Raw genomic sequence first — 55504 nt, 5'->3', positions numbered from 1 at the left:
AACGCCAGTTGACGGCGGTTGGCCAGATATATCTCCAGGACTCGCCGATGTTCGGCGCGGTGCTGCTGCTTTGCCTGTTCCTCAGCGGGCCGCCGCTGGCACTCGGATGCGTGCTGGGCGTCGCCTGCGCGTCGCTTGCGGCATGGGCGTTCAACCTTGAGGAGGAGCGCCGGCATAACGGTTTATACGGTTTTAATGGCGCGTTGGCGGGCGTGGGCCTGTGCGCCATCTACCAGTTGGACGGCCCGCTGCTGCTCATGGTCGCTGGCGCTGGAGCATTGACGGCGGCCCTCACTTATGCCACCGAACGCGCCCGCATTCCCCCGCTGACGCTTCCATTTGTGGTGGTGATGTGGCTGGCCGGTGCGGTCGCACACAGTATCGGCCTGCAGGAATCGGTGCCGGCGCCTGGCGGGTGCGGCACGACGGTCGCCAGCTATCTTTTCTGCTCGATGGGGCAGGCAGCCTTCATCGGCGGTGCGCCACTCGGCATGCTGCTATGGGCCGCGTTGGCCCGACGCCATTGGCATCAGGCGATGTGGGGATTGTCAGGCGCGCTGTTTTCGTGGCTGGCGATTACGTTGGCGAATCAGTTGTGGCCTGGCGCAGGCATCGAAATCCAGTCGATCGGAGCGGGCATCAACAGCACACTGGTGATGCTGGCCGTCGGCGCCCGCGAATGCCGCTGGCCTTCGCGCCTCGCATGCGCCGCATTGAGTATCATGCTATCTGTTGGCTTGGGCGCCACCGGCATCCATTGTTTCACGCTGCCGTTCATCCTTGCGATCTGGTTGATCCGGCGCCGTTGACGTATTCGGTCAAACCATCGGCTAGGGCGGCGAAGGTGGCGGCACAGGCGGGGTTGCTGCGCAGGTTTTCGTGCATGGCCAGCCAGGTGTCCAATGGTATGGTCAACAGATCGGGCAGTACGCGCACCAGCCGCGCGTCGCGCTGCGCCAGGCCTACCTGGCAGATTCCTATCCCCAGCCCGGCGCGGATCGAGGCCAGGTGAACCAGGTCGCTGTCGCTGCGCAGCGCGTAGGAGCGGTTTTGCAGGTTACCCAGCAGATGTTGCAGGCTACGGGTGAAGGCCGTCTCGCGGTCGATGCCGATGAGGGCGTGACCGGCCATGTCGTCCCACGTGTTCGGCGTTCCCCGGCGCTTCAGGTAGTCGCGCCTGGCGTGGAACCCCAGATCGATATTGCCGATGCGGCGCGCCACCAGCACGTCCTGCTCCGGCCGCGTCATGCGGACGGCGATGTCGGCGTCGCGCCGCAGCAGGTTCTCAATGCGGTTGGAGGTCGCCAGCTCGATGGTGATGCCGGGATGCGCGCGCGTGAGCCGCGCCAGGATCGGCGGCAGCACCTCCACGCTGATGGTTTCACTTGCCGTGACCCTGACCGTCCCCTTGATCTCTCCATGCCCCAAGCCCGAAGCGGCGCGTAGCAGCGCCGAGGAGGTGGCCGCCAGCGTCTCCGCATACGACTGCAGCGCATATGCGGCATCGGTCGGGATGAAGCCCGATTGCGAGCGCGTGAACAGCGACAGCGCGAGCGATTGCTCCAACGCGTCGATATGACGGCCGACCGTCGGCTGCGTCAGGCCCAGGGCGCGGGCAGCACCGGACAGCGAGCCTTCCGTCAGCACGGAAAGGAAGGAGCGGTACAGGTCCCAGTTTGGTTCGTTCATGGTCATACGAAATTGTATAGCGGCTATGCTGTTTTCGCCAATTTTCTTTTAGCCCGGTTTGCGCGACACTGACTCCATCAACTCACCAAACGGAGATAAACATGAAAAAGACAGCATTGGTACTGGGCGCAACGGGTGGAATCGGCGGCGAAGTGGCGCGGTTGCTGGTGGCACGCGGGTGGAACGTCAAGGCGCTGCACCGAGCGCCGGAGCGTGCCGCCAAGCCGAACGACGGCATCCAATGGCTGGCGGGCGACGCGATGAATCGCGACGAGGTGGTCAACGCCGCGCATGGCGTCCAGCTGATCGTCCACGCCGTCAACCCGCCCGGCTACCGCAACTGGGGCGCGCTGGTGCTGCCGATGATAGACAACACCATCGCCGCAGCCCGCGCCAGCGGCGCACGCATCCTGCTGCCCGGTACCGTGTACAACTACGGCCCCGATGCGTTCCCGATCCTGGATGAGGAGTCGCCGCAACGGCCGGTCACCCGCAAAGGCGCGATCCGCGTCGAGATGGAAGCGCGCTTGCAGGCCGCCGCAGCCGACGGCGTAAGGACGCTGATCGTGCGGGCCGGCGACTTCTTCGGCCCCAAGGCCGGTAACAGCTGGTTCGCGCAAGGTCTGGTCAAGCCGGGCAAGCCGCTGACGGCCATCAGCTATCCGGGCAGCGCGGGCGTCGGCCACCAATGGGCCTACCTGCCGGACGTCGCCGAGACGATGGTGCAGCTGGTCGAGAAGGAAGATCGGCTGGCGACTTTCGCCCGGTTCCAGATGGAAGGCCACTGGGATGCCGATGGCACGCAAATGGTGGCGGCAATCGCCCGTGCCGCGCGCAAGCCGGAGTTGAAGGCAAGCGCCTTCCCATGGTGGTTGCTGGCGCTGGCGTCGCCGTTTGTCACGGTGTTCCGCGAACTGCGTGAGATGCGCTACCTGTGGCAGCAGCCGGTCCAGATGTCGAACAAGCGTCTGGTGCGGATGCTCGGCGCCGAACCGCGCACGCCGCTCGATGTCGCCGTGCAGCGCACCTTATCGGGCTTGGGCAGTATTTAAGCCAGCTTGTACCTGGCCAGGATGCGGTGTGTGGTTCCGTCGGCATCCATGGCCGCCTTCGCGCGCTGGAACTCCAGGACCGTGGCTTCGTCGAAGTCCAGCGAGCCGGCCAGCCATGCGGTGGTGGTGCGGACCGGGGCGCTGACCTGGAAGGCGCGCTGGGCGGAGCGGCTCTTCAGCGAACTCTGGATGATATTCCGTTCGCCGAAGGCCGCATCGGCCATGTCCTCCAGCAGATAGCGGTGGATCTCTTCGATCGAATTCCCCTCGACGATATTCCGGTAACCCAGTTCCTGAAGTATCGCCGTCTGCGCCGCGCCTCGCAGCAGCGCGATGCGGCGGGACTTCATGTCGTCCAGATGCTGGAGGTCGAACGTCCCGCCGCGCGGCGCGAGGAACATGTAGTGTTCTTCGTACAAAGGCGCCAGCCAGCGGAAGCGTGATTCGCGTTCCTTCAGCCGTGTGACGGGAAAAATCGCCGTCGCCGGCATCGAGGTCGCGAGGAACAGCGCTCGCTTCCAAGGCACGAACTCCAGCTTGAGTTCCATCCGCGTGCGCTTGCACAACTCATTGAGCAGCTCACGCAGGGCGCCGGGGCGCTTGTTGTCGTTTTCGAAAACCAGCGGTGGCAGATGCGTGGTGACGACATGCAGCTGCTTGGCTGGCCCGGTCTGCGCCAGCCCGGCACCGCAACTGAGCGCCAGGGCCACGCCTAGTAGAGATCTTCGTTTCATAATTCGGTAAACAAATCAGCGCCGACTGCGCTCCACGTATCGTAACCGAATTCGGAGCGCAGCCGGTGCGGGATTGCTTAGCCGTGGCGCTGGTGGACCGCTTTGCCGGCGGCGTAGGTGGCGGAGATCGCGCGGTCGTCACCCAGCATGGCGATGGCGAACAGCAGTTCTTCGACCGAGTCGGTGCGCTCCGTGCGGCGGGCCAGCAATGGCGTGGCTTTGGGATCGAGGATAATGAAGTCCGCCTCCGCGCCAGGCACGAAGTTGCCGATCGTGCCTTCCAGCTGCATGGCGCGGGCGCCGCCCAGCGTGGCCAGGTAGAACATGCGCATCGCCTGCAGATAGGTGCCGCCCATGCGCGCCACCTTGTAGGCTTCGTTCATCGTTTGCAGCATCGAGAACGAGGTGCCACCGCCAACGTCGGTCGCCAGCGAGAGCGGGACCCGCTTCGCGTCGGCGCGTTCGAAGTCAAACAGGCCGCTGCCCAGGAACAGGTTGGAAGTGGGGCAGATGGAAATGGCGGATTGCGTTTCGCCCATGCGGGCGCGGTCGGTGTCGTCCAGCCAGATGCAGTGCGCGTACATCGAGCGTGGACGCATCATGCCGAAATGGTCGTAGACGTCCATGTAGCTGCGCGCACGCGGGAACAGGGATTTGACCCACGCCACTTCGTCGGTGTTTTCCGCGACGTGGGTTTGCAGGAAGGTGTCCGGGTAGGCCTTGGCCAGCGCGCCGGCCAGTTCCAGCTGGGCTTCGGTGGAGGTGGGTGCGAAGCGCGGAGTGATGGCGTACAGCTGGCGTCCGCGCTTGTGCCACTTTTTGATCAACGCTTCGCTCTCGCGCGCGCCGCTTTCGGCCGTGTCTTGCAGGAAGTCGGGGCAGTTACGGTCCATCAGCACTTTGCCGGCGACCATGCGCAGGTTGCGCTTTTCGCTTTCGGTGAAGAAGGCGTCCACCGATTGCGGATGCACGGTGCAGTAGACCATGGCGGTGGTGGTGCCGCATCGCGTCAGCTCGTCGAGGAAGAAGCTGGCGACGTTGGCCGCGTGTTCGGGATCGGCGAATTTCCGCTCGGTGGGGAAGGTGTACTTCTCCAGCCAAGGCAGCAGGCCGGGCGCCGGCGAGGCGATCATGTCGGTCTGCGGATAGTGGACGTGCGTGTCGATAAAGCCCGGCATGATGATCTTGCCGCGATAGTCGTGCAGTGGCGTGCCTTGCGGCAGGAAGGCAATCAGCTGGCTGAAATCGCCGGCCAGGTGAACCTTGCCGTCGTTGACGATCAACAGGCCGTCCTCGTGCCAGGAGCAGGCGTTGGTGGCGAAGGCCGGGTCGTCGCTGAAGTGCAGGAGGCTGGCGCGGTATGCCTGGAAAGTGCCGCTCGGAGTGATGATGCTTGCCATGATATTGATTCCTTGTTCCGTAGTGCGGACGCCAGTTGACGCGCGCGGTGATGCGGCGCGACTGACATGGTCGTCGGCGATGAAGGCGGGCGCTTGGCGCCACACCGGTCTATGCGTTTGGGGTTACTGCTAGCGCGGTGGCTAGATTAGTGAGGTGCGCGCTCTAGATGACGATAGCGCGCTCCCGCCCCGGCGCTGCCGGAGAGTGAGAACGCCCGGCTTGCAGGCAGTTGGAAGGACATCAATTGATACATACGGTTTGCGGTTCCGATAAGACGGCAGGTGCGGATGCGCTCATTTTAGCACCGTTTTCCGCTGGAGCGGAGAGCGCGGCGGCTTCCCAGACCTGCATCAGCTGGGCCGCGACCGAGATGGCGATCACCGCCGGCGCCTTGTCGTGGATGCCGGGCAGGCCGATAGGGCACGTCATGTCCGCCATGCGCGCGGCCGGAATGCCGCGCTCCAGCAGGCGGCGTTCGAAGGAGACGCGCTTGGTCTTCGAGCCGATCAGACCGAACCAGGTGAAGTCGGTGCGGCGCAGTATGTGTTCGGACAGCTGCTGGTCCAGCGCGTGGCTGTGCGTCAGCACCAGGAAGGAGGCGCCGGGCGGTGCTTCCTCCACCACCGCTTCCGGCGTGTCGGTCGCTTCGACGCGGACGTTGGCCGGCAGGACGGAGGGGAACATGTCGTCGCGCTCGTCGATCCACACCACCTGGCATGGCAGCTCCGCCAGCGCGCGCACGATGGCCGCGCCCACGTGGCCGGCGCCGAACAGGTACAGGCGCTGACGATAGGGCAGACAGGAGTCGATCAACCAGCGCTTGCCGTGATCGTCGATGCGCACTTTGCATTCAATGCCGGGGCCGGGCCGGGGCAATGTGGCGGGACCGGGGCCGCTCAGGTGTGCGCCCGTCGCGTCATAGATGCTGGCCGGTTCCACGCAGTCCAGCGGCACCAGGCGCCAGCTGTCCAGGCTTTCGCGCCAGCGGCGGGCCAGCGATCCGAAATGTTCGCCGGCTTCCGGCATGATGCGCTCGAACGCCAGATGGACTACGCCACCACAGCACTGGCCCAGGCTGGGACCGAGCGGGAAGCGCTCCAGCCGTCGCTCGGCACGCAGCTCGCCGGGCGGCATCGACAGCATCTCGCGGGCGATGTCGGTGGCGACCATTTCGAGGTGGCCGCCGCCGATTGTATCGAAGGCATGATACTGGGTGATCAGCATCTTGGCGCCCGGTTCGCGAGGCGCGGAGCCGGCGACCTGCGCGACGGTGACCAGCACGCGCGGCACCGCTTTGCTGGCCGCCGCCGTCAGCGCGTTAAGATTGAGGGGCATGGACATGATTAGTTCGCCGCTTCCGCTGCCGCCTGCACTGCGCCGATCGCATCGAGGATAGCCTCGCTGGTCGCCGGGGCTCGCAGCGGAGGATTGTAGCGATGGCCGCCGACGCTGGAGCAGGCGTCGCGGATCGCCAGGAACACCGAGAACGGCAGCAGCAGCGGCGGTTCGCCAACCGCCTTGGAGCGGTGGATGCTGTCCATGACGTTGCGGTTCTTGAACAGGCGGACGTTGAAATTCTCCGGGCAGTCCGACACGCCGGGTATCTTGTAGGTGGACGGCGCATGCGTCATCAGCTTGCCGGTTGCGTTCCACCATAGTTCCTCGGTGGTCAGCCAGCCCATGCCCTGTATGAACGCGCCTTCGACCTGGCCGACATCGATGGCGGGGTTCAGCGAATTGCCGGCGTCGTACAGCGCGTCGGCCTTCAGCAGTTTCCATTCGCCGGTCAGCGTATCGACCACCACTTCCGACACCGAGGCGCCGTAGGCGTAGTACGAGAACGGATTGCCGCTCATGGTTTTCGGATCCCAATGCAGGCCAGGCGTTGCGTAGAAGCCGTCGGACCACAGCTGGATGCGTGCCATGTAAGCCTTCTGCACCAGCTCCGCGAAGGGAATCGCGATCTCGCCGACGTGGACGAAGTTGGCCTCGAAGCGTACCGTGGCGGGATCGCCATCGTGGCGCTTGGCGGCGAATTCGGCCAAGCGTGTGCGGATGGTGGTGGCCGCGTCCTGCGCCGCCTTGCCGTTCAGGTCCGCGCCGGTGGATGCGGCGGTGGCCGAGGTGTTGGCGACCTTGCTGGTGTCGGTCGCGCTGGCGCGCACCATGGCGAGATCGATGCCCAGTTCATGCGCCACCACCTGGCACACCTTGGTGTTGATGCCCTGGCCCATCTCGGTGCCGCCGTGGTTGACCAGCACCGAGCCGTCCGTGTACACGTGCACCAGCGCGCCGGCCTGGTTGAAGTGCGTGACGTTGAATGCGATGCCGAATTTGACCGGCGTCAGCGCCAGGCCGCGTTTGAGCACTTTGCTCTGCGCGTTGAAGGCGTTGATTTCCTCGCGGCGCAGGCGGTAGCCGCTTTCGTCCTCCAGCTGCGCAACCAGTTCGTGAATGACGTTGTCGACCACTTTCTGGTTGTACTGGGTGACGTTGCGGCCTTCCTCGTCGTTGCGGCCGTAGAAGTTGATCTTGCGGACGTCCAGCGAGTCCATGCCGAGATTGCGGGCGATTTCATCGACGATGTACTCGATGGCGATGGCGCCTTGCGGGCCGCCGAAACCACGGAATGCGGTATTGGACTGTGTATTGGTCTTGCCGGCCATGGCGCGGATGTCGACGTCGCCGAGATAGTAGGCGTTGTCGAAGTGGCAGACGGCGCGCGTGGCGACTGGCGCCGACAGGTCGGCCGAGAAGCCGGCCCGCGACACCATCTCGACCTTGGCGGCGACGATGCGGCCGTCGTCGCCGTAGCCCATCTCGTACTCGTAGTAGAAGCAGTGACGCTTACCGGTCACCATCATGTCGTCGTCACGGTCGGCGCGCAGCTTGACCGGGCTGCGCAAGTGCGCGGCCGAGATGGCGGCGCAGGCGGCCCACAACGCGGACTGCGATTCTTTGCCCCCGAAGCCACCACCCATGCGGCGGCATTCGACCACGATGTCGTGCGAGTGGCGGTGCAGGGCATGTGCGACCACGTGCTGCATTTCGGTCGGGTGCTGGGTGGAGCAGTGGATCAGCATTCCCTTGCCTTCTTTTGGAATGGCGTAGGAAATCTGGCCTTCCAGGTAGAACTGCTCCTGGCCGCCGACGTGCAGCGAGCCTTTCAACTTATGCTTGGAGCGTTCGAACGCGGCCTGCGCATCGCCGCGCGCCAGGTGCATGGGCGGCACGACGAAGGACTTGGCGTCGCGTGCGGCTTGCGGCGTCAGGATGGCTGGCAGCTCTTCATATTCGATGACGGCCTTCTTGACTGCGCGGCGCGCATTGTCGTGCGAGTCCGCCACGACGATGAAGATGGGCTGGCCGACGTATTCCACCAGGCCTTCCGAGAGGATCGGATCGTCGTGGATGATCGGGCCGCAGTCGTTGGTGCCGGGGATGTCCTTGTGGGTGTACACGGCCACCACGCCGGGCATGGCTTTGACGGCGTCGAAGTTCATCGACAGGATATTGGCGTGCGCCTTGGCCGAGATGCCCAGCGCCGCGTGCAGCGTGCCTGCGGCTTCGGGGATGTCGTCGGTGTAGGTGGCTTCGCCCAGCACGTGCAGCACCGCCGATTCGTGCGGATGCGGCTTGCCGACTTCCGCCCACGCCATGGGGACGGCCTGCGTCAGGAATGGTTCCGATTTGCTGTTCATGCTGTGACGGCTCCCTCTGCGTAGTGGTATGCGTTGATCGATTGCAGCGGCTGGGCGGAATCCGGATTGGTCTCCAGCCAGTAGCGGCGCAGCAGGTTCTGCGCGGTTTTCATGCGGTAGCTGGCGGTGGCGCGCATGTCGCTCAGCGGGGTGTAATCCTTCGCCAGTTCGGCCATCGCCAGCTTCAGCGTGCTCTCGTCCCAGCGCTTGCCGATGACGGCGGCTTCCGCCAGCGGCGCGCGGCGCGAGGTCGCGGCCATGCCGCCGTAGGCGATGTGGGCGTCGCTGACCATGCCGTCCTTCAGCGTGAAGGCGAAGCCAGCGCAGACGGCGGAGATGTCCTGGTCGTAGCGCTTGGCCAGCTTGTAGGTGCGGAAGTGGACGTCCTTGCGCGGCAGCGGTATGCGTACGGCTTCGACGAATTCGCCCGGCTGCCAGTCCTTCTTCATGTAATCGAGGTAGAACTTCTCCAGCAGCATGGAGCGCTGGCCTTTATCGCTGCGGATGACGATTTCCGCGCCCAGCGCGATCATCCACGGAGCCGAGTCGCCGATCGGCGAGCCGTTGGCGACGCTGCCGCCCAGCGTGCCGGTATTGCGGATCGGCTGCGAGGCGAAGCGCTGCCACATTTCGTGCAGCTCTTCCTTGTAGTGCTTGCAGACCGCCTCGTAGGCGTCGTTGAGCGAGACGGCGGCGCCGATATACAGCATGCCGTTTTCCTCCTCCATGCGGTACAGCTCCTGGACCTGGCGCACGTAGATCATGTCGCCCAGGTTGCGCATTTGCTTGGTCACCCACAGGCCGACGTCGGTGGAGCCGGCGACGATGGTGGCGGTGGGATTGGCTGCCCGCAGCGCGGCCAGTTCGGCCAGCGTGCGCGGAGCGTGGAAGGTTTGGCCGTCGTGGGTGTAGCTGTACATTTCGGTTCGCTGGATGGATTGCAGCGTGGCTTTCAGCGCCTCGCGGTCGAAGCTCACGTGCGGCAGCTCGCCCATGCGGCGCGCGGCGTCGATGATGGGACGGTAGCCGGTGCAGCGGCACAGGTTACCGGACAGGGTCTCGTCGACCGTCTTGCGGCACGGCGGCGTGGTCTGTCCCTCCTGTTTGAGGTAGAGGCTCCACAGCGACATGGCGAAGCCCGGCGTGCAGAAGCCGCACTGCGATCCGTGGCATTCGACCAGCGCTTCCTGAACCGGGTGCATCTTGCCGTCGGCCTGCTTCAGGTCTTCGATGGTGAACACCGCCTTGCCGTCCAGCGTGGGCACGAATTGGATGCAGGAGTTGACTGACTTCATGGCCACTTCGCCGTCCGGCTGCAGTTCCGCCACCACCACGGTGCAGGCGCCGCAATCGCCTTCGGCGCAGCCTTCCTTGGTGCCGGTGCAGTGCAGGTCCTCGCGCAGATGCTGGAGCAGGGTGCGGGTCGGCGCGCCGGCGGCAACGGAGCGGACTTCGCCGCGATAGAAGAATCGAATAGGTTCAGACATGATTGCTCCGCGATTACTTGGTTTGGAACTGGCGCAGGAAGTCCAGGAAGATCTGTGCAGATACTTCGGCGTCGTCCGCCGTCATGGTTTCCAGCGGGTTGTGGCTGATGCCGCCGTTGCCGCATCGGGTGAACAGCATGGCGACGTCGGTCATGCGGGCCAGCGCCATCGCGTCATGGCCTGCGCCGGACGGCAGTTCGAAGACTTCGATGCCGGCGCGTTCGGTGGCGGCGACGAGCTGCTTCACTAGCCAGTCGGCGCATGGTGCGGCGGGGGCTTGCATGATCTTGGTGACTTTAAGCCCGATCTGGCGGCGCTCGCAGACTGCTTCGGCCTGATTCAGGATGTCGGTGACGGCGGCATCGCGCGTGGCGTCGTCGGCGGCGCGGATGTCCAGCGACAGCTTGCAGGCGCCGGGGATCACGTTGACCGAGCCATCCGGCACCTGCAATTGGCCGACGGTGCCGACCAGCGAGCGTTCGCGCCCGCAGCGGTCTTCCACGTACAGCACGATTTCGGCGGCGGCTGCGGCGGCGTCCTTACGCATGATCATCGGCGTGGTGCCGGCGTGGCTGGCCAGACCGGTCAGCTCGATCTGGTAGCGGCAGCTGCCGGCGATCGAGGTGACGACGCCGGTTGGCAGGCCTTTGCCCAGCAATACCGGGCCTTGTTCGATGTGAACTTCGACGAAGGCCAGCACTTCCCCCGGCTTGCGGGCGACCGAGGCGATCTTGCTTGCATCGTGCCCTGCGGCGGTCAGCGCTTCGCGCATGGTGATGCCTTGCGCGTCGGTCTTGTCCAGCAGCGCCATGTCGAACTGGCCGATCACGGCGTTCGAACCGAGGAAGGTGCTTTGATAGCGCACGCCTTCCTCTTCCGAGAAGCCGATGATCTCCAGGTCGAACGGCAGGCGCTCGCCACGCTCATTCAGGTGCTTGACCACGGCGATAGGCAGCAGGATGCCTTCGCGACCGTCGTACTTGCCGCCGTTGCGGACGGTGTCGTAGTGGGAGCCGGTCAGCAGCGCCTTGGCGCCCAGCTTGTCCGACTTGTAGCGGCCGACGACGTTGCCGACCGGGTCGATGGACACTTCCATGCCGGCTTCCTTCATCCACGCCGACAGCTGGGCTGCGGTCTTGCGGTGGGCGTCGGTCATGTAGGCGCAGGTGAGGTTGTCGGCGTCGTCGCTCCAGGCACCGATCACTTCCGACCACTCCATGATGGTGGCGCCAAATTGCAGCTCCACTTGCAGCAGCTGGTTGAGGCGCATCTCGGCGATGCGGCCGATCTGGCGCAGGCATTCGGCCAGTTCGTCATCACGCTGCGAACGCAGACGGCGGCTGAAGGCTGCGATGATCTCCCCGCGCGACAGACCATTGCCAGTCGGGCCTTTGACGGCCAGGATGAAGGGGAAGCCGAATTTGGCGTTGTAGTCGGCGTTCAGTTTGTGCAGCGTCGCCAGTTCGTCGGCGGAGCAGTGGGTCAGGCCAGCCTGCGCTTGTTCGCCGGTCGATTCGGCGGTGAGTTCGCCGGCGAGAGCCGCTTTGCCGGCCAGCTCAGGGTGCGCGCGCACCAGGCCCAGTTGTTCGTCTTCGGTGGCTCGGCGCACCACGCCTTGCAGCGATTGTTTGAGCGCGGCGATGGTCGCGAACGGGCGCTGCGCGGCGGCGCGTTCCGGTATCCATGGCGAGTGTTCGTAGAGGCCATGCAGCAGCTGCGTGAACTCTTCGGCGCCGCAGCGGTTCAGGTGATCTAGTGTGATTGTCATTGTTGTGCAGGCAGTCGCCCGTCTCCTCTTGGTATAAGAGGAATGATATATGGCGGGGGAGGCTGTTATATACGCCCGGGGCCATAACCGCATTCAGCCCGGGCTTATGGGGAGTGTTGTGGGCGTGCCACGCCCACGGAGGTTTACTTCGCGGTGAGGGCTTGCGCGGCCTGCGTGACCTGGTCGCGCAGCCATTTGTGTTCAGGCGCCTGGTGGACCCGCTCGTGCCACAGCTGGTAGAAGCGCATCGTCGGGAAGCGCACCGGCACGGTGAAGGTCTTGATCGGCAGGTTGCGTTCATAGAAGCGCAGGTACTGCCGCCCTGTGGTGAGCACCATGTCGGTCTGCGTCAGCATGTAGGGGATCAGGCTGAAATACGCCGACTCCACGACCACGTTGCGCTGGTAGCCCTGCTGCGCCAGGAAGCTGTCGATCACGCCGTGGAAGCCGGGCAGGGTGGGCGAGGGCGCCACGTGGGGCAGGCTCAGATAATCGTCCAGCGTCATGTCGTTGGCGCCGGTGCGCTTGGCGTAGGGCGCGTCGGCGCGCATGGCGCAGATGATCGGATCTTCGAAGAGCCGCGACAGGTACAGGTGCTCCGGCGGCTGCTCCCAGTTACCGATTAGCAGATCGAGATCGCCGTCGGACAGCATGCGGATCGCATCCACTTCCGCGCCCAGGCTGTGGATGATGACGCGGCTCTTGGGCGACTCGCGTCGCAAACGCGCCACAACGTTCGGCAGGAATTGAATGTCGAGGTAGTCCGGCGCGCCGATGCGGAAGGTGCGGCTTTCCTCCTTCGAGGCGAAGGGTGTCTTGTGCAGGAACAGCTGCCCCACCTCGTCGAGGATGCGCTTCGCCGGCTCCTTCAGGCTCTCGCCGTGCTGCGTGGGCACCATGCCACGGCCGCCGCGCACCAGCAGCGGATCGCCCGTGAGCTCGCGCAGCTTCTGCAGCGAGGCCGAGATGGAGGGCTGCGTTTGATCCAGTTTCATCGCGACGCGCGAAACGTTTTTCTCGCAGAGGAGCATGTACAGGATGCGTATCAGGTGCAGGTCTAGGTGGTCGGGAAGTTGTGCCATGGTGATCGATCTATAACGGTGAGCCTATTTTTAATATACGGCTACTGCCATACGAAAAGCCAGAATTAGTTTTATCGTTCGTTCCACACCATGCGCGGTCTGCGTGTGGTTTTCAATCGGTCGCAGCGGAGCTTTCAACAGTTCGCGGCCAAAAAGGGAAATCATCCCATTCGTCTGGAGCGCCCGCGGTGGCAGACGAGCTAAATCCAAACATGGAGACAACATGGAATTGCTCGCTTACGGCGTGGACTGGCTCAATCTATTGGTGCGCTGGCTGCATCTCATCACGGGGATAGCGTGGATCGGCGCGTCCTTTTACTTCGTCTGGCTGGACAACAGCATACGCCCGCCGAAGCCCGGCTCCGACCTGGCAAAGAAGGGCGTCTCCGGCGAGTTGTGGGCCGTGCACGGCGGCGGTTTCTACAACCCTCAGAAGTACCTGGTGTCGCCGGCCGAGCTGCCGTCGGACCTGCACTGGTTTAAATGGGAAGCCTACGCGACCTGGATCTCGGGCTTCTCGCTGCTGTTCATCGTCTACTACTTCAATGCTTCGGCGATGATGATCGATAAATCGGTCGCGGACCTGACGCAGTTGCAGGCTATCGGCGTGGGCCTTGGCTCGCTGCTGGTGGGCTGGCTGTTCTACGATGCCTTGTGCCGTTCACCTCTGGGCAAGAAGGACGGCCTGCTGGGCGTGATCATGTTCGTGTTCATCGTTGCCATGGCCTACGTGCTGACCAAGTTCCTGAGCGGACGCGCCGCCTACATCCACGTCGGCGCCATGATCGGCACCATGATGGTCGGGAATGTGCTGATGCTGATTATTCCGGGCCAGCGCAAGCTGGTGGAGGCGATGGAGCAGGGGAGGTCGCCCGATCCTGTCCACGGCAAGAAGGCCAAACAGCGCTCCGTTCATAACAACTACTTCACGCTGCCGGTGCTGCTCATCATGATCAGCAACCACTATGCGATGACCTACAGCCATGCCTATAGCTGGGCGCTGCTGGGCGCGATCATCGCGGCTGGTGTGCTGATTCGCCACTTCTTCAACCTGCGCCATCATGGCAAGACTGCGTGGCAGTTCCCTGCGGCTGGCGTGGCGATCCTCGCTGCTGTCGCGGTGGCGATCGCTCCGCGTCCCGCAGCGGCGCCACTGCCTGCGGCTGCGGGCGATGTCGCCGATGCGGCGCATGCCGGCGTCGCGGCGCCTGACTTCAACCGTGTACAGGCCATCGTCAACCAGCGCTGCGTCAGCTGCCACGCGGCCCAGCCCACGCAGCCCGGATTCGCCACCGCTCCCGCCGGCATCATGCTGCACACGCCGGAGCTGATTCACCAGAACGCCGCCAAGATCAACCAGCAGGCCGTCGTGCTGAAGGCTATGCCGATCGGGAATATGACCAACATCACGCCTGAAGAACGCTCCGAAATCGGCGCGTGGTTCGCCGCCGGCGCCAACTGAGAGACAACGATTATGACTACCACTACCATCAACGGTTTCAACCTGACCGCCGCGCAAGTCGTCGCCGTCGCCCGCGACCACGCCATTGAAGTGAACCTGGCCGCGTCCTCGCGCGCCGCATTGAAGGAGAGCCGCGACTACATCGAGTCGACCTGGATGCACGACGAAGCGCCGATGATGTACAGTTTTAACACCGGCGTCGGCATGCTGAAGGATACCCGCGTCAAGGTGCAGGACATCGTGCTGTTCCAGACGCAGCTGATCAAGGCCCACGCCTGCGGCATGGGCGAGCCGTTCTCCGAAGAGGTCAGCCGCGCCACCATGCTGTTGCGTGCCAATGCCTTCGCCAGTAACTACTCCGCGCCGCGCGTGGAGGTGGTCGACCGCCTGCTGGCCTTCGTCAACGCCGGCATCCATCCGATCATGCCGCAGAAGGGTTCCGTCGGCGCCTCGGGCGACTTGGCGCCGCTTGCGTACCTGGCTGCGGCCATCGCCGGCTTCGAAGAGGCGGAGGTGATGTACAAGGGCCAGCGCATGTCGGCCCCGGACGCGATCCGCGCATCCAATGTCGGCCCGGTCGTCTTCGAGCTGAAGGCCAAGGATGCCTCGGCGCTGATCAACGGCTGCACTGTGTCGCTGGCGGTGGCGCTGCTGGCCGCCGCCGATGCGCGCAACATGCTGTCCGACGCCTGCCTATCGCTGGGACTGACGCTGGAGGCGATGCGCGCCGAGATGTCGGCCTTCGATCCGCGCATCCACGAAGCGCGTCCGCATGCGGGCCAGATTAAGACCGCCGCCATTATCCGCGACCTGCTGGACGGCTCCACCCGCACCACGCATGAGGCGCGCGCCGTGCAGTTCCCGGAGGAGCTGCGCCGCACCGACATCCCGTACACGGCCCGCATCCAGGACGTGTACTCGCTGCGCTGCGCTCCGCAGGTCTACGGCCCGGTGTTCGATGCGCTGGACTACATCGACACCATCCTCGATAAGGAAGTGAATTCGGCCACCGACAATCCGCTCATCTTCGGCAAGGACGGTGGTGGCTTCGAGATTATCTCGGGCGGTAACTTCCACGGCCAGTACCTGGCGCAGGCGATGGACCTGCTGGCGATGGCCATCGCGGACCTGGGCAGCATTGTCGAACGCCGCGTGGCGCGCCTGATCGATCCCACGCTGTCGTGGGGCCTGCCGCGCAACCTGATGTCCGGCGTGCGTGGCGTGAACACCGGCTATCCGGTTATGCAATGCTCGCTCAGTTCCCTGGTGATGGAGAACCGCACGCTGTGCATGCCGGGCAGCGTGGACTCGATTCCGGCCAAGGGCAACAGCGAAGACCACGTCTCCAACTCCACCTGGTGCGCGCGCAAGGCCGCTACTGTGGTATCGAACACACAATACATCGTTGGCGTCGAAATGTTATTGGCCTCGCAGGCGCTGACGATGACAGAAAACCTACTGCCTGGTTTTGTGCTCGGAAAAGGCACGCAGGCGGCCTATGAATCGGTGCGCAGCCAGATCCCGGCGTGTCTTGATGGCGACCGCTGGCTGCACAACGACCTTGAAGTGGCGCGGTCCTTCATTGTGAGCGGCTCGGTGCGCGAGGCGGTGATCGCGAAGATTGGTGAATTCGTATAAACCCGGCGGCACGCAAAGCAGAGGAGGGTAAGCAAGGGGCTACGCCGTAAAAAATACGGCGCGTCCCGACTGTTATAGGCCATAGCAGATAGCAGGTATGCCACCAGACCAATTACACACAGTGGCCCCTGAGATAAGGTCTAAGCCGATTGTTCCCATGTTTAATCGGCGGATGACACAAGAAGCAGTTAAAAATAGAACACGGAGACGTTATGTTAATTCTAGAGAAGTACTTCAAGCTGAAAGAAAATGGGACCGATGTGCGCACCGAATTGGTCGCGGGTCTGACCACCTTCCTGACGATGGCTTACATCATTTTCGTCAATCCTTCGATCCTCGGTGACGCCGGCATGCCCAAGGGTGCGGTCTTCGTCGCCACCTGTATCGCTGCCGCATTGGGCTGCCTGATCATGGGCCTTTACGCGAACTACCCGATCGCCATGGCGCCGGGCATGGGGTTGAACGCGTACTTCGCGTACGTCGTCGTGAAGGGCATGGGCATGCCTTGGGAGATGGCGCTGGGCGCGGTGTTCATCTCCGGCTGCCTGTTCCTGTTCGTCAGCATATTCAAGCTGCGGGAGATGATCGTCAACGGCATCCCGCATTCGATACGCACCGCGATCACCGTCGGCATCGGCCTGTTCCTCGGCTTGATCTCGCTGAAGAGCGCAGGCATTGTCGTCAGCAGCCCTGAGACGCTGGTCCGTGTCGGCGACCTGCATTCGGCGCCCACGCTGCTGGCCATCGTTGGCTTCTTCGTCATCGTCGCGCTGGACCGCCTGAAGGTAAAGGGCGCGATCCTGATCGGCATCCTGGCCGTGACCGTGATGAGCTTCTTCATCGCCGGGAACAAGTTCAATGGTGTGGTCGACATGCCACCGTCGCTGGCGCCTACGCTGTTCAAGCTTGATCTGATGGGCGCGATTTCGGTCGGCCTGTTGAACGTGGTGCTGGTGTTCTTCCTGGTCGAGCTGTTCGACGCCACCGGCACGCTGATGGGTGTGGCCAACCGCGCCGGCCTGCTCGTCAACGGCAAGATGGAGCGCTTGAACAAGGCACTGATGGCCGACAGCACCGCCATCCTTACCGGTTCGCTGCTGGGCACTTCCAGCACCACCGCCTACATCGAGAGCGCCGCTGGCGTGCAAGCGGGCGGCCGCACCGGATTGACCGCCGTCGCAGTCGGCGTGCTGTTTTTGGCTTGCCTGTTCATCTCGCCGCTGGCCGGCGTGGTGCCGAGCTACGCCACGGCGCCCGCGCTGCTGTACGTCTCCTGTCTGATGCTGCGCGAACTGGTCGACATCGACTGGTCCGACACCACCGAAAGCGTGCCAGCCGCCATCGCGGCGCTGACCATGCCGTTCACGTACTCGATCGCGCTTGGCGTGGCGTTCGGCTTCATCTCCTACGCGGTGTTGAAGCTGTTGACCGGCCGTGTGCGCGAAGTGCGTCCAGTGATCTGGGCGATCGCTTGCGTGTTCACCTTCAAGTTCGTCTACCTCGGCGCAGGCTGAGGATCCAACCAGCACGATTGCATCCTCACCGGCGCGCCGCATGGCGCCGGCGGGGACGGTCGCGTCCAAAATAATATGGAAAACTAAAATGAAAACGAGACAAATGTTGTGCATCGCCTTGATGAGCATCGGCGCGGCCCATGCCGCCGACTGGAGCGACACCTCCGTCAGCTGGCGTTATGGGAACGACTATCGCGAGCCGTTCAACCCGAACGACATCTCCAAGAATATCCTTGCGCTGACCCACGTCAGCGGCTACAAGTACGGCACCAACTTCTTCAACGTGGACTTTTTGATGTCGGACAAAAATGATCCGGCCTCGCTGACGCAAAAGTCGGGCGCCAACGAAGCCTATATCCTGTACCGCAACACGGTGGACCTGAGCAAGGTGACCGGGCGCGAATACAAGTTCGGGCCGGTGCGCGGGCTGGGCATCACCGGCGGATTCGACGTCAACACGAAGAATGATGTGGGCTACAACTCGCGCAAGCGCATGTTCGTGCTGGGGCCGACTTTTATGTGGGACGTGCCGGCGGGGCACTTCAACACCAGTCTGTTCCTGCTCAACGAGAGCAACGCGCCGAGCGGCGCCTTCCCGCCGATCTCCACCGTGACTGGACGCTATACCTACAAGACGCATGCGATGCTGTCGTCGGAGTGGGGCATTCCGGTGGGTTCGTTGTGGGCCTTCGAAGGTTTTGCGAACTTCATCGCGGCCAAGGGCAAGGACGAAGTGGGCAACGATACCGGCGCCGAGACCAATATCGACATGCAGCTGATGTTTGACGCCGGCGCCGCGATGGGCCATGCCAAGAACACCTTCCGCATCGGCGTCGAGTACCAGTACTGGCGCAACAAGTTCGGCAACACCTCGTCCACCACCGGCGGCCAGGGCTATGTCGCCAAGACCCCGATGATACGCGCCGAATATCACTTCTAAGCAATTTGGGGTCAAGTCTGACATTCGGACACGACCCCAGCAGTTGAGGCGTCGGGCACGGGTTCAACAGATGGGCTCGTGTCCGAATGTCAGACTTGACCCCAATTTTATGCGGCGGCTTGGATGGCGCCGGCAACGACGTAGCGGTTTTTGCCGTGGCGCTTGGCGAGGTATAGCGCTTCGTCGGCCCGTTTGTAGGTGATGGACAGGTCGCTGTCCTTGTCGAACTCTGCGATGCCGATGCTGACCGTGCGCGGCGGGTGCGTCGCCTTGCGTACGCCGTCCAGCAGCGCGACGGCAAACTCCTGCGCTTCCGCCGCCTCGCCGTGGAACAGTACGCCGAATTCCTCGCCGCCCAGCCGGCCGCACAGGTGGCCCGCTGCCAGCCTGGCGATTTCCTTTGCCGTGTGAATCAGCACTTCGTCGCCGACGTCGTGGCCCAGCGTGTCGTTGATCTTCTTGAAGTCGTCGATGTCTATCATCAGGAAGTGCAGCGCCGAGGGCGACGGCCGCGCTTGTGCGCGGCGTACTTCCAGCGTGAATTTGCGGCGGTTGTTCAGGCCGGTGACGAGGTCTTTGAAGGCCATCTCCGCCAGCTCGCGCCGCGCGCGGTGGCTGCGCACCCGCAGGTTGAGGAAGTAGGCGTGCAGGTAGATCGCCATGGCGAAGCTGCTGCCCATCACCAGCAACGACAGATTGAACGTCAGCTGCCCCGGTTGCGCGGGGAAATTGCCCACCGTGAGTATCAGCCACACGGCGATGGCCGCGCCGATGTAGTTCAGCATGCCGCCGAAGATGGGCGCCGCCGACAGCGTCAACACGGTGCCGACCGGCAGCACCCAGAACGTCGGGTCCGGACAGTACGCCACCAGCAGGCGAAAGGCGAACGCGGTGGCGGTGGTGCCGACGATGCCGGAGACGACCAGCGCCTTGACCGAACGCGCGCACAGCGAGATGCCCAGGCTGAGCAACATGCCGGGCACGCCGAACAGCAGGCTGGCCTGCAGCGTCTGTCCGCTGGAGGCCAGGATGACGGCGGCCGTGATCCAGCTCAGCAGCCCCACGCTTTGGGAGATGATGGCGACCGGACGCAACTCGGAATAGAACTGCTGCTGCTCGTCGGTATCGGCGCCGTAGTAGGAATAGGGAAGTAGTGTACGCATGCGGTCTCAAGGCCTGCCCATCGGGAGGGGCCTCAAGTATACGTGTTCGCATGCCCACGTCCCAGTGAATTTCTGGAATGTGGGCAAATATTTAAGATTACATGCGCGGTTCGCCGGTGCGGGAGTTGACCGCGATGGTCGAGCCCGGAGGCGCGCTCAGCTGCGCACGGTGCTCCTGTCCGCGATAGTTGTACGTGACGTCCCAGTATTCCGGCTTCGGATTGCTGACGTTTTCGCAGCGGCGCACGTCGCGCGCATAGGTTTGCGAGTTGCTGTTGTTGGCCATGTTGTTGCCGATGGCCGCGCCCGCCACCGCGCCGCCGGCCGTGGCCACGTCGCGTCCTGTGCCGCCACCCACCTGGTGGCCCAGGATACCGCCGATCAGCGCGCCGGCGATGACGCCGCCGACGTTGTTGCCGTTGCGGGCCGGTTCGCTCACCTGCTGGCGTTCAACCCAGCAGCGCTGCTCCGGCGTGCCGACCACGGCGCGTACCGAGGTGATCGGCACGTCGACCACGCGTTCGCTGGGCCGGCGGCGGTATTCATAGGTCGGTTGCGGCAGCGGCGCCGGCGCTTCGTTGTCATAGCTGTCGCGGCGGCCCACCGGGCGCACCGACGAGATGCGGTCGTTCATGCCCATGCCGCTGAGCGATTCGTAGCTGCCGCGCCGCAGCACCATGCAGTGGCCGCCGAAGTTGGCGTCGTCGCACACTTCCCACTGGCCGCGATCGACCACCACCGACGAGGCGCGGTCGTTGAAGCCCGTGCGCGAGAAGTCGTTGACGGGGCGGTTGGCGGTGAAGGTGCGTCCGCGCCAGCCGTCATGTTCGTAAAACGTGATTTGCGCCATGGCTTGCGAGGCCAGCGTCAGGGTGGCGAGCGCGATGGCGATCTGGATAGGCTTGTTCATGTTGGTCCTTTTATAGTTGTTCGAGCACCTGCACAATGCGCCGCTTCAGGCGCGCCATCTGTGCGGTTGACAACATAAGCGGATCAGGGCTCCACCGAGTGCGCCCGCTTCAGGCAGCGCAGCACGAAGGTGGAGCGGCTATGGCGCAGGCCGGGCAGCTTGTACAGTTTGCGGCGCAGGAATTCCTCGTAGCCGGCCGTGCCGGCCACCGCCACCTTGATCAGGTAGTCGTACTCGCCGGTCAGCAGGTAGGCTTCCATTACTTCCGGCAGGTCGGCCAGCGCCTGGCCGAATTTCTCGAAGATGTCGTCGTCGTGGCGGTCCAGCGTGACTTCGATGATGACCGTGTCCGGGTAGCCCAGCGCCTTCTGGCTGAGCAGGGCAGTGTAGCCCTCGATCATGCCGCCTTCCTCCAGCGCCCGCACGCGGTTCCAGCACGGCGTGGTGGACAGGCCGACCTTTTCCGCCAGCTTGGTGTTGCTCAGGCGGCCGTCGCGGCGCAGTTCGCGCAAAATGCTGCGGTCGAGTTCGTCGATTTCCATGTTGTTTTTCCGTGAAAGATGATTATTCCTTTGATTTTATATCAGGAGGGATAATCTTCTTCAATCGGCCGAAAATGAAGCAAAACAAGGAAGCCTATTTTGCGGCTTCCCGGATATTCTGGTTGCATGAATACCACACAAAAAAGCTACCGATTTTGCATCGAGCCGGACGACGCCATCGCCACGCTGGAAGCCGTGCTGGCGATTGTGCGCCGCCTGGGATTGGAATTGCGCAGCCTGCGCACGACCACGCATCCGCAGGGCGTGGACGTGCAGATACGACTGGCGGCAGAGGATGAGGATCCGCTGACGCTATGCCGCATGCGGCTCAATAACGTGGTCGGCATCCTGGCGGTGCGGGAGATGCCGACGCTGGTGGCATCCCCGCAGCGGACGGCGGTCAGCCGCTGACGTAGGCGTACTTGAACAGGAACAGCGCGGCGATCACCCACACCACCGGCTTGACCTGACGCGCCTGGCCGGTCAGCAGCTTCAAGCCGGCGTAGGTGATGAAGCCGAAGGCGATGCCGTGGGCGATGGAGTAGGTGAACGGGATCACCAGCGCGGTGATCGCGGCCGGCACGCTCTCGGTGGTGTCGCTCCAGTCCACGTCGACCAGGTCGCGCAGCATCAGGCAGGCGACGAACAGCAGCGCCGGCGCGGTGGCGTAGGCCGGCACCACGCCGGCGATCGGCGCGAAGAACAGCGCCGCCAGGAACAGCGCCGCCACCACCAGCGCCGTCAGGCCGGTGCGTCCGCCCGCTTGTACGCCGGCCGCGCTTTCCAGATAGGCCGTGGTGCTGGAGGTGCCCAGCATGGAACCGGCCACGATGGCGCAGCTGTCGGCCAGCAGCGCCTTGTTCAGGCGCTTCATCTTGCCGTCGACCAGCAGGCCGCCGCGGCTGGCCACGCCCATCAGCGTGCCGGTGGCGTCGAACAGTTCAACCAGGAAGAACACCAGCACCACATTGAACAATCCCAGCGAGGCAGCGCCCTTCAGGTCGAACTTGAACAACGTCGGCTCCAGCGATGGCGGCAGCGACATGAAGCCGTGGAAGGTGTTCCCGCCGAAGAAAAAGCTCATCACCGTCACCACCACGATGCCGATCAACAGCGCGCCCGGCACGCGCAGGCGGTCCAGCGTGACGATCAGCAGGAAGCCGAACACGGCCATGATGGTTTGCGGCTTGTGCATGTCGCCCACGCGCACCAGCGTCTCGGGGCTGGCGACCACCAGGCCGGCGCCCTTCATGGCGATCAGCGCCAGGAACAGGCCGAGTCCCACCGTGATGGCCACCCGCAGCGAATGCGGTATGCCGTTGACGATCAGCTCCCGCACCTTGAACACGCTCACCAGGATGAACAGGCAGCCGGAGATGAACACCGCGCCGAGCGCCGATTGCCACGGCACGCCCATGCCCAGCACCACGGCGTAGGCGAAGTAGGCGTTCAGGCCCATGCCCGGCGCCATGCCGATCGGGTAGTTGGCGTACAGGCCCATGATGATGGTGCCCAGCGCCGCCGCCAGGCAGGTGGCGACGAACACCGCGTCCTTGGGCACGCCGGCGTCGCCCAGGATGGCGGGGTTGACGAAGATGATGTAGGCCATCGTCAGGAAGGTGGTGATGCCCGCGACCACTTCGGTCCTGACGTTGCTGCCATGCTCGGTGAGCTTGAAAAATTTGTCGAGCGGCGACATGTGCGTTCTCCCTGATTGCGTCGAGGCCGAAGAATATCATGTACAGGCGATTCTCCTCGGAATTGCTTATTGCACTGAAAGATGTAAAAATGGAAAAAATCAGGACAAAATGCCATCTTCATCCGCACAGGGCGTCATCATTATGGAACTTCAGCCGCAGCAAGCCGGCAGCACGCTTGTGCTTAGCCCCTCCGGCCGCATCGATCATACCCGTGCCGATGCCTTCAAACTCGCACTGGACCCGCACCTGAGCGACTGTACCAAGGATGGCGCCGCGCTGGTGCTCGATTTCAGCGGTGTCAGTTACATCAGCAGCATCGGCCTGCGCGCGTTGATGGTGGCGATCAAGCAGGTCAAGGCGCAGGGCGGTCGCATGGTGCTGGCGTCCCTGCAGCCGCTGGTGCTGGAGGTGTTCACCATCAGCCGCTTCGACATGCTGTTCGAGATCTTCCCCGACCGCGTCGCCGCGCTGGCGGTGGTCGGCGGCGCTTCATGAAAGCCCGCATCTGGGGCGCGCGCGGCTCGCTGCCGGTGGCGCTGAACCACAAGCAGATCCGCTCCAAGCTGGTGACGGCGCTGGAAGGCGCCATCGGCCGCAACCTCGATACGCCGGAGAAGGTGGCGTCGTATATCGACAACGACCTGGGTTTCGATGTGCGCGGCACCTACGGCGGCAATTCCAGTTGCGTCGAGGTGGAGGTGTGGGACCCGGACGCCGTGCATGAACATATCATTCTTGACCTGGGTTCGGGTGTGCGTGCGCTGGCCGGCGCCAAGCTGGCGCGCTACGGTCCGGGCAAGCCGCAGACCTACCATGTGTTCATGTCCCATCTCCATTGGGACCACATCATGGGCTTCCCGTTCTTCACGCCGGCCTACATACCGGGCAACCGCATCATCATCTACGGTTGCCACGAGGAGCTGGAGACGGCGTTCCGCCGCCAGCAGGAGCCGATCAGCTTCCCGGTCGGCTTCCATCAGCTGGGCGCGACCATCGAGTTCGTGCAAATGGAGCCTGGCGTGCCACTGCGGTTGCACGACCTGACCGTGACGGCCAAGCTGCAGCTGCATGCGGGCGACTCCTACGGCTATCGGCTGGAGCAGGGCGGCAAGGCCATGGTCTACAGCACCGATTCCGAGCACAAGCTGGATAATGCCGCCGAGCGCCTGGCCTTCGTGGAGTTCTTCCGCGATGCCGACCTGGTGATCTTCGACGCCATGTATTCGCTGGCCGATTCCATTTCGGTGAAGGCCGACTGGGGCCACTCCAGCAATGTGGTGGGTGTCGAGTTGTGCCAGCTGGCCGGGGTCCACCAGCTTTGCCTGTTCCATCACGAGCCGATTTACGACGACGCGCAGATCGCCCGCGTGCTGGCCGAGACGCGGCGCTATGCCGAGATCACCGGCGAGGCGCCGCTGGACATCGTCTCCGCGTACGACGGCATGGAAATCGAACTGTAAGCGCGGCCATGCTGCTTCGCTTGAGAACCAAGGCGCTGGGCGGCATCCGCGCCGGCCAGGGCAGGCCGCTGGCGCTGGTGCTGGCGGGTCTGCTGGCCGTGGCGCTGGCGGCGGGCGACGACGGTGTGCTGCCGCAGCTGCGGCTTGCCTTGTTCAACGCCTATCAGGTCCACCTGCCGCGCCAGCGCGCATCTGGGCCGGTGCAGGTCATCGCCATCGACGAGGCTTCGCTCAAGGAGTTCGGCCAGTGGCCGTGGCCGCGCACGCGCTTGACCGAGCTGATAGAACACATCAACGCGCAGCAGCCGCTTGCCATCGGGCTCGATATCCTGATGCCGGAGCCGGACACCACCTCGCCCGAAGCGCTGGCCGCGCGGCTGCCTTCCGGCCCGCTGCGCGACAGCCTGGCGGCGCTGCCCGCGTATGACGATGTGCTGGCCGCCGCGATGCGGCGCGCGCCAATCGTCCTGGGCGCGGCGGGATACGCACATCCCGAAGCCGGCACCAGCGACGCCTTGCGCGTGTGGTCGGTGCATGTGAACCGGCCGGCGTCGTCGCTCAAGGTGATGCGCTTCCCGCAGGCGATGTCCAGTTTGCCCTTGCTGCAGGCGGCCTCCAAAGGACAGGGCCTGTTGTCCGTGGATCTGGAGCGGGGGCTGGTACGCCGCGCGCCGTTGGTCGGCGCCATCGGCGACACGCTGGTGCCGGCGTTTTCGATGGAGCTGCTGCGCGTTGCGACGGGCAGTTCGGCCCTGGAGATCGAGGCCGGCGACGACGGCGTCCACAGCGTTTCGGTCGGCGACTTGCGCGTGCCGACTACGCCCGATGGCGCGGTGTGGGTGAATTTTTCGGCGCCTGCGATGGACCGCTACGCCTCGGCGTTGGACGTGATGCGCGACCGGCTCGCTCCCGGCGCGCTGCAAAACAAGATCGTCATCGTCGCCATGACGGGGCTAGGCCTGACCGACTACAAGACCAACGCGCGCGGCGACTTCATGCCCGGCGTGGACACGCACGCGCAGATGATCGAGAGCTTCTTCGACGGCGCCTTCCTTCGCCGGCCGTTGTGGATGCGTTGGGCCGAGGCGTCGCTGTTCGGCGTTTGCAGCCTGCTGCTGGTCTGGTTCATGCCAAGACTGCGCTTGCTGGTGTCGGCGCCCTTGTGCGGTGCGCTGGCGCTGGGTATGTTCGGTGGCGGTGCGTTGTTGTTTGCGCGCGCCGGTATGCTGTTCGATGCTGCGGGCGTCGTATGCGCCCTCGGTCTGGTTGGACTGAGCCTGTTGGCGAGCATGTTCACTGCGGCGGTGCGCGACCGCAAGCACACCGAGCGCGCCCTGCAGGTGGCCCGCGTGTCCGCCGCCAGGGTTGCCGGTGAACTGGGTGCCGCACGCCGCATCCAGATGGCGGCGCTGCCGCAAGCCGCGCTGGCCTTCCCCGGCGAACGGCGCTTCTCGCTGGATGCTTTGCTCGAGCCGGCGCGTGAGGTGGGGGGCGATCTGTACGACTTCTTCATGCTGGACCAGGACCGCGTGTTCTTCATGGTCGGCGACGTGTCGGGAAAGGGCTTGCCAGCGAGCCTGTTCATGGTGGTGGCGAAGGCGCTGTCCAAGAGCGTGGCGCTGCGCGGGCCGTCGGAGATGGCGGCCATCATGAACGGCGCCAATCGCGAGCTGACCCGCGAGAATCCCGAGATGCTGTTCGTGACCAGCGTGGCCGGCATACTGGACGCCTCCAACGGCCAGGTCTTCCTGTGCAACGCCGGCCATGATGCGCCGCGCCGCCTGACCGTGGATGGCCGCGTCGAACTGCTGCATGCGGCGGATGGCCCGCCGTTGTGCGTGCTGGAGGACTTCGAATATCCGGTGCGGCACTATCAGCTGCAAGCCGGCGAGTGCCTGTGCCTGACCACCGACGGCATCAACGAGGCGATGAACGAGGCAGGGGACCTGTACGGCAATGCGCGGCTGGACCGCTTGCTGGCCGCGCTGCCCGCAAACACGCCGGCGGCGGTGGTGCGCGCGGTGCGCGACGACGTGCGGCTGCACGTGGGCCAGGCCGAACCCTCGGACGACCTGACCTTGCTGGTGTTGCGCTGGGACGGCGTGGCCTGATCAGCGCACGCGGATTTCGACGCGGCGGTTGCGCGGCTCATCGACGCCTTCGGCGGTGGGCACCAGCAGTTCGCGCTTGCCGCGTCCCTGCACGGCGATGCGGTCCGCTTCTATTCCCACTTCCACCAGCATTTGCTTGACGGTGGCGGCGCGCCGCAGCGACAGCTCGTCGTTGTAGGCCTGCTTGGCGACGGTGTCGGTGTGGCCGATGACGATGATCTCGGGAGCTGGCCGGGCCGCCAGCTGCGCCTTGATGTCCGCCAGCCGCGCCGCCGATTCCGGTACCAGCGCATCGGTATCGGTGACGAAGTACAGCGTGAACACGGCGGCCCGCTGCGGCATGGCGGTCAGCGTGGAGGCATAGCGGCTGCCGATGTCGGCGCCGTTGCCGGTGCTGACGGTGGCGCCCTTGCTATCGATGGCGGCGGTCTGGTAGGGTTGGTCGAGTACCGTGTCGACACCGGCGGTGGTGATGACGACCGCGCTGGCCTTGCCGTCCTGGCTGGGCAGCAGGGTGATTTGCTCGGTCGGTGTGCGTTGCTGCGAGACGGCGGCCAACAGGCAGGCGATCCAGATCAGCATCCCCATGCTTTACTCTCCGTCCTTGACGTCGATGACGAATTCGGTGCCGCGCACGCCCAGGATGGAGGTGGGCGTCCGGAACTGCACCGCGCCCGGCGATTGCTTGGACAGCTTGCCGGAGATGACGCCGAGCGTGCCGCGCTTGACGGTGGCATTCAGCACGCCATCGTGCGAGGTCGGATCGAAAGCGTATTTTTCAAGCCACACATTGCTGTTCGGGCCAACCGCCAGCAGGGTCTCGTCGCGCAGCGTGATGCCCACGCTGCCGTCCGCGCCGGTGCCCACGCGATCGCTGGCCATCAGCGCGGCGCCGGGGGCGGCCGGGGTTTGTTTTCCGGCGCGCTCTATGGCGGCGATGCCCTTGGCGGTCTTGATCATGCCGGCCGGCTGCTCGGCGGCGCAGGAACCACCCATGGCGAGTACGGCGGCCGCCGTGACAATGGCGGCTTTTAAGTTACGCATGTTTCTTCTCCTGGGATAAGCATTCCGATAATATGCTCGAATGGACAGAAAAGAAACCGGTATTGCGCAGCTGTTGCGGTTTCCGGCGCGGCTGGATGCGGTCTCCGGCGCGATGTCGTTTGCCGCGATGGCGCTGAAGCAGGCTGGCCTCGGGCCGGGCGTGGTCGCGCGCGCGGAGCTGATACTCGAGGAGCTGCTGCGCAACAGCATCCTGCACGGCCATGGCGGCGACAGCGCCCATTCGGTGTGGGTGGGCGTCGACGGCGCGCGGCTGGTGTACGAGGACGAGGCGCCGGCATTCAATCCTGTCACCCAGGGCCCGCCGCCGCCCGATCCCGCACTGCCCATCGAGGCGCAGGCCGTGGGCGGTGTCGGCCTGCTGCTGATACGCCAGCTGGGGAGCGCGGTGGCCTATCAGTATTCCGGGGGACGCAATCGTATCGAGATCGCCTTACAATAGAGGCTATCTTCAACCAACAGGATCATGCATGAGCGAGTTTTCCAGCGATATCTACACCGAGCCGTCCACCATCGACGTCAACACCCTGAACAACCTCGGCCCGCTGGCGCCGATGGCGGGCATCTGGAAGGGTGAGCGTGGCCTCGATATCAAGCCGAAGGCGGACGGTCCGCGCAAGCAGGCATACGTCGAGCGCATCGAGCTGTATCCGATCGATCCCGTCACCAACGGCCCGCAGCTGTTCTACGGCCTGCGCTACCTCATCATCATCAACAAGCCTGGCCAGGCCAAGACCTACCACGAGCAGGTCGGCTACTGGCTGTGGGAACCGGCCACCAGCACCGTGATCCAGACGCTGGGCATTCCGCGCGGGCAGATCGCCATGGCGTCCGCCGTGGTGGCGCCGGACGCGAAGGAGTTCGAACTGGTGGCGCGGCTGGAATCCGATACCTACGGCATCCGTTCCAATCCCTTCCTGGAGTACGGCTTCAAGACCGTCGAGTACCGCATCAAGGTCACCATCAACGACGACGGCAGCTGGGGCTATGAAGAGGACACGGTGATGATGATACGCGGCCAAGACGAGCCGTTCCACCACGTCGACCGCAACCTGCTGTTCAAGGTCGCCGAGCCGGTGGCCAATCCCATGGCGACCGGCGTTCCCGCCTAATCGGACAGCGCGTATCCGTCGCGGCCATTGCGTTTGGCCGCGTACAGCGCGCTGTCGGCGCGGGCCACCAGTTCGGCCGGCGTCTCGGCGTCGTGCTCCTGTAGCGCGATGCCGATGCTGGTGGTGATGCGCACCGTCCTGCCGGCGAGGTGGAATGGCCGGCGCATCGCATCGATGATCTTGGCCGCCAGGCGCTCGGCCTCGCCGTGGCCGTTCACCTGTTCCAGCACGATCACGAACTCGTCGCCCGCCAGCCGCGCCACGGTGTCCGAGGCGCGCACATTGCCCACCAGCCGCGAGGCGAATTCCTTCAGCACGACGTCGCCGGCGCCGTGACCCATGGTGTCGTTGATGATCTTGAAGTTGTCGACGTCCAGATAGGCCAGTGCCAGCGAGCGGCGATTGCGCTTGGCCCGCACCAGCGCCAGTTGCAGGATCTCCTCGAACATCAGGCGGTTGGCGATGCCGGTCAGCGTGTCGATGCGGGCCAGCTGCGTCAGGCGCTCCTCGATTTCCTTCATGCGCGTGGTGTCGTGGGTGAGCGTGTAGATGCCCACCACCGCGCCGTCGGCGCCAATCTCCGGCACCAGGGTCGTTTCGAGCGTGTGCAGGCTGCCGTCGATTTGCGCCTTCAGTTCGTAGGTGGCGTTCTCGCCGCTGTAGGCCTTCTCCAGGTGGGCCTCGGCATGCTCGTAGTGGTCGCGGCCTATGCCTTCGACCAGGTGGCGGCCTATCAGCTTGTCCGGCGCCACGCCGAACCACTGGAAGAAGGTGGCGTTGACGAACTGGAAGCGGCGCTTGTCGTCCAGGTAGGTGATCAGCACCGGCAGGTTGTCGGTCAACAGCTTCAGGCGCTTCTCGCTGGCCGCCTGGCGCAGCTCCGCGCTTTTGCGCTCGGTGATGTCGACCGCCATCATGTAGATGCCGGCGACGCTGCCGTCGGCGGCGATGTCCGGTATCAGGTCGCCCATCACCTGCTGCGGCTGGCCGTCCTTGCGGCCTTCGCGCTCGTAGTGAACGCGCTCGCCTCGCAGCGCCGCTTCGTAGTACGGAGCGATGGAACCGGCGAACTCCTTGCCCAGCACTTCGTCCATGGTCCGGCCTATCATCGCCTGCGGATCGAGGCCCAGCATGGTGCGGAAGTATTCGTTGGTGAAGTGGTAGCGGTTGTCCTGGTCGATATACGCCACCAGGGCGGGGATGCTGTCGGCGATCATGCGCAGGCGTTTCTCGCTGTCGGCGATCTTCTGTTCGTACAGCACGCGTTCGGTGATGTCGTGCAGGAAGGCGGTCGCGTAGTATGCGCCGCCGTGCCGCAAAGTGCTGATCGACAGTTCAACCGGGACTTCGTGGCCGTCGCGGTGCAGGGCCGTGATGCGCACGCGCGAGTTGGCCATCGGCCCGACGCGGCCGTTGGCGACATGCGCCATGCCGGCGATGTGCGCCGCGCGCTGGTCCGGCGGGATAATCAGGTCGGCGATGTCGCGGCCGATGGCTTCCTCGCGGCTCCAGCCGAAGCTGCGCTCGGCGGCGGCGTTCCATTTGGTGATGGTGCCGTTGTTCCGGCAGCTGACGAAGGCGTCCGGCGCCTGTTCGAGGATGTTGCTGATCAGGGATTCGCTTTCGCGGATGGCTTCCTGCGTCTGTTCGCGTTCCGCCATCAGCCCGCGGAAGGCGCCGCTCAATTCCGCCGATTTGCCGGCGCGCGCCGCCGTTGCAGCACGCCGATGCTGGCCTCACCGTTGCGAATGTCGTTGATGTTGTGGCGCAGCCGTCCCAGGGGCTTGAGCAGGGTCTGGATCGCCAGCCACGCCATCAGGCCGGCCAGGGCGGCGAAGGCGCCCGCCGCCAGCATGGCGTGGCGGCGCATCTCGATCATCGGCGCGAACGCTTCGTCGACCGGGAAGCGGGCGCCGATGATCCAGTTGGTCGTGGACACGTGCTTGTACGAGTAGATGCCTTCGCTGCCGTCCTTGTTGGCGGCTTCGGTCCAGCCTTCGAACCCTTGCAGCGCCATTTCGGTGGCGCGGTTGTAGCCGGGGCGCGCGTTGATGTGCTCCAGCAGCCGCTTCGGATTGGGGTGGTGCAGCAGGATGCCCTGCGTGGTCATGATGAACATGTAGCCGGTCTTGCCCGGCTTCTGGGCCGCGATCTGCGCCAGGAAGTCGGAGTCGATCAGGTCGATGGTCCCGCCCAGCAGCATCACAGCCTTGCCTTGTGCGTCCAAGACCGGCTGGATGATCATGATGGCGGGGCGGCCGGACAAGATGCTCTTGAACGGCGGCGACACCACCGCGCGGCCGTTGGCCAGCACCTTGCGCAGGAAGGCGCGCGGACGCTCGTCCAGCGCCAGCACGGCCGCGCCTTCGCCTTCGGTGTGTATCAGCACGCCGTTCTGGTTGAAGATGTGCAGGTTGAGGAATTGCTTGCGCACCGCCGGATGCCGGGCCACGAAGGCGCCCATGCGCTGCGGGTCCTGGCCGGCGTCGGGTGGCACGGCGTCGGCCAGGCTGGCCAGCAAGGCTTTCTTCGCGGTGATCTGGGCGTCCACCTGGGCGGCGGCCGAGGAGAGCAGGGCGTACTGCTGGTTGCCGATCACGCCCTTCATGTCGCGCTCCGCCAGCACCAGCGCGACCCAGGTGACGATCACGGTCGCGATCAGCACCAGCATCACCACGACGGCGGTCATGCGGAACTTGAGGCTGCGCGGCAGCAGTGCTAAAACGGCCATGTTGCTCTGTTTTAAGTATATTGAAAGGAGTATTACATACCCGGCCCTGCAAGGCCAGCGGGTACAATGCCCGCTGCAACGAAGCCACACCGCGCCGGCCGGCGCTTTACACGGAACAGGGACTATGCTGCGGGCGATTTTGTGGGACAACGATGGCGTTCTGGTGGACACCGAACGCCTGTTTTACGAGGCGAACCGGGACCTGTTCCGGCCGCTGGGGCTGGAGTTGAGCGAACAGCACTTCTTCGACTGGTACCTGGCCGACAACTGCGGCGCGTGGCATCTGCTCGAACCCCGGCTCAGCGTCGCCGAGATCGACGCCTGGCGCGACGAGCGCAATCGCCAGTACGCGGCCACGCTGGCTTCCGAAAACATCCCCGCCATCGACGGCGTCGGCGAGGTGCTGGCCAGCCTGTCGCCGCGCCTGCGTATGGGCGTGGTGACCAGCTCCAATCGCGACCACTTCGAGATCATCCACGACCGCCTGGATTTGCTACCGCATTTCGAGTTCGTGCTGACCTTCGAAACCTACGCGCGCAGCAAGCCGGCGCCCGATCCCTACCTGCTGGGCCTTGAGCGGCTGGGCGTGCGCGCCGACGAATGCCTGGTGGTGGAGGACTCGCCGCGCGGCCTGCAAGCGGCGACGGCGGCCGGCATCCGCTGCATCGTTCTGCGCAATGAGCTCACGCGCGGCCATGACTTCCCCGGCGCCTGGCGCGTGGTCGACACCATGCCGCAGCTGCTGGCCGAGATCGAGCAGCTGATCGCGCCTTAGCGGGACGACGACGAGCGCCGCGCCGGCGGAGCTTCCAGCGCGGCGTAGTGTTCGCGCGGACCTTGGGCGTCGTGACGCGCGGACTTGATCGGCTTGACGCTGGCGCTCCTGCGACCACCGGCATCGCCCACCAGCTTGAACACGCCGACCGCGCCTTGCAGATGCGTCGCCTGGTCGCGCAGCGTGGCGGCGGCCGCCGATGCCTGTTCCACCAGCGCCGCGTTCTGCTGCGTGGTCTGGTCCATTTCGGCGATGGCGCCGTTGATGTGCTCAATGCCGGACAGCTGCTCCTGGCTGGCGGCGGCGATGTCGCGCATGATGTCGGTGACGCGGCGCACGCTGGCGACGATCTCGGTCATCGTCACGCCGGCCTGGTCGACCAATCTGGCGCCGGCGTCGACCTGGCCGACCGAGTCGCCGATCAGGCCCTTGATTTCGCGGGCCGCCGCGGCCGAGCGTTGCGCGAGGTTGCGCACCTCGTTGGCCACCACGGCGAAGCCGCGTCCCTGTTCGCCGGCGCGCGCCGCTTCCACGGCGGCGTTCAGCGCCAGGATGTTGGTCTGGAAGGCGATGCCGTCGATGACGGCGATGATGTCGACGATCTTGCGCGCCGACGCGTTGATCGAGGCCATGGTGTCGACCACCTGCGCCACCACCGCGCCGCCCTGGCCTGCGACGTCGGAGGCCGATACCGCCAGCTGGTTGGCCTGTAGCGCGTTGGCGGCGTTCTGCTTGACGGTGGAGGTGAGCTCCTCCATCGACGAGGCGGTCTCCTCCAGCGAGCCGGCCTGGCGCTCGGTGCGCTCGGACAGGTCCATATTGCCGGCTGCGATTTCCGACGACGCGGTGCCGATGGCCTCGGTGCCGCCGCGCACTTCCGAGACGATGCCGATCAGGCTGGCGTTCATGTCCTTCAGCGCGGCCGACAGCTGGCCGATCTCGTCGCGCGAGCGGATCTCGATGTGGGAGCTGAGGTCGCCGCCGGCCACGGTGCGCGCCACCCGCACCGCGTGGCGGATGGGGCCGACGATGCCGCGCGTGATGAACCACGCGGTGAACAGGCTCAGCGCGCCACCGGCCACGCCGAGCGCGATCATCAGCGTGCTGTAGAAGGAGGCGATCTGCTGCGCGTTGCCGGAGGCGTGCTCGACGCTGGTCGCGCGCAGGCCGGCCGAGCCCACCGCCACCACCACGGCGAGCATCAATGTTGTTAGTGAGAAGGCAATGGTCAGGCGCTGACCTATCTTGATGTCGGCTATCTTCATGTCTCGTTTTGTTGTGATTGTGAGTACCGGTATTTGCTCCGGGGAACAGAAAGTGTATCAGCGAACGGTCGTGCGAATCTATAACTTTTAGCAATATTTCGCTGGCGTGCGACGACAGTGTTGCGCTTTGGGTAGCATGGTCCCAGCAAACAGAGTAAGGAGATGATCATGCCCAAAGGAGCGAGTCCCAAGCGCGAGCGCGAATACAAGGAGCTGGAGCACAAATTCGAGAAGGAAGGCCGCTATCCGGGCCGGGAGGAAGAGGTTGCTGCCCGCATCGTCAACAAGCAGCGGGCCGAGGCCGGGGAGACCAAGGAAGCCAAGTCCCAGGCGCCCCGTGGCGGCACCGGACACCGGCGCGCCAACACCACGCGCAGCGCCCGCCGCAACAAGCCGTCGTGACGGCGGCCGTTATCATATTTTTCACCTGTCGACCGCCAGACGATGTAAAATAGTAAGCAGTGTTGTCGCAATTGAAATGCAATATCAGCCTCTGGTAGGGCGGATGTTTGGAAGGGCTGGAGCCGTCGCGGTTCCGGCCCTTTTTTGTTTTTTACGGCTTGATCCAGGCCTGGCTGGCGCTCAGCACGGCGGTCAGGATCAGCAGCGCACCCATGACGCGGGCGGCCACCGTGGCGGCGGCCGGGTGCGCGGCAAACCACCCGCTGGCGCCGCTGGCGGCGTAGGCCAGCGCGCCGTAGACGCCCAGCTGCGTCAGCGCGGTGATCCCGCCCAACACGCCGGACTGGACCCACAGCGGCCCCTGGCCCGGCTTGAGGAACTGCGGAAAGATCGCCAGCATGAAGATGTAGGCCTTGGGGTTGAGCAGGCTGGTGGTCAGCGCGCGGCGGAAGATGACGGCGTCGGCCATCGCCTCGGCGCCCGGCGCCGGGTGGAAAATGCTGTCGCTGCGCAGCAGGCTGTAGCCCATCCATGCGATGTAGACCGCACCCGCCAGCAGCATGATCCTGAACAGCGGCGGCCAGCATTGCAGCACCACCGCCACGCCCAGCGCGCCCATGCACAGGTGGCAGAAGCCGCCGGCGATGATGCCGCCGACCGCCGCCATGCCCGAGCGGCGTCCGCCCAGCATCGAGCTGCCCATGACGAAGGCCATGTCCAGGCCGGGCAGGGCGATCACCCCGAAGACGACGACAAAATACAGCCACAGATTGGCGGTTTGACTCATGTGTTGCTCCCTGGTTGGTGTGTTGCGCCCAGCTTAGCGGTCAATCAGGACGGATTTCGCCCTATAAATCTGCTATCTTTGCGGCATGTACCATCCCACCACCCGCGTGTTGGCAGTCCTGGAGCTGCTGCAAACCCATGGCCGCATGAGCGGCGCCGAGATGGCGCGCCGGCTCGACGTCGACGGCCGCACCTTGCGCCGCTACATGGTCATGCTGGAACAGATCGGCATTCCGATCATGGCCGAGCGCGGCCGCTACGGCGGCTACGCGCTGATGCCGGGCTTTAAATTGCCGCCGATGATGTTCACCGACGACGAGGCGCTGGCGTTGTCGCTGGGCCTGTTGGCGGCGCGCGGGCTGGGGCTGGCGGAGGCGGCGCCGGCGGTAGCCAGCGCGCAGGCCAAGCTGGGGCGCATCATGCCGGACGGCCTGCGCCAGCGCGTGGACGCCATCGATGCGACGGTGCGGCTGGATCTGCGGTCCATCGCCCAGCCGGTGGCCGGGCCGCAGGACAACGCGGCGCTGACGGCGCTCAGCCTGGCGGCCAAGTCGCGCCGGCGCGTGCATCTGCGCTACCGTTCCGGCGGCGTCGACAGCGAGCGCGACGTCGATACGTATGGCCTGGCGTACTACGGCGGCTACTGGTATGCGGTCGGTTATTGCCATCTGCGCGCCGACATCCGCACCTTCCGCCTCGACCGCGTGCTGCAGGTGACGCCGGTCTTGCGCGGCTTCCAGTTGCCGGCCGGCTTCGATGCGCTGGAGCATTTACGGCTGTCGGTGGCCGCGCTGCCGCGCAAGTTTTCCGCCACGATCCTGCTGGAGACCGACCTGGCCACCGCGCGCCGCGCCTTCGTCGACACCATCGGCCTGTTCGAGCAGACCGCCGACGGCGTGCTGCTGCGCAACCAGTCCGACGACCTGGGCTGGCTGGCGCGCCAGCTGGCCGCCGCGCCGTTCGCCTTCACGGTTGTCGAGCCCGACGCGCTGCGCGAGGAGTTGCGCACGGTTGCCGCGTGCTTGTTGCAGGCGGCCGGGCTCCGCTAGAATGCCGCCACGCCAAATTTACTCTAAGGAATTATGTTTCTGATTCAACGAACTGTCGCGGCGGCAGCGCTCGCTTGCGGCTTGCTGGGCGCCGGCCTGGCCTGGGCCGGCAATTGCCCGGCGCATTATGTCGATGGCCGCCTGCCCGAAATCCGCAACGCCAAGATGAACGCCGCCACCACCGAGCTGTGCTTCGGCGTATTCGGCGTCATGCATTCGGGGATCACCCGCACGCCGCTGTGGTCGGCCGAGCATTTGACCGCCGATAATATCGAGGCGGCCAAGACCTTGTCGCGCGAGAATTCCTTCCACACGGAATCGCAATTGCCGGCCGGCGTGCGCGCCGAGCTGTCCGACTACGCCCGCAGCGGCTACGACCGCGGCCACATGGCGCCCAACGGCGACATGCCGGACCGCGAAACCCAGCACGAGAGCTTCACGCTGGCGAACATGGTGCCGCAGGACGCGGACAACAACCGCCACGTCTGGGCCGGTATCGAGGGCGCGGTGCGCAAGCTGGCGCAGAAGGAGGGCGACCTGTACGTGATCACCGGCCCGGCTTTCATCGGCGGCAACCTGCAGAAGGCGGGCAACGTGCTGGTGCCCACCCATTTGTACAAGCTGGTGTACAGTCCGCGCCAGCGCGCCGGCGCCGCCTTCTTTATCGAAAACCGCGCCGATGCGGAATATGAAACACTGAGCGTGGCGCAGCTGGAGGCGCGGGTGGGCATCAATCTGCTGCCGTCGCTGTCGGCCGAGCAAAAGGAGACGATGTTGCGTCTGCCCAAGGTCAAGCCAGGTAAATCCCGGAGTCAATCATGAGCAAATTTGTACCCTACGCCAACGAATCGGACGTGTTGAACATCGGCCGGCTGTCGATAGAAAACCGGCTCGACCGCATCACCCTCAGCGGCGATGTCGACCTGACCGCCGACCAGGCCGGCCTGGCCGACGCCCGCGCGCTGCATCAGCTGCTGGGCGAGGTGGTGGCGCGGCTGGAGGCGCAAAAGCTGCCGGCCCGGTTGCCGCCGCCGGCCACGCAGACGGTGGCCAACCCGTTCGACTGAACGGGGCCGGCTAGGACTGGTCCTGCTCCGGCAGGCTGATGCGGTTGCGGCCCATGTGCTTGGCGCGGTACAAGGCCGAGTCGGCCGTCGCCACCAGCTGGCTCGGGTCGCTGCCCGGCGCCGCCAGCGCCGTGGCCGCGCCTATGCTCACCGTCACCACGTGCCGGGAGCTGCCCAGGTTGGGCAGGTGCAGCTGTTCCACCCGGCAGCGGATGCGCTCGGCCACGATGGCCGCGCCTTTCAGCGACTGGTTGGGCAGGATCACGGCGAACTCCTCGCCGCCGTAGCGCGCCACCAGGTCGTTGGCGCGCATCTCGCTCGACACGGCGCACGCTATCCTTTGCAGGCATTCGTCGCCGCCCAGGTGGCCGTAAGCGTCGTTGTACTGCTTGAAATTGTCGACGTCGACCATCAACAGCGACAGCGGCTGCTCCTGGCGCAGCGCGCGCTGCCACTCGGCCAGCAGGGTGTCGTCGAAGCAGCGGCGGTTGGCCAGGCCGGTCAGGCCGTCGCGGGTGGCCAATTGCTCCAGCGCCACCTGGGCGCGCTTCTCGTCGGTGACGTCGCGCAGGGTTTCGGCCACCGCGACCAGCTTGCCCTCGGCGTCGAAGATGGGGCTGGCGTCGGCCGCCAGGTAGCGGCGGCGGCCCACGCGCGGCATGTCGCACCAGTTTTCGGCGCGCAGGCCGCTGTCGTTGTCGTTGCGGCGCACGTGCTGGTTATACAAGGCCTGGGCATCGGCGTCGCGGCCGTGCATGACCAGGTCGGCCAGTGTCGGGCGCTGCTCGTGGTAAAAACTCTTCCAGTGGTCGCTGGTGCCCAGCACTTCCCAGGCGTCGACCCCGGTCAGCCGTTCGCAGGCGCGGTTCCAGATGATGACCTTGCCGTGGACATCGATGACGAAGGTCGGTATGACCAGCAGCTCCATCAGTTTCAGCGCGAAGCCGTGTTGCATGTCGGCTTGCGAGAATTCCATCATGTGCTGGATTTTTTGAGTGGACATTGGTGGTCCCCGTTAGACGAACGTTGATTGAATCGGGAAGGACATGGTCAGCGCGGTGCCGTGGCCGGGCTGGCTGGAGATGTCGAAGCGGCCGCCGGCTTCGGCCACGCGCTGGGCGATGCCGCGCAGGCCGCAGCCGCGCCGCGCCGGCGGATCGGGCAGGCCGATGCCGTTGTCGCGCACAGTCAGGCTCAGGCTGCCGGACACACGGCACAGGCCGATGCAGACTTCGGAAGCTTGCGCGTGCCGGGCGATGTTGCTCAGCGATTCTTGCAGGATGCGGTAGACCGCCGCGTCCATGCGTTCGTCGGTCGGGATGTTGAACGCCTCGACTTCCGCTTCCAGCCGGCAGGGGATGCCGCTCAGGCGCGAAAACTGTTCGACCTGTTGCTGGACGGCGCCTTGCAAGCCGCTTTCCAGCTGTTCCGGGCGTAAATCGCGCACAATGGTGCGCAGGGAGCGGGTGGCTGCTTGCAGGCGCGCCTCCACCTGGGCCAGCGGCTGGGCCAGCGCTTCGTGCTGCTGCGCCAGCTTGGCGACGTCGAAGGTCATGGCCAGCAGGTGCTGCCCCATGTCGTCGTGCAAGTCGCGGGCGATGCGGCGGCGTTCGGCATCGCGCAGCGATTGCTGGCTGGTGTTCAGGCGGCACACTTGCGCGCGGGTGTCGGCCAGCGCCTGGTCGGCCAGTTCGCGGCGGCTGCGTTCGCGGGCCAGCGCGGCGTCGGTCGCCGTGAGCGCCGCCCTTAGCCGGCGTTGGCGCCACAATATGAACAGTGCTATGCCGGCGAGCAGTACTGCGCCGGCGACGATGACATCGATTTCCAGGAGCGGTTGACCGTAGCGCATGATTTATCTTCCCCTTAGTAGCGTCCACCAGATCAACATTACGTCGTTGCCGTGCAGTAGTATTGCGCAATGTCAATTTCTCCCGGCATAGACCGGAAAGTGTGGCGTGGGATATAATTGAGGGTTGTCCTATCAGGAACTGCCGTGACTTACAGCATCAAAGAGATTTTTTACACGCTGCAAGGCGAGGGCGCCCATGCCGGGCGTCCCGCCGTGTTCTGCCGTTTTTCCGGTTGCAATTTGTGGACCGGACGTGAGAGCGATCGCGCCAGCGCCGTCTGCCAGTTCTGCGATACCGACTTTGTCGGCACCGACGGCGAAGGCGGCGGCAAGTTCACCACGCCGGAAGCGCTGGCCGCGACCATCGACGCGCTGTGGCCGGAAACTTACACCGCCAGCAAATACGTGGTGTTCACCGGCGGCGAACCGCTGTTGCAGCTGGACACGGCGCTGATCGATGCGATGCATGCGGTCGGCTTTACGATCGCGATCGAGACCAACGGCACGCTGCCGGTGCCGGACGGCGTGGACTGGATCTGCGTCAGCCCGAAGATGGGTTCCAAGCTGGTGGTGACCAAGGGCAGCGAGATCAAGGTGGTGATCCCCCAGACCGGCCAGGACCTGTCGCTCTATGAGCAATTGGACTTCGAGAATTTCTTCGTGCAGGCGATGGATGGCCCGCTGGCCGAGTTCAATATCAAACTGGCGATCGACACCTGCAAGCGCAATCCGAAATGGAAACTGAGCTTGCAAACCCATAAACTTTTACAGATACCCTAATCATGCTGACCATTACCCGCAAGCTGGAATTCGACGCCGGCCACCGCATCCCCGACCACAAGAGCCAGTGCCGCAACCTGCATGGTCACCGCTACACGCTGGAAATCACGTTGACCGGCAACATCATCACGGCCGAGGGTAATTCCGACAACGGCATGATCATGGACTTTTCCGACATCAAGGCGCTGGCCAAGGAACACCTGGTCGACGTCTGGGACCATTCCTTCATCGTCTACGAGAAGGATGCCGCGGTGCGCGATTTCCTCGCCACGCTGCCGGGCCACAAGACGGTGGTGATCGACCGCATTCCGACCGTGGAAAACCTCGCGCACGTGGCCTTCGAGATCCTGAAGGCGGCCTACAAGGACCGTTACGGCACCGGCCTGCACCTGCACAAGCTGGTGCTGCACGAAACCCCCAACTGCTGGGCAGAAATCACCGATGCCTGACGACGATTTTATGCGGCAGGCGCTCGAACAGGCCCAGCACGCGTGGGATCTGGGCGAGGTGCCGGTCGGCGCGGTCGTGGTCAAGGACGGCGTGGTGATCGCGCGCGGCTACAACCAGCCCATCGGCCGGCATGATCCGACCGCGCACGCGGAAATCGTCGCGCTGCGGGCGGCGGCCGAGGCGCTGGGCAATTACCGGCTGCCGGGCTGCGAGCTGTACGTGACGCTGGAGCCGTGCGTGATGTGCTCGGGCGCGATGATGCATGCGCGCCTGGCCAGGGTGGTGTACGGCGCCACCGACCCCAAGACCGGCGCCTGCGGCTCGGTGGTCAACCTGTTCGAGCAGGAGCAGCTCAATCACCACACCGCCATCGCCGGCGGCGTCATGGCCGACGAGTGCGGCGCGATGCTGAAATCCTTCTTTGCCGCCCGCCGCGCTGCGGCCGCCGCAGCCAGGCGCGGCACCCCGGAGTAGCGGCGGTTTTCCCCGGTGCGGTAAAAATGGTATGCTCAAACTACTGTTATCCGTACCGTCCTGGGAGAGACCGCCTTGGCTACCGCACAAGCAAACGGCATCACGATCGCTTACGAGGCCAGCGGCAATCCGCTGGACCCGGCGGTATTGCTGATCATGGGCCTGGGCATGCAGCTGATCTCCTGGCCGCAGGACCTGGTCGACGGCCTGGTGGAGCAGGGCTATTACGTGATCCGCCACGATAACCGCGACAGCGGCCTGTCCAGCAAGTTCGACCATCTCAAGCAACCCAATCTGATGCTGGCCTACCTGAAATCGCTGGTGGGCTGGAAGCAGGCGCCCGCCTACACGCTCAACGACATGGCCGACGACGCGCTCGGCCTGCTCGATGCGCTGGGCATCGCCGGCGCGCACCTGGTCGGCGCCTCGATGGGCGGGATGATCGCGCAGATTTTCGCCGCCCGCCATCCCGCGCGCACGCTGAGCCTGACGTCCATCATGTCCAGCGGCGGCCGGCGCGGCCTGCCCGGCCCGACGCCGGCCGCGCGCAACGCGCTGATGCGAACACCTGCCTCGCCGCACAACCGGCGCGACGTGGTCGACCGCATGGTGCAGGTGTATCGCATCATCGGCAGTCCCTCGTTCCCGACGCCGGAGCGCCAGCTGCGCGAGGGCATCGAGCGGGCGCTGGACCGCAGCGCCTGTCCGGCCGGCATGGCGCGGCAGATGGTGGCCGTGGTGGCGTCGGGCGACCGCACGCCGTTGCTGCGCAAGATACGCTGTCCCGCGATGGTGATCCATGGCGCGGCCGATCCGCTGGTGCCGCTGGCCTGCGGCGCCGACACTGCGGCCTCGATCGCCGATGCCAGGCTGCACGTGATCGAAGGCATGGGGCACGACCTTCCCCCGCAGTTGATCGAACGGCTGCTTGCCTTGCTTGAGCATCACCTGCGCGGTAATATATTGCCGGACCATCCTCCGCCGATGCCGCACCGGGCGGGCAGCGGCACCCATCAATGACAGGGGCATTTTGAGTACATCGACTTTCGGCATCGCGATTGCCGCCACGGGCGGTTACGCGCCCGACCATGCCGCACTGCAAAACGGCATCGAACGCCTGCGCCAGCAAGGCCATCTGGTCCACAATTATTACGACGACGATAAAAAATTCCAGCGCTTCGCCGGCACCGACGCCGGCCGCCTGGCGCAGCTGAACGCCGCCGCCGCCGATCCCGACGTGCAGGTGGTGATCGCCTTGCGCGGTGCCTACGGCATGAGCCGCCTGCTGCCGTCGATCGATTTTCATGCGATGGCGGACAGCGGCAAGCTGTTCGTCGGCTACAGCGATTTCACGGCGTTCCAGATGGCGTTGATGAAGCGGACCGGCCGCGTCAGCTTTGGCGGCCCGATGATGTGCGACGATTTCATCCGCGAGACGCCGGTCGATTACACGATGCGACAGTTCTGGGATTGCCTGCGCGGTCCGGTGCATACGGTGCGCGGCGCGGTGGCGGAGGGCGGCTCGGACAATCCGCTGGTCGATGTCGGCGGCAAGCTGTGGGGCGGCAACCTGGCGATGATGGTCAGCCTGTTGGGCACGCCATATTTCGCGGCTGAGCCGGACGGCATCCTGTTCCTGGAGGATATCAGCGAGCATCCATACCGGGTCGAGCGCATGGTGTTGCAACTGCTGTACGCCGGCGCGCTGGACGGCCAGCGGGCGCTGGTGCTGGGCGATTTCTCGGGCTACAAGCTCAGCGCCTTCGACAACGGCTACGATTTCGAGACCATGCTGGCCTACCTGCGCGAGCGCCTGCCGATGCCGGTGCTGACCGGCCTGCCATTCGGGCACATCAAGGAACGCGCCACGCTGCCCTACGGCGGCATGGCGCACCTGGTATCGACCGAACGCGGCTTCGACCTGACGATCAGCGATTACCCGACGTTGGGACGTTGACGGCGGCGGGCGACGACGCCCACCAGGCCCAGGCCGGCCAGCAGCATGGCGTAGGTTTCCGGTTCAGGCACGGCCGTCACGGTCACGCTGACGTTGTCCAGGCGGACGAAGCTCGGATCGTTGCGGGCGCCGAATTTGAGTTCGGTCGCGGCGCCGGTCGCCGTCAGGCCGTCCAGCGTGACGTGGGTCCAGTTGCGCGCTTCGTTCTTGAAGGCGTAGACGCTGACGCCGTTGAAATCTGCTTCAAAAGTGGTGTTGCTGGTGGCGGTGTTGTACACATCGAAGCTCAAGCTATAGGTCCAGCCCGCCGAGGTGGCCAGGCTCTGGCTGATGTAGGCCGGCGAGCCGGTCGCGCCGCTGCGCCAGACAAAGGTATGGTTGGAGGTTACGGTATTGGAAATGACGTCCGACAGCGAAGGATTGCCCGACTTGGTCCAACCGGTGAAGTTACCGGTTTCAAAGTTGCCGTTGACAACCAGTTCGGTGGCGGCTTGTGCCGACAGGGTGCTTGCGGCCAGGATTGCGGCGATTGCTAATTTCTTCATTGGTGACATTCCATTGGGTAGTATTATTGCAAGAGAGTTGTCATAGTATCCTTATTGTTGACTGATTGTCCAATGGGAAATGTTTATGTGGCGAATTTTCCACGCCCCGGCGATTCGCCGGGCATGGCCAGCTAGTGGTAAAATGCCCGGTTAATCAAATCCATGCATTAAGGGCCTTATCCGTGCTATCTACAGCAAACATCACCATGCAATTCGGCGCCAAGCCGTTGTTCGAAAACATTTCCGTCAAATTCGGCGATGGCAACCGTTATGGCCTGATCGGCGCCAATGGTTGCGGCAAGTCCACCTTCATGAAAATCCTGGGCGGCGATCTGGAACCGTCGGGCGGCAACGTGATGCTGGATACGAACGAGCGCCTGGGCAAGCTGCGCCAGGACCAGTTCGCGTACGAGGAAATGCGCGTGCTGGACGTGGTGATGATGGGCCACACCGAGATGTGGGCCGCGATGCAGGAACGCGACGCGATCTACGCCAATCCCGAAGCCACCGACGACGACTACATGAAGGCCGCCGAGCTGGAAGGCAAAGTCTCTGAATACGACGGCTACACCGCCGAGTCGCGCGCCGGTGAGCTGCTGCTGGGCGCCGGCGTCAGCATCGACCTGCACCAGGGCCCGATGAGCAATGTGTCGCCAGGCTGGAAGCTGCGCGTGCTGCTGGCGCAGGCGCTGTTCTCGAACCCGGACATCCTGCTGCTCGACGAACCGACCAACAACCTGGACATCAACACCATCCGCTGGCTGGAGGACGTGCTCAACGAGCGCAACTCCACCATGATCATCATTTCCCACGATCGCCACTTCCTGAACCAGGTCTGCACCCACGTGGCCGACATGGACTACGGCACGCTGAAGATCTATCCGGGCAACTACGACGAGTACATGTTCGCGTCGACCCAGGCCCGCAACCAGCAGCTGGCCAACAACGCCAAGGCCAAGGAAAAGGTCGCCGAGCTGCAGGACTTCGTGCGCCGCTTTGCCGCCAACAAGTCCAAGGCCCGCCAGGCGACCTCGCGCGCCAAGCAGATCGAGAAGATCAAGGTCGACGACATCAAACCGTCGTCGCGCGCCTATCCGTTCGTGCGCTTCGACGGCGAGAAGAAGCTGCACCGCCTGGCCGTCGAGGTGGATAGCATCTCCAAGAAATACGACCGCCAGCTGTTCAACAACTTCAGCATCATGGTCGAAGCGGGCGAGCGCATCGCCATCATCGGCGCCAACGGCGCGGGCAAGACCACGCTGCTGCGCTGCATCGGCGGCGACGACATCGCCGGCCTGCACGCCGACCACGGCATGGTCAAGTGGGCCGAGAACGCCAACGTCGGCTACATGCCGCAGGATCCGACCGAGGAGTTCGCGGCCGGCGAGACGCTGACCGACTGGATGGGCCACTGGACCAAGGAAGGCGACGACGACCAGGCCGTGCGCTCCATCCTGGGCCGCCTGCTGTTCGGCGGCGACGAGGTGAAGAAGTCGGTCAAGGTGCTGTCCGGCGGCGAGAAGGGCCGCATGATGTACGGCAAGCTGATGCTGGGCCGCCACAACGTGCTGCTGCTCGATGAACCGACCAACCACATGGACATGGAATCGATCGAGTCGCTCAACATCGCGCTGGAAAAATACGCCGGCACGCTGATCTTCGTTTCCCACGACCGCGAATTCGTGTCGTCGCTGGCGAACCGCATCATCGAGATCAAGGAAAACGAAGTGGTCGATTTCCGCGGCAACTACGAAGACTACCTGAGCAGCCAGGGCATCGACTAAGCGTCGGTCCGAGTCCGATAAAGAATCCCGCCGCAAGCGGGATTCTTTGCAATGTGCGATAGTTATTGCCTCACGTTTTACGTTCACTGAACACCATGCAAACCATAGAGATCAAATCCGTCGAGTACGAGCATCCCCAAGACGGAGCCAGCTGCACCGCCCACGCGTGGGCGCGCACGCCAGCCACGCCATCCCCCGAGCAACGCACCGCCCTCAAGGAGCGCATCAAGCGCCTGCTGAAGGAAAAGGAGGCGGTGCTCGTTTCCCACTACTACGTCGACGCCGACCTGCAAGACCTGGCCGAGGAAACCGGCGGCTGCGTCTCCGATTCGCTGGAGATGGCGCGCTTCGGGCGCGACCATCCGGCCAAGACGCTGGTGGTGGCCGGTGTGCGCTTCATGGGCGAGACCGCCAAGATCCTCAGCCCGGAAAAGCGCATCCTGATGCCGGACCTGGACGCGACCTGCTCGCTGGACCTGGGTTGTCCGGCCGATGAATTCACCGCGTTCTGCGATGCCCATCCCGACCGCACGGTGGTGGTGTACGCCAACACCAGCGCCGCCGTCAAGGCGCGCGCCGACTGGATGGTGACCTCGTCGATCGGCCTGGACATCGTCAAGCACCTGCACGAGCAGGGCAAGAAGATCCTGTGGGCGCCGGACAAGCACCTGGGCTCCTACATCCAGCAGCAGACCGGCGCCGACATGCTGCTGTGGCAGGGCTCCTGCCTGGTGCACGACGAGTTCAAGGGCATCGAACTCGATCTGCTGAAGGCCGAGTATCCGAACGCCAAGGTGCTGGTGCATCCTGAGTCGCCGGCCAATGTGGTGGCGCTGGCGGACGTGGTAGGCTCGACCACGCAGATCATCAACGCCGCCGTGGAGTCGGACGCCGACACCTTCATCGTCGCCACCGACAACGGCATCCTGCACAAGATGCGCGCCGCCGCGCCGGGCAAGCGTTTCATCGAAGCGCCGACCGCCGGCAACAGCGCCAGCTGCAAGAGCTGCGCGCATTGCCCGTGGATGGCGATGAACGGCCTGCAGAACCTGGCCGACGTGCTGGAGAACATGGACGGCGCCAACGAGATCCATGTGGATCCGGAAATCGGCAAGCAGGCGGTGACGTCCATCAACCGCATGCTGGATTTCGCGGCCGCCAAAAAGGCCAAGGTCCAGCCCGGCGCTGACCTGGCGAAAGAAGCTAAACTGTTTTCGGGAATCGGTCCGGCATGAGTACCTTAGTCAACACCTTTGCGCCTTTCGACGACGCGCTGAAGTCGGCCTTTGAAGGCAACCTGCTGGCGGCCCTGCTGGAGGACGTGGGCAGCGGCGACCTGACCGGCCTGCTGGTGCCCGACGGCGGCCGCGCCACCGCGCGCGTGATCGTGCGCGAGGACGCGGTGCTGTGCGGCGCGCCCTGGTTCGAAGGCATCATGAACTGCATGCAGGCCGGCATCGAGATCGACTGGCAATACGCCGAGGGCGATCTGATGAAGGCCGACAGCCTGGTCTGCACCATCCAGGGTCCGGCGCGCGCGCTGCTGACGGCGGAACGCGCTGCGCTCAATTTCCTGCAACTGCTGTCGGGCGTGGCGAGCGCGACCCGCAAGTATGTCGATGTGATCGCCGGCACCCGCGCCGCCATCCTCGACACGCGCAAGACCATGCCCGGCCTGCGCCTGGCGCAGAAGTACGCGGTGCGCGTGGGCGGCGGACAGAACCAGCGCCTGGCGCTGTACGACGGCATCCTGATCAAGGAAAACCATATCGCGGCGGCCGGCGGCATCACCGCCGCGGTGATGGCGGCCAAGCGGCTGGAGAAGGGCGTGACGATCCAGGTCGAAGTGGAGAGCATCGCCGAACTGGAAGAAGCGCTGGCGGCCGACGCCACCTCCATCCTGCTCGACAACTTCAGCCTCGACATGATGCGCGACGCGGTGCGGTTGAACGCCGGCCGCGCCTTGCTGGAGGCTTCCGGCGGCATCAACTTCGATACCGTGCGCGCCATCGCGGAAACCGGCGTGGACCGCATCTCCATCGGCAGCCTGACCAAGGATGTCCGTGCCACGGACTACTCCCTGCGCATCGTCGGCTAGGGTTGGTGTGAAAAATTCATCTAATTTAACAAGTATTATTTATTAAGAATGACTTAAATATAATATAATCGCTCCTGTTATTTTTTTTATCACTAACCACAGGAGCGAATTAGATGAAATTGCAATTTTTGGCGGGTGTTGTGGCGTTGGGCCTGGCTGGCTTGGCGCACGCGGATGGTTTCGTCAACGGCAACTTCGAGGCGGGCACCACCGCCGGCTGGACGACCGGCGGCGGTGATCGGTCCTACACCAACAACGCCAGCATACTGCCTTCCCAATTCCTGCCAGGCGGCAGCCTGAACCAGGACAGCGGCACCCGTGGCGCCGTGATCGATGGCAGCTACGTCGATCCCAACCTGGGTGCGCTGCTGGGGACGACCGTGTACAGCGGCAAATATGCTTATCGCGCGGAAGATACGATCTCCGGCGGCCTGGCGACGGTCATCAGCCAGAAGGTCAACAACTACACCGAGGCGAACATCTATTTCGCCTGGAAAGCCGTGTTGGAAAATGGCGGCCACGTGGAAGACGAATCGGCACTGATGATGCTGACTTTGACCGACGACACCACCGGTAAATTGCTGATCAATCGCAGCTACAACGCGGGTTACACCGGCGGCGGTGTGGATAGCCGTTTCGCCGTCCAGGGCGATCTGTTCTACACGCCTGCCTGGCAGGTGGAGAAATTGACCATCGACCAATCCTTGTCCGGCCATAGTTTCACGCTGTCGTTGCTGGCGGCCGACTGCGAGCCGACCGCACATACGGGCTATGCCTACCTGGACGGCTTCGGTTCGGTCTCTCCGCCGGTTCCCGAACCCACCACCTACGGCATGATGCTGGCCGGCCTGGGCCTGCTGGGCTACATGGCTCGCCGCAAGAAATCGGCTTAAGCTGGCGGGTGCCGCTGGCCGATGGCAGGGGCTATGCTCTTGCGCATTTTTGCCAGCGGCACCTTGATGTCGCCGGGCAGTGTAATGTCAAATCGTTCGACCACCGTAAAGCCGCATGCCAGGTACAGGGGCACGCCCGGCATGGTGGCGGCCAGTTCCAGCGTATGGAAACCGCCGGCCGCCGCCGCGTCGCTGCAATGGGTCAGCAACAAGCGGCCCAGGCCCTGGCGGGCCGCCGACGGATCGACGAAGAAGGCGCGGATGCGCGCCGCTTCCGTGGCCGGATCGAGCAGCGGGTCGGCGCCTTGCTTGGCGCGGTCGGCGCCGAACAGGGTGCTGCGCTTGCTCCAGCCGCCGCAGGCCACCAGTTCTCCGTGCTTTTCAATCAGAAAATAGGTCTGGTCCGCGACCAGTTGGCTATCCACGCCGAAGACATGGCGGGTGACGGCCTCGGCTTGCTCCTTGCTATAGAAGCCATCGCTCAACTCGATCCCCGAGCGCGCGATCAGCGCCTCCATCGCGGGGATGTCGGCTGGCCGGGCGGCGCGCACGGTGATCATTGTTTGCGGCGGGAAGGCGTCAGGATGCTCGGCAGGGCTTTCGGCAGCGTCTCGGGATAGTCGCGGCTGAAGTGCAGGCCGCGGCTTTCGTGACGCTGCAGGGCGCTGTTGACGATCAGGTTGGCCACGTCGACCAGGTTGCGCAATTCCAGCAGGTCGTGCGTGATGCGGAAGTTCTGGTAGTACTCGTCGATCTCTTCCTTCAACAGCGCGATGCGGTGCTGGGCGCGCTCCAGGCGCTTGGTGGTGCGGACGATGCCGACGTAGTTCCACATGAAGCGGCGCAGCTCGTCCCAGTTGTGGGCGATGACCACTTCCTCGTCGGCGTCGGTGACGCGACTTTCGTCCCAGTCCGGCAGGTAGGGCACTTCGCCGGGGGCCTTGGCGGCGATGTCGGTGGCGCAGGCGCGGCCGATCACCACGCATTCGAGCAGCGAGTTGCTGGCCAGGCGGTTGGCGCCGTGCAGGCCGGTGCAGGCGGTCTCGCCCACGGCGTACAGGCCCGGCAGGTCGGTGCGTCCCTGCAGGTCGGTGACCACGCCGCCGCAGGTGTAGTGCGCGGCCGGCACGATGGGGATAGGCTGCTTGGTGATGTCGATGCCCAGCTCCAGGCAGCGCGCGTAGATGGTCGGGAAGTGCTCGATCAGGAACTCGGCCGGCTTGTGGCTGATGTCCAGGTGCACGTAGTCGAGGCCGCGCTTCTTGATCTCGAAGTCGATGGCGCGCGCCACCACGTCGCGCGGCGCCAGTTCGGCGCGCTCGTCGTGGGCCAGCATGAAGCGGGTGCCGGCGGCGGCGCCTGCCTCGGGCGGCAGTTTGAGCAGGCCGCCTTCGCCGCGGATGGCCTCGGTGATCAGGAAGGACTTGGCGTACGGGTGGTACAGGCAGGTCGGGTGGAACTGGATGAATTCCATGTTCGACACGCGGCAGCCGGCGCGCCAGGCCATGGCGATGCCGTCGCCGCTGGCGGTGTCGGGATTGGTGGTGTACAGGTAGACCTTGCCGGCGCCGCCGGTGGCCATCACGGTGTGCTCGGCGGCGAAGGTCAGCACCTGGCCGGTCTTCTCGTCCTGCACGTAGAGGCCGTAGCACTTGGGCTGGGCGTTGCCTTTTTTGACAGGGTGCAGCTTGTCGGAGGTGATCAGGTCGATCGCGCAATGGTGTTCGAACAGGCTGATGTTCGGGTGCGCGCGGACCTTTTCCTCCAGCGTCACCTGCACCGCGTGGCCGGTGGCGTCGGCCGCGTGGATGATGCGGCGCTGGCTGTGGCCGCCTTCGCGGGTCAGGTGGAAGCCCAGCTCGGCCGTGTCGTCCTTGGTGAAGGGCACGCCTTGCTCGATCAGCCATTCGATCGCCTCGCGGCCGTGCTCGACGATGTAGCGCGTGGCGCCCTCGTCGCACAGGCCGCCGCCGGCGACCAGGGTGTCGTCGATGTGCTGGGTGTGGCTGTCGCCCGAATCGAGCACGGCGGCGATGCCGCCCTGGGCCCAGTTGCTGGCGCCGTCCTTCAGGGCACGCTTGGAAATGATCGCGACTGTGCGCGTTTCGGCCAGGTGGAGGGCGACCGACAGGCCGGCCAGTCCGCTGCCGACGATTGCAACATCAAATTTCATGATTACGTTTGAATGCGGTAAGGAACCATGACTATAGACCATTTGTCATGAACGCGTCATATCCGTCTGATTTTCCGCGATTTCGGGTCTGAACCGATCAGCCGATTGTGGCCGCTCAAGACGCAGCTGCCGGGTGTTGGCGATGATCGGAACTACACCGCCGTTTGGTGCCGGGGAGCGGATCGTGATCAGGATATTCCACCATTATGTGTCGAAGATGGGCTTCATGCTGTTGCTGCTGGAGTTGCTGGTGCTGTTGACGGCGGCCGTGGCCAGCGCGCCCTTGTGGCTCAAGGGCCGGCATGGCGGCGGCGACCAGCTGTACCTTCCGGCGCTGGCGTTCGCGCTGGTCATGGTGCTGAGCATGGGCACGCTGGGCATGTACCAGCACAATCAGTCGCGGGAGGACATCAAGAACACCTTGCTGCGCATCCTGCCTTCGTTCGTGCTGGGCTTTTTCCTGATGAATTTGTTGTCGAGCATGATACCCGGCCTGCCGTTCGGGCGGGTCGGCAGCGTGGTGTTCGTGCTGGGCGGGGCGGCGGTGCTGCTGGCGCGGCTGGTGGTGTTCACATCGGCCCAGTCGAGCATGATGGAGCAGCGGCTGATCGTCATCGGCGACGGCGCCACCGCGCGCGAGTGCCTGGAGCTGGGCGCCAGCAGCGTCGGCTTTCACGCGTTCAAGGTGGTGGGCTTTGTGCCGGTGTCCGGCGAGGTGTCCTGCGTGCCGGCCACGATGCTGCTGCCCGCCGACCTGTCGCTGCTGTCGCTGGCGCGGCGCTACGCGGTCGATGAGATCGTCGTGTCGGTCGGCGACCGGCGCAATGGCGCGTTTCCCGTGCGGCAGCTGCTCGAATGCGCGCTCGGCGGCGTGCAGGTGACCGACGCCGCCACCTTCTTCGAGCGGGAGGCCTGCCAGATCCGCGTCGATTCGCTGCAGCCGAGCTACAGGAACTCCCGCTTGACCTTGAGGATTTCTATCATCTCCAGCATGCCGCGACTGGCCGCGTACACCGCGCCGGACCACGACCAGGCGCGCGGGTCGCCCTCGTCGCCGAACTCGGCCACCTTGGACAGGTCGACCGATCCCACCAAGTCGGCGATGTCTGCCGTGTTGGGATCGTGCGGCGCATAGGTGCCGACGCCGACACGGCCGGCCTCCGAGATGAAGATGCGCTCGACCGGCATGCGCAGGAAATCGCCGCTCAGTTCATGCTCCTGCCGTGCGCGGCAATGCGGACACAGTTCGCCCGTCACCTCGACGCCGTAGGTGTCGCGAAAACCCGAGCGCATGGTATGCGGCACCAGATGCAGCGGCGATTCGTGCACCGGGCAGCCGGCGATGCCGAACAGCGCGCCGGCGTCGGTGTAGCTGTATTCCTCGAGCCCGCGCTTGAGCCGTATCACCAGCGTGGACTTGCCGCCCGATGGCGGCCCCAGCAACAGCAGCAGGCGCCGGCCGACTTCCGATCCGGCGGCGGCCGCCTTGAAATAGTCGGCCACCCGCGCCAGCGCATCGTCGATACCGAACAGTTCGTCGGCGAACAGCTTGCAGCGCAGCTTGCCGTTTTCATCCTGCTGGCCGCTCCAGCCGAGCATGTCCCAGATGTACTGATGCGAACTGCGCACGAACTGGCAGGGCGCCACCGGCAACACCTGCTCCATGAATTGCGCGAAGCTGCCGCTCCAATGCCCCGCCCGGTGCTGGCGGGTGAAGGCTTGCAATTGTTCCCGATATTGTACGCGTGGATCCATCGTCGCATCCCCTCCTGTGCGGTCAGCCCATTGAGTATCCGCGCCAGGGCGGGCAGGCCGTATGACCTGCGTCAAAAGGGTTCGGGGATCTTTATGGTCGAAAACTAGTCGGCGCGGTCCCACGGCGGGACGCCGGAAAACTGCTCGACCAGGAAGTCGATCATCACCCGCACCTTGGCGCTCAGGTGGCGGCGGCTGGGGTAGACGGCCAGCACGTCGATGTCCGGCATGTGATACTCGGGCAGCACCCGTACCAGCGTGCCGGCGCGCAGGTCGGCGCCCACCAGGAAGCTGGGCTGCCAGATCACGCCCAGCCCGCCCAAGGCCGCGGCGCGGGCGGTGTCGCCATTGTTGGTATGCATGACGCACTGCACCTTGACCGCGTGCGGCTGCTCCCTGGCATCGAGAATCTGCCATTCGTCGGCCGTGGCCGCGTAGCTGTAGCCGATGCAGCTGTGCTGTAGCAGCTCGGCGGGATGCAGCGGCATGCCACGCTGCTGGATGTAGGCCGGCGACGCGCACAGGATGTTGTGCGAGGTGGCCAGCTTGCGCGCCACGTTCGACGCCGAACCGGAGCGCGAAATGCGGATCGCCATGTCATAGCCTTCCTCGACGATGTCGACCACGCGGTCGATCAGCGCCACATCCAGCTGCACGTCGGGATATTTCTGCATGAACCGGGCCCACAGCGGCGCCAGGTGCAGCACGCCGAAGCTGAGCGGGGCATTGATGCGCAGCACGCCATGCGGCTGCATGGTGGCGGACGAAGCGATCGCCTCCGCCTCCGCCACGTCGTCGAGGATGGACTTGGCGCGTTCGAACAGCGCTTCGCCGCTGGAGGTGAGCGACATCTTGCGCGAGCTGCGGTTCAGCAGCCGGGTTTGCAGATGGGCTTCGAGGTCGCTGATGTAGCGGGTCACGTTGGCCGGCGAGGTGTCGAGCGCCTCGGCGGCGCGGGCAAAGCCTTCCCTGCGCACCACTTCCACAAACACTTCCAGCGCCCGCAACCTGTCCATACGCCCGTCCTTTGATGTCTTGTCTAATAAAAAAGCCGCAGCACCTGGAGGGTGTCGCGGCTCGGTGGCGAAGCGGGCAGGGCGCTTAGCGCGGAAGGTAGTTCACGTTGGCGGCTTCCTTGATCACACGGCTGGCGCTGATGGCCGGGTTCGCGCCGCCACTTTGCATGGCTGCGGTGTTGCCGTGATACATGCCGACCAGTCCTTCCGCAGCCTGGGCGTCGCCGGCGTTGGCGGCGCGCTCGAACAGCTGCATCGCTTCGTGGCGCTTGGCCGGGTTGGCCAGGTAGCGCAACGCCAGTTCGCGCTGGGCCACCGGCGAGCCTTGATCGGCCCACTCTTGCAGGCGGCGTTCGGCGGCGGTCTGGCCCATGGGCCCCATCTGCAAGGCGGCGGCTTCAATCACGGTCGGCGACGGGATCGCGTCTTCTTGCGCCTGGCAGGCGATCAATGCGCCCACCAGCACCAACACCGACGATACCAGTACACCCGACTTGTTGAATAATTCCATATTTTAGTTACCCTTGGTTAAAGCCATACCGTTGTCGGTGAGGAAAGCCTTCCTGCTGATCTATCCAAGGCTAAAAAAACCGATGCCGTCTGCCCCGGCACTTCAAGTTCGATGTGCAAGCTGCCACCGCCTCGACGCAATGCACCATTATACTTGCGCCGAGACAAATTATCAATTGCGCAAGATGCTGAATTGCAATAGTTTTGGCTTTCCATTCTACAAAACGACGGAAAAACGTGGCGCACGCCAGCTTCTGTCTTGCTAGCTGCCATTGCTTATCAATTCGGAAGGGATCTTATCACGAAGCTTTTCAGGCTCCGGTTTGCAAGGCGATAATCAGGGTAACAATTGTAACCATTCGTTAAGTGGGGCGAAAAAGCGTGGCGCGGCCCGCTTGGTTGCGCTGCAGCATAAGTCGCAATTCATAATTACTGAACGATACACTGGCGCTTTGTTGAGTGCAATGCCGGTAGTGTTGTTATTTGTTGATTTCAGGGAAAGTTGATGCGAGGCCGCGCCGGCCGTCGGCTGACTCAGGCTTGGCCCGATGGCCCGCTTTGCGGCGCGCTGCGTTGCAACCAGGCGTCGGCGGACTGCAATACCAGTCGGTATTCGGACTCGAGCGCGGTGAACAAGGAAGGAACTTGATCCAGATGACGTTCGGCGATCGCCTGCTCCAGCTTGAGCGAGGCGCTCACCAGGCGCTTGGCGCCCAGCGTGCCGATCGAACCGCGCAGGCTGTGCAGGGTCTTGCCGGCATCGGTGTAGCGCTCCTCGCGCAGCGCTTCGGCGGCCTGCTGCATGGGCGCCATGCCGGGCGCGCAGGCGTCGCGGACGATCTTCGAGACTACGGCCAGCGCCTTGTCGTCGTTGCCCATGTACTTGAGCAAGGTGTCGACCGAAAAGATCTGTTCCTCGGATACCGGCGGTGTGGCATCAGACATGCAGCGCTCCGTGAGTGGTGAATTTACCTCCCATCATACTCTGTCCCGATGGCGGAAGCCGGCCGTTACTGTTGCCCGTCGTGGAACTGTTGCGTCAGCGTCTGCAAAGGCGCGGTTGACGCCACGGGTGCCGCCACGCCGGCCGGCGGCGCCACGCGGACCGGCTTGCTGCCGGTCTGGCTCGAATGCAGCACGTTGGCGGTCGCTTCCGGCGCGGCGTTCCACACCGGGTTGTCCAGCCCCTCGAACACGCGCTTGAGCTGGTGGCCCCAGGTGTTGCGTATCATCTGGAAATACTGGTTGCGCTCGTCGATGGTGACGAAGTGCGTCACCGCCAGCCTGTCGCGCTCGTACACCAGCAGATCCAGCGGCAGGCCGACCGACACATTGGAGCGCAGCGTCGAATCCATGGAAATCAGCGCGCACTTGGCGGCGTCGTCCAGGCCGGTGGCCGGGGTCACCACGCGGTCGATGATGGGCTTGCCGTACTTGGCTTCGCCGATCTGGAAATAGGTGTTTTCGTCGTGGGATTCGATGAAATTGCCGGCCGAATAGATCTGGAACAAGCGGCAGCGCTCGTCCTTGATCTGGCCGCCGAAGATGATGCTGACATTGAACTCGATGCCGAATTCGGCCAGCGCCTTGGCTTCCCGTTCATGCACCTGCCGCACGGCGTCGCCCAGCAGGCGGGCAGCCTCGTGCATGCTGGTGGCGTTCCAGATGCTGTGGCCGTCGGTGTTTTGCTGCTCGGCCACCAACTGGCGTATCGATTGCGAGATCGACAGATTGCCGGCGGTCATCAGCACCATCATGCGGTCGCCGGGGATTTCAAACACGCTCATCTTGCGGAACGTGCCGACCTGGTCCACGCCGGCGTTGGTACGCGAATCGGAAAGAAACACCAGCCCGGCATCCAGGCGCATGCCCACACAGTAAGTCATCGTTGCAAGTTATTGATTAGAATAATTATTATTGTACACCCCCGCCGGGCTGCTCATTGACCACTCATTGGGGCACGATCTGCACGTCCACGCTCATCGACTCGGTGCCGCCGCCGCGCCGCACGCCGCGCACCGGCGCCGCCGCGTCGTAGTCGCGCCCGATCGCCAGGCGGCAATAGGCGTCCGTCATCAGCCGCGCGTGGGTCACGTCGATGCTGACCCAGCCGGTGTAGTCCTTGTCCTCGGCCCAGGCGTCCACCCAGGCATGGCTGGCCGCATGGTCGCTGGTTTCCGGGTCGATATAGCCGGACACGTAGCGCGCCGGGATGCCATGCGCATGGCAGCAGGCCAGGAACAGGTGCGCGTGGTCCTGGCACACGCCCTGGCCCAGGGCGAGCGCGTCGCTGGCCGTGGTGGTGACCGCGGTCGCACCGCTTTGATACCGGACCGCACCAAAGATGTGCTCGGCCAGGCGTATCAAGTCCTTGGTCTGCGCCTTGCCGTCCGGCAGGCAGGACGCCGCCAGCTCCAGGATGCCGGGCGTGGGCTCGGTCAGGCGTGTCGACACCGTGTAGATCAGCGGCGACAGGCTGTCGCCGTTGGGGATGCGGCCCTGTTTCGGGCTGGTGGTTTCCACCACGCCGCCCGCCACGATGGTCAGCCCTTGGTGCGGCACGTCCATTGTCATCATGTGCGACAGGTTGCCGTAGGCATCCGTGTAGGCGTGCACA

General features: G+C 64.6%; 54 protein-coding genes and 1 pseudogene (2 of these 55 only partly in view). 26 read left to right on the top strand and 29 right to left on the bottom strand.

Annotation, left to right across the window (positions count from 1 at the left end):
• Positions 1-809 carry the 3' portion of an urea transporter gene (locus tag HUX88_RS18145; RefSeq protein ID WP_176362679.1) on the top strand. The gene continues 46 nt to the left of window position 1, outside the view, so the window shows 809 of its 855 coding nt (coding positions 47-855); its start codon lies beyond the left edge, outside the window; its stop codon occupies positions 807-809.
• Here HUX88_RS18145 and HUX88_RS18140 read toward each other — a convergent pair.
• Positions 775-1695 carry a LysR family transcriptional regulator gene (locus tag HUX88_RS18140; protein WP_176362678.1) on the bottom strand — a complete coding sequence of 307 codons (921 nt, stop codon included), beginning with the start codon at positions 1693-1695 and terminating at the stop codon, positions 775-777. The genes HUX88_RS18145 and HUX88_RS18140 overlap by 35 nt on opposite strands.
• A gap of 95 nt (positions 1696-1790) precedes the next feature.
• Here HUX88_RS18140 and HUX88_RS18135 point away from each other — a divergent pair, with 95 nt between their 5' ends.
• The gene (locus HUX88_RS18135; protein WP_117015051.1) at positions 1791-2741 is read left to right on the top strand and encodes an NAD-dependent epimerase/dehydratase family protein; all 951 of its coding nucleotides are present in this window, start codon (positions 1791-1793) and stop codon (positions 2739-2741) included.
• Here HUX88_RS18135 and HUX88_RS18130 read toward each other — a convergent pair.
• The 7 genes from HUX88_RS18130 to HUX88_RS18100 form a co-directional block, all read right to left on the bottom strand.
• A complete protein-coding gene (locus tag HUX88_RS18130) occupies positions 2738-3475 on the bottom strand; it encodes an ABC transporter substrate-binding protein (protein ID WP_229219409.1) in 738 nt (245 codons plus the stop codon). The genes HUX88_RS18135 and HUX88_RS18130 overlap by 4 nt on opposite strands.
• 77 nt (positions 3476-3552) lie before the next feature.
• The gene (gene guaD, locus HUX88_RS18125) at positions 3553-4875 is read right to left on the bottom strand and encodes a guanine deaminase (protein ID WP_176362677.1); all 1323 of its coding nucleotides are present in this window, start codon (positions 4873-4875) and stop codon (positions 3553-3555) included.
• Between the two features lie 241 nt (positions 4876-5116).
• Entirely contained in the window at positions 5117-6217 is a 1101-nt protein-coding gene (gene xdhC / locus HUX88_RS18120) for a xanthine dehydrogenase accessory protein XdhC (protein WP_176362676.1), read from the bottom strand.
• 2 nt (positions 6218-6219) lie between these two features.
• The gene (gene xdhB / locus HUX88_RS18115) at positions 6220-8577 is read right to left on the bottom strand and encodes a xanthine dehydrogenase molybdopterin binding subunit (RefSeq protein ID WP_176362675.1); all 2358 of its coding nucleotides are present in this window, start codon (positions 8575-8577) and stop codon (positions 6220-6222) included.
• Positions 8574-10064: a xanthine dehydrogenase small subunit gene (gene xdhA, locus HUX88_RS18110; protein ID WP_176362674.1), complete on the bottom strand. Its 1491-nt coding sequence runs from the start codon at positions 10062-10064 to the stop codon at positions 8574-8576. Before xdhA ends, xdhB begins: the two co-directional genes overlap by 4 nt.
• A 13-nt stretch (positions 10065-10077) precedes the next feature.
• On the bottom strand, positions 10078-11832 hold the full coding sequence (locus tag HUX88_RS18105) for an allantoate amidohydrolase (RefSeq protein WP_176362673.1): 1755 nt from the start codon (positions 11830-11832) through the stop codon (positions 10078-10080).
• Between the two features lie 143 nt (positions 11833-11975).
• Positions 11976-12914 carry a LysR family transcriptional regulator gene (locus tag HUX88_RS18100; RefSeq protein WP_117015057.1) on the bottom strand — a complete coding sequence of 313 codons (939 nt, stop codon included), beginning with the start codon at positions 12912-12914 and terminating at the stop codon, positions 11976-11978.
• 223 nt (positions 12915-13137) lie between these two features.
• Here HUX88_RS18100 and HUX88_RS18095 point away from each other — a divergent pair, with 223 nt between their 5' ends.
• From HUX88_RS18095 to HUX88_RS18080, 4 genes are all read left to right on the top strand, one after another.
• Positions 13138-14376, top strand: a complete 1239-nt coding sequence (locus HUX88_RS18095) for a urate hydroxylase PuuD (protein WP_117015058.1) — start codon at positions 13138-13140, stop codon at positions 14374-14376.
• Between the two features lie 12 nt (positions 14377-14388).
• Positions 14389-16014, top strand: a complete 1626-nt coding sequence (gene hutH / locus HUX88_RS18090; protein WP_176362672.1) for a histidine ammonia-lyase — start codon at positions 14389-14391, stop codon at positions 16012-16014.
• Positions 16015-16226: 212 nt separating this feature from the next.
• A complete protein-coding gene (locus tag HUX88_RS18085; protein WP_161082672.1) occupies positions 16227-17528 on the top strand; it encodes an NCS2 family permease in 1302 nt (433 codons plus the stop codon).
• A gap of 88 nt (positions 17529-17616) precedes the next feature.
• Positions 17617-18468 (top strand): outer envelope protein, encoded by an 852-nt coding sequence (locus tag HUX88_RS18080; RefSeq protein WP_176362671.1) that lies wholly within the window; start codon positions 17617-17619, stop codon positions 18466-18468.
• 107 nt (positions 18469-18575) lie between these two features.
• On the opposite strand, the gene HUX88_RS18075 is transcribed toward HUX88_RS18080, so the two are convergent.
• From HUX88_RS18075 to HUX88_RS18065, 3 genes are all read right to left on the bottom strand, one after another.
• Positions 18576-19631 carry a GGDEF domain-containing protein gene (locus HUX88_RS18075; protein ID WP_176362670.1) on the bottom strand — a complete coding sequence of 352 codons (1056 nt, stop codon included), beginning with the start codon at positions 19629-19631 and terminating at the stop codon, positions 18576-18578.
• Between the two features lie 97 nt (positions 19632-19728).
• The gene (locus HUX88_RS32995) at positions 19729-20541 is read right to left on the bottom strand and encodes a beta/gamma crystallin-related protein (RefSeq protein WP_117015063.1); all 813 of its coding nucleotides are present in this window, start codon (positions 20539-20541) and stop codon (positions 19729-19731) included.
• Between the two features lie 83 nt (positions 20542-20624).
• Entirely contained in the window at positions 20625-21083 is a 459-nt protein-coding gene (locus tag HUX88_RS18065; protein ID WP_117015064.1) for an Lrp/AsnC family transcriptional regulator, read from the bottom strand.
• Between the two features lie 126 nt (positions 21084-21209).
• On the opposite strand from HUX88_RS18065, the gene HUX88_RS18060 reads away from it, so the two are divergent.
• Positions 21210-21494, top strand: coding sequence for a hypothetical protein (locus HUX88_RS18060; RefSeq protein ID WP_117015065.1), 285 nt, complete (start codon positions 21210-21212; stop codon positions 21492-21494).
• Here HUX88_RS18060 and HUX88_RS18055 read toward each other — a convergent pair.
• Positions 21484-22782 (bottom strand): NCS2 family permease, encoded by a 1299-nt coding sequence (locus HUX88_RS18055; protein ID WP_117015066.1) that lies wholly within the window; start codon positions 22780-22782, stop codon positions 21484-21486. The two genes, HUX88_RS18060 and HUX88_RS18055, sit on opposite strands and share 11 nt — an antisense overlap.
• Positions 22783-22924: 142 nt before the next feature.
• Between HUX88_RS18055 and HUX88_RS18050 the strand changes: the two genes are divergently transcribed.
• Genes HUX88_RS18050 through HUX88_RS18040 form a run of 3 tightly spaced genes read left to right on the top strand, consistent with a single transcriptional unit; the run spans position 22925 to position 26354 of the window.
• Positions 22925-23278, top strand: a complete 354-nt coding sequence (locus HUX88_RS18050) for an STAS domain-containing protein (protein WP_176362669.1) — start codon at positions 22925-22927, stop codon at positions 23276-23278.
• A complete protein-coding gene (locus HUX88_RS18045) occupies positions 23275-24243 on the top strand; it encodes an MBL fold metallo-hydrolase (RefSeq protein WP_176362668.1) in 969 nt (322 codons plus the stop codon). Before HUX88_RS18050 ends, HUX88_RS18045 begins: the two co-directional genes overlap by 4 nt.
• A gap of 8 nt (positions 24244-24251) precedes the next feature.
• Positions 24252-26354 (top strand): CHASE2 domain-containing protein, encoded by a 2103-nt coding sequence (locus HUX88_RS18040; RefSeq protein ID WP_176362667.1) that lies wholly within the window; start codon positions 24252-24254, stop codon positions 26352-26354.
• On the opposite strand, the gene HUX88_RS18035 is transcribed toward HUX88_RS18040, so the two are convergent.
• Both HUX88_RS18035 and HUX88_RS18030 read right to left on the bottom strand, forming a co-directional pair.
• Positions 26355-26942, bottom strand: a complete 588-nt coding sequence (locus HUX88_RS18035) for an OmpA family protein (RefSeq protein WP_176362666.1) — start codon at positions 26940-26942, stop codon at positions 26355-26357. It abuts the gene before it with no gap.
• Between the two features lie 3 nt (positions 26943-26945).
• Positions 26946-27398, bottom strand: a complete 453-nt coding sequence (locus HUX88_RS18030) for a FecR domain-containing protein (protein WP_176362665.1) — start codon at positions 27396-27398, stop codon at positions 26946-26948.
• A 40-nt stretch (positions 27399-27438) separates the two neighbouring features.
• Between HUX88_RS18030 and HUX88_RS18025 the strand changes: the two genes are divergently transcribed.
• Positions 27439-27858, top strand: coding sequence for an ATP-binding protein (locus HUX88_RS18025; protein ID WP_117015072.1), 420 nt, complete (start codon positions 27439-27441; stop codon positions 27856-27858).
• 28 nt (positions 27859-27886) lie between these two features.
• Positions 27887-28528, top strand: a complete 642-nt coding sequence (locus HUX88_RS18020; protein ID WP_117015073.1) for an FABP family protein — start codon at positions 27887-27889, stop codon at positions 28526-28528.
• On the opposite strand, the gene HUX88_RS18015 is transcribed toward HUX88_RS18020, so the two are convergent.
• Both HUX88_RS18015 and HUX88_RS18010 read right to left on the bottom strand, forming a co-directional pair.
• Positions 28525-30213, bottom strand: a complete 1689-nt coding sequence (locus tag HUX88_RS18015) for a bifunctional diguanylate cyclase/phosphodiesterase (RefSeq protein ID WP_217916367.1) — start codon at positions 30211-30213, stop codon at positions 28525-28527. The genes HUX88_RS18020 and HUX88_RS18015 overlap by 4 nt on opposite strands.
• Complete coding sequence (locus HUX88_RS18010) at positions 30210-31259, bottom strand: cache domain-containing protein (RefSeq protein WP_217916366.1); 1050 nt, start codon at positions 31257-31259, stop codon at positions 30210-30212. Before HUX88_RS18010 ends, HUX88_RS18015 begins: the two co-directional genes overlap by 4 nt.
• A gap of 124 nt (positions 31260-31383) precedes the next feature.
• Here HUX88_RS18010 and HUX88_RS18005 point away from each other — a divergent pair, with 124 nt between their 5' ends.
• Complete coding sequence (locus HUX88_RS18005) at positions 31384-32034, top strand: HAD family phosphatase (RefSeq protein WP_176362664.1); 651 nt, start codon at positions 31384-31386, stop codon at positions 32032-32034.
• On the opposite strand, the pseudogene HUX88_RS18000 reads toward HUX88_RS18005, so the two are convergent.
• Positions 32031-33134: pseudogene (locus tag HUX88_RS18000) on the bottom strand (methyl-accepting chemotaxis protein); the annotation flags it as partial. The gene HUX88_RS18005 and the pseudogene HUX88_RS18000 sit on opposite strands and share 4 nt — an antisense overlap.
• Positions 33135-33467: 333 nt before the next feature.
• Here HUX88_RS18000 and HUX88_RS17995 point away from each other — a divergent pair.
• Positions 33468-33701: a hypothetical protein gene (locus tag HUX88_RS17995; RefSeq protein WP_176362663.1), complete on the top strand. Its 234-nt coding sequence runs from the start codon at positions 33468-33470 to the stop codon at positions 33699-33701.
• Between the two features lie 151 nt (positions 33702-33852).
• Here HUX88_RS17995 and HUX88_RS17990 read toward each other — a convergent pair whose 3' ends face one another.
• Positions 33853-34488 (bottom strand): LysE family translocator, encoded by a 636-nt coding sequence (locus HUX88_RS17990; RefSeq protein WP_117015077.1) that lies wholly within the window; start codon positions 34486-34488, stop codon positions 33853-33855.
• Positions 34489-34573: 85 nt separating this feature from the next.
• Here HUX88_RS17990 and HUX88_RS17985 point away from each other — a divergent pair, with 85 nt between their 5' ends.
• From HUX88_RS17985 to HUX88_RS17975, 3 genes are read left to right on the top strand one after another with little or no spacing between them, the layout of a single operon-like run.
• Positions 34574-35536: a YafY family protein gene (locus HUX88_RS17985; protein WP_176362662.1), complete on the top strand. Its 963-nt coding sequence runs from the start codon at positions 34574-34576 to the stop codon at positions 35534-35536.
• Positions 35537-35569: 33 nt separating this feature from the next.
• Positions 35570-36358, top strand: coding sequence for a DNA/RNA non-specific endonuclease (locus HUX88_RS17980; protein WP_176362661.1), 789 nt, complete (start codon positions 35570-35572; stop codon positions 36356-36358).
• Positions 36355-36603: a hypothetical protein gene (locus HUX88_RS17975; RefSeq protein ID WP_117015080.1), complete on the top strand. Its 249-nt coding sequence runs from the start codon at positions 36355-36357 to the stop codon at positions 36601-36603. Before HUX88_RS17980 ends, HUX88_RS17975 begins: the two co-directional genes overlap by 4 nt.
• 10 nt (positions 36604-36613) lie before the next feature.
• Here HUX88_RS17975 and HUX88_RS17970 read toward each other — a convergent pair whose 3' ends face one another.
• Entirely contained in the window at positions 36614-37606 is a 993-nt protein-coding gene (locus tag HUX88_RS17970; RefSeq protein WP_229213404.1) for a diguanylate cyclase, read from the bottom strand.
• A 12-nt stretch (positions 37607-37618) separates the two neighbouring features.
• Positions 37619-38452, bottom strand: a complete 834-nt coding sequence (locus HUX88_RS17965) for a sensor histidine kinase (RefSeq protein WP_176362660.1) — start codon at positions 38450-38452, stop codon at positions 37619-37621.
• A gap of 144 nt (positions 38453-38596) precedes the next feature.
• Between HUX88_RS17965 and queE the strand changes: the two genes are divergently transcribed.
• The 5 genes from queE (at position 38597) to ldcA (ending at position 42113) form a co-directional block, all read left to right on the top strand.
• Positions 38597-39232: a 7-carboxy-7-deazaguanine synthase gene (queE, locus tag HUX88_RS17960; protein WP_176362659.1), complete on the top strand. Its 636-nt coding sequence runs from the start codon at positions 38597-38599 to the stop codon at positions 39230-39232.
• 2 nt (positions 39233-39234) lie between these two features.
• Complete coding sequence (gene queD / locus HUX88_RS17955; RefSeq protein WP_117015083.1) at positions 39235-39681, top strand: 6-carboxytetrahydropterin synthase QueD; 447 nt, start codon at positions 39235-39237, stop codon at positions 39679-39681.
• Positions 39674-40156 carry a tRNA adenosine(34) deaminase TadA gene (gene tadA / locus HUX88_RS17950; protein WP_176362658.1) on the top strand — a complete coding sequence of 161 codons (483 nt, stop codon included), beginning with the start codon at positions 39674-39676 and terminating at the stop codon, positions 40154-40156. The genes queD and tadA overlap by 8 nt, the downstream gene beginning before the upstream one ends.
• Positions 40157-40231: 75 nt before the next feature.
• Positions 40232-41176: an alpha/beta fold hydrolase gene (locus tag HUX88_RS17945; RefSeq protein WP_176362657.1), complete on the top strand. Its 945-nt coding sequence runs from the start codon at positions 40232-40234 to the stop codon at positions 41174-41176.
• 10 nt (positions 41177-41186) lie between these two features.
• Positions 41187-42113: a muramoyltetrapeptide carboxypeptidase gene (ldcA, locus tag HUX88_RS17940; RefSeq protein WP_176362656.1), complete on the top strand. Its 927-nt coding sequence runs from the start codon at positions 41187-41189 to the stop codon at positions 42111-42113.
• Here the strand turns inward: ldcA and HUX88_RS17935 are convergent.
• A complete protein-coding gene (locus tag HUX88_RS17935; RefSeq protein WP_176362655.1) occupies positions 42092-42658 on the bottom strand; it encodes a PEP-CTERM sorting domain-containing protein in 567 nt (188 codons plus the stop codon). The genes ldcA and HUX88_RS17935 overlap by 22 nt on opposite strands.
• A gap of 182 nt (positions 42659-42840) precedes the next feature.
• Between HUX88_RS17935 and HUX88_RS17930 the strand changes: the two genes are divergently transcribed.
• The 4 genes from HUX88_RS17930 to HUX88_RS32450 all read left to right on the top strand — a co-directional run bounded on the left by HUX88_RS17930 (position 42841) and on the right by HUX88_RS32450 (position 47433).
• On the top strand, positions 42841-44442 hold the full coding sequence (locus HUX88_RS17930) for an ABC-F family ATPase (RefSeq protein WP_117015088.1): 1602 nt from the start codon (positions 42841-42843) through the stop codon (positions 44440-44442).
• Positions 44443-44537: 95 nt separating this feature from the next.
• Positions 44538-45677, top strand: a complete 1140-nt coding sequence (gene nadA, locus HUX88_RS17925; RefSeq protein WP_176362654.1) for a quinolinate synthase NadA — start codon at positions 44538-44540, stop codon at positions 45675-45677.
• Positions 45674-46540, top strand: a complete 867-nt coding sequence (gene nadC, locus HUX88_RS17920; protein ID WP_176362653.1) for a carboxylating nicotinate-nucleotide diphosphorylase — start codon at positions 45674-45676, stop codon at positions 46538-46540. The genes nadA and nadC overlap by 4 nt, the downstream gene beginning before the upstream one ends.
• A 113-nt stretch (positions 46541-46653) precedes the next feature.
• Entirely contained in the window at positions 46654-47433 is a 780-nt protein-coding gene (locus tag HUX88_RS32450) for a PEP-CTERM sorting domain-containing protein (RefSeq protein WP_229219408.1), read from the top strand.
• Here the strand turns inward: HUX88_RS32450 and HUX88_RS17910 are convergent.
• From HUX88_RS17910 to HUX88_RS17875, 8 genes are all read right to left on the bottom strand, one after another.
• Positions 47430-47993, bottom strand: a complete 564-nt coding sequence (locus tag HUX88_RS17910; RefSeq protein ID WP_176362652.1) for a GNAT family N-acetyltransferase — start codon at positions 47991-47993, stop codon at positions 47430-47432. The two genes, HUX88_RS32450 and HUX88_RS17910, sit on opposite strands and share 4 nt — an antisense overlap.
• Positions 47990-49606, bottom strand: a complete 1617-nt coding sequence (gene nadB, locus HUX88_RS17905) for an L-aspartate oxidase (protein ID WP_117015092.1) — start codon at positions 49604-49606, stop codon at positions 47990-47992. The genes HUX88_RS17910 and nadB overlap by 4 nt, the downstream gene beginning before the upstream one ends.
• A 945-nt stretch (positions 49607-50551) precedes the next feature.
• On the bottom strand, positions 50552-51361 hold the full coding sequence (locus HUX88_RS17900; protein ID WP_229219407.1) for a hypothetical protein: 810 nt from the start codon (positions 51359-51361) through the stop codon (positions 50552-50554).
• A 104-nt stretch (positions 51362-51465) separates the two neighbouring features.
• The gene (locus tag HUX88_RS17895) at positions 51466-52377 is read right to left on the bottom strand and encodes a LysR family transcriptional regulator (RefSeq protein ID WP_176362651.1); all 912 of its coding nucleotides are present in this window, start codon (positions 52375-52377) and stop codon (positions 51466-51468) included.
• Between the two features lie 85 nt (positions 52378-52462).
• Positions 52463-52888 (bottom strand): hypothetical protein, encoded by a 426-nt coding sequence (locus tag HUX88_RS17890; RefSeq protein ID WP_117015094.1) that lies wholly within the window; start codon positions 52886-52888, stop codon positions 52463-52465.
• A gap of 533 nt (positions 52889-53421) precedes the next feature.
• The gene (locus tag HUX88_RS17885) at positions 53422-53832 is read right to left on the bottom strand and encodes an Hpt domain-containing protein (RefSeq protein WP_117015095.1); all 411 of its coding nucleotides are present in this window, start codon (positions 53830-53832) and stop codon (positions 53422-53424) included.
• 65 nt (positions 53833-53897) lie between these two features.
• Complete coding sequence (locus HUX88_RS17880) at positions 53898-54773, bottom strand: proteasome-type protease (protein ID WP_176362650.1); 876 nt, start codon at positions 54771-54773, stop codon at positions 53898-53900.
• Positions 54774-54837: 64 nt separating this feature from the next.
• Positions 54838-55504 carry the 3' portion of a transglutaminase family protein gene (locus HUX88_RS17875; RefSeq protein WP_117015097.1) on the bottom strand. The gene runs 137 nt beyond the window's last position, so the window shows 667 of its 804 coding nt (coding positions 138-804); its start codon lies beyond the right edge, outside the window — the gene reads right to left on this strand; its stop codon occupies positions 54838-54840.

The organism is Duganella sp. BJB1802, from assembly GCF_013369445.1.
Classification (GTDB): Bacteria; Pseudomonadota; Gammaproteobacteria; order Burkholderiales; family Burkholderiaceae_D; genus Rugamonas; species Rugamonas vulcania_A.
Note: the sequence above shows the minus strand (reverse complement) of the source record. Positions and strands in the feature narration are given on the sequence as shown.

What these genes read in the sequence shown, in the direction of transcription:
- HUX88_RS18085 (WP_161082672.1), top strand. Translation starts at nt 16,227, where the DNA reads ATGTTAATTCTAGAGAAGTACTTCAAGCTGAAAGAAAATGGGACCGAT.
- HUX88_RS18045 (WP_176362668.1), top strand. Translation starts at nt 23,275, where the DNA reads ATGAAAGCCCGCATCTGGGGCGCGCGCGGCTCGCTGCCGGTGGCGCTG.
- HUX88_RS18035 (WP_176362666.1), bottom strand. Translation starts at nt 26,942, where the DNA reads ATGGGGATGCTGATCTGGATCGCCTGCCTGTTGGCCGCCGTCTCGCAG.
- tadA (WP_176362658.1), top strand. Translation starts at nt 39,674, where the DNA reads ATGCCTGACGACGATTTTATGCGGCAGGCGCTCGAACAGGCCCAGCAC.
- HUX88_RS17910 (WP_176362652.1), bottom strand. Translation starts at nt 47,993, where the DNA reads ATGATCACCGTGCGCGCCGCCCGGCCAGCCGACATCCCCGCGATGGAG.
- HUX88_RS17890 (WP_117015094.1), bottom strand. Translation starts at nt 52,888, where the DNA reads ATGGAATTATTCAACAAGTCGGGTGTACTGGTATCGTCGGTGTTGGTG.
- guaD (WP_176362677.1), bottom strand. Translation starts at nt 4,875, where the DNA reads ATGGCAAGCATCATCACTCCGAGCGGCACTTTCCAGGCATACCGCGCC.
- HUX88_RS18005 (WP_176362664.1), top strand. Translation starts at nt 31,384, where the DNA reads ATGCTGCGGGCGATTTTGTGGGACAACGATGGCGTTCTGGTGGACACC.
- HUX88_RS18010 (WP_217916366.1), bottom strand. Translation starts at nt 31,259, where the DNA reads ATGGCCGTTTTAGCACTGCTGCCGCGCAGCCTCAAGTTCCGCATGACC.
- HUX88_RS17970 (WP_229213404.1), bottom strand. Translation starts at nt 37,606, where the DNA reads ATGTCCACTCAAAAAATCCAGCACATGATGGAATTCTCGCAAGCCGAC.
- HUX88_RS32450 (WP_229219408.1), top strand. Translation starts at nt 46,654, where the DNA reads ATGAAATTGCAATTTTTGGCGGGTGTTGTGGCGTTGGGCCTGGCTGGC.
- xdhC (WP_176362676.1), bottom strand. Translation starts at nt 6,217, where the DNA reads ATGTCCATGCCCCTCAATCTTAACGCGCTGACGGCGGCGGCCAGCAAA.
- HUX88_RS17980 (WP_176362661.1), top strand. Translation starts at nt 35,570, where the DNA reads ATGTTTCTGATTCAACGAACTGTCGCGGCGGCAGCGCTCGCTTGCGGC.
- xdhA (WP_176362674.1), bottom strand. Translation starts at nt 10,064, where the DNA reads ATGTCTGAACCTATTCGATTCTTCTATCGCGGCGAAGTCCGCTCCGTT.
- HUX88_RS17995 (WP_176362663.1), top strand. Translation starts at nt 33,468, where the DNA reads ATGCCCAAAGGAGCGAGTCCCAAGCGCGAGCGCGAATACAAGGAGCTG.
- queD (WP_117015083.1), top strand. Translation starts at nt 39,235, where the DNA reads ATGCTGACCATTACCCGCAAGCTGGAATTCGACGCCGGCCACCGCATC.
- HUX88_RS18095 (WP_117015058.1), top strand. Translation starts at nt 13,138, where the DNA reads ATGGAATTGCTCGCTTACGGCGTGGACTGGCTCAATCTATTGGTGCGC.
- HUX88_RS18050 (WP_176362669.1), top strand. Translation starts at nt 22,925, where the DNA reads ATGGAACTTCAGCCGCAGCAAGCCGGCAGCACGCTTGTGCTTAGCCCC.
- HUX88_RS18025 (WP_117015072.1), top strand. Translation starts at nt 27,439, where the DNA reads ATGGACAGAAAAGAAACCGGTATTGCGCAGCTGTTGCGGTTTCCGGCG.
- HUX88_RS18065 (WP_117015064.1), bottom strand. Translation starts at nt 21,083, where the DNA reads ATGGAAATCGACGAACTCGACCGCAGCATTTTGCGCGAACTGCGCCGC.
- HUX88_RS18020 (WP_117015073.1), top strand. Translation starts at nt 27,887, where the DNA reads ATGAGCGAGTTTTCCAGCGATATCTACACCGAGCCGTCCACCATCGAC.
- HUX88_RS18080 (WP_176362671.1), top strand. Translation starts at nt 17,617, where the DNA reads ATGAAAACGAGACAAATGTTGTGCATCGCCTTGATGAGCATCGGCGCG.
- HUX88_RS17895 (WP_176362651.1), bottom strand. Translation starts at nt 52,377, where the DNA reads ATGGACAGGTTGCGGGCGCTGGAAGTGTTTGTGGAAGTGGTGCGCAGG.
- HUX88_RS18105 (WP_176362673.1), bottom strand. Translation starts at nt 11,832, where the DNA reads ATGACAATCACACTAGATCACCTGAACCGCTGCGGCGCCGAAGAGTTC.
- nadB (WP_117015092.1), bottom strand. Translation starts at nt 49,606, where the DNA reads ATGAAATTTGATGTTGCAATCGTCGGCAGCGGACTGGCCGGCCTGTCG.
- nadC (WP_176362653.1), top strand. Translation starts at nt 45,674, where the DNA reads ATGAGTACCTTAGTCAACACCTTTGCGCCTTTCGACGACGCGCTGAAG.
- HUX88_RS18055 (WP_117015066.1), bottom strand. Translation starts at nt 22,782, where the DNA reads ATGTCGCCGCTCGACAAATTTTTCAAGCTCACCGAGCATGGCAGCAAC.
- hutH (WP_176362672.1), top strand. Translation starts at nt 14,389, where the DNA reads ATGACTACCACTACCATCAACGGTTTCAACCTGACCGCCGCGCAAGTC.
- HUX88_RS18100 (WP_117015057.1), bottom strand. Translation starts at nt 12,914, where the DNA reads ATGGCACAACTTCCCGACCACCTAGACCTGCACCTGATACGCATCCTG.
- HUX88_RS18130 (WP_229219409.1), bottom strand. Translation starts at nt 3,475, where the DNA reads ATGAAACGAAGATCTCTACTAGGCGTGGCCCTGGCGCTCAGTTGCGGT.
- HUX88_RS17880 (WP_176362650.1), bottom strand. Translation starts at nt 54,773, where the DNA reads ATGACTTACTGTGTGGGCATGCGCCTGGATGCCGGGCTGGTGTTTCTT.
- xdhB (WP_176362675.1), bottom strand. Translation starts at nt 8,577, where the DNA reads ATGAACAGCAAATCGGAACCATTCCTGACGCAGGCCGTCCCCATGGCG.
- HUX88_RS17935 (WP_176362655.1), bottom strand. Translation starts at nt 42,658, where the DNA reads ATGAAGAAATTAGCAATCGCCGCAATCCTGGCCGCAAGCACCCTGTCG.
- nadA (WP_176362654.1), top strand. Translation starts at nt 44,538, where the DNA reads ATGCAAACCATAGAGATCAAATCCGTCGAGTACGAGCATCCCCAAGAC.
- HUX88_RS18040 (WP_176362667.1), top strand. Translation starts at nt 24,252, where the DNA reads ATGCTGCTTCGCTTGAGAACCAAGGCGCTGGGCGGCATCCGCGCCGGC.
- HUX88_RS32995 (WP_117015063.1), bottom strand. Translation starts at nt 20,541, where the DNA reads ATGAACAAGCCTATCCAGATCGCCATCGCGCTCGCCACCCTGACGCTG.
- HUX88_RS18135 (WP_117015051.1), top strand. Translation starts at nt 1,791, where the DNA reads ATGAAAAAGACAGCATTGGTACTGGGCGCAACGGGTGGAATCGGCGGC.
- HUX88_RS17885 (WP_117015095.1), bottom strand. Translation starts at nt 53,832, where the DNA reads ATGTCTGATGCCACACCGCCGGTATCCGAGGAACAGATCTTTTCGGTC.
- HUX88_RS17985 (WP_176362662.1), top strand. Translation starts at nt 34,574, where the DNA reads ATGTACCATCCCACCACCCGCGTGTTGGCAGTCCTGGAGCTGCTGCAA.
- HUX88_RS17990 (WP_117015077.1), bottom strand. Translation starts at nt 34,488, where the DNA reads ATGAGTCAAACCGCCAATCTGTGGCTGTATTTTGTCGTCGTCTTCGGG.
- HUX88_RS17965 (WP_176362660.1), bottom strand. Translation starts at nt 38,452, where the DNA reads ATGCGCTACGGTCAACCGCTCCTGGAAATCGATGTCATCGTCGCCGGC.
- HUX88_RS18030 (WP_176362665.1), bottom strand. Translation starts at nt 27,398, where the DNA reads ATGCGTAACTTAAAAGCCGCCATTGTCACGGCGGCCGCCGTACTCGCC.
- HUX88_RS18075 (WP_176362670.1), bottom strand. Translation starts at nt 19,631, where the DNA reads ATGCGTACACTACTTCCCTATTCCTACTACGGCGCCGATACCGACGAG.
- HUX88_RS17975 (WP_117015080.1), top strand. Translation starts at nt 36,355, where the DNA reads ATGAGCAAATTTGTACCCTACGCCAACGAATCGGACGTGTTGAACATC.
- HUX88_RS18060 (WP_117015065.1), top strand. Translation starts at nt 21,210, where the DNA reads ATGAATACCACACAAAAAAGCTACCGATTTTGCATCGAGCCGGACGAC.
- HUX88_RS18140 (WP_176362678.1), bottom strand. Translation starts at nt 1,695, where the DNA reads ATGACCATGAACGAACCAAACTGGGACCTGTACCGCTCCTTCCTTTCC.
- HUX88_RS17900 (WP_229219407.1), bottom strand. Translation starts at nt 51,361, where the DNA reads ATGGATCCACGCGTACAATATCGGGAACAATTGCAAGCCTTCACCCGC.